This window comes from Rhizobium sp. 16-488-2b, assembly GCF_017741815.1.
In the GTDB taxonomy this organism is placed as follows: Bacteria; Pseudomonadota; Alphaproteobacteria; order Rhizobiales; family Rhizobiaceae; genus Rhizobium.
The window spans coordinates 1-55,118 of sequence record NZ_JAGHMF010000026.1 but is presented as its reverse complement, the minus strand read 5'-3'; the positions used below and the strand labels follow the sequence as shown (position 1 = coordinate 55,118).

The 55,118-nt window shown below is 62.2% G+C and carries 55 protein-coding genes and 2 pseudogenes; 34 read left to right on the top strand and 23 right to left on the bottom strand.

What is annotated here, in order from left to right; translation table 11 throughout:
• Positions 1–6: 6 nt before the first annotated feature.
• Positions 7–1,014, bottom strand: coding sequence for an MBL fold metallo-hydrolase (locus J5286_RS20690; protein WP_209191926.1), 1,008 nt, complete (start codon positions 1,012–1,014; stop codon positions 7–9).
• A gap of 317 nt (positions 1,015–1,331) precedes the next feature.
• Between J5286_RS20690 and ffh the strand changes: the two genes are divergently transcribed.
• The 5 genes from ffh (at position 1,332) to trmD (ending at position 5,059) form a co-directional block, all read left to right on the top strand.
• A complete protein-coding gene (ffh, locus tag J5286_RS20685) occupies positions 1,332–2,909 on the top strand; it encodes a signal recognition particle protein (protein ID WP_209191925.1) in 1,578 nt (525 codons plus the stop codon).
• A gap of 16 nt (positions 2,910–2,925) precedes the next feature.
• Complete coding sequence (locus J5286_RS20680) at positions 2,926–3,246, top strand: chorismate mutase (RefSeq protein ID WP_018901910.1); 321 nt, start codon at positions 2,926–2,928, stop codon at positions 3,244–3,246.
• A gap of 51 nt (positions 3,247–3,297) precedes the next feature.
• On the top strand, positions 3,298–3,666 hold the full coding sequence (gene rpsP / locus J5286_RS20675; RefSeq protein WP_209191924.1) for a 30S ribosomal protein S16: 369 nt from the start codon (positions 3,298–3,300) through the stop codon (positions 3,664–3,666).
• 119 nt (positions 3,667–3,785) lie between these two features.
• Positions 3,786–4,370: a ribosome maturation factor RimM gene (gene rimM, locus J5286_RS20670; protein WP_209191923.1), complete on the top strand. Its 585-nt coding sequence runs from the start codon at positions 3,786–3,788 to the stop codon at positions 4,368–4,370.
• 8 nt (positions 4,371–4,378) lie between these two features.
• Positions 4,379–5,059, top strand: a complete 681-nt coding sequence (trmD, locus tag J5286_RS20665; RefSeq protein ID WP_209192011.1) for a tRNA (guanosine(37)-N1)-methyltransferase TrmD — start codon at positions 4,379–4,381, stop codon at positions 5,057–5,059.
• Positions 5,060–5,439: 380 nt separating this feature from the next.
• Here trmD and J5286_RS20660 read toward each other — a convergent pair whose 3' ends face one another.
• Positions 5,440–6,897 carry an NCS1 family nucleobase:cation symporter-1 gene (locus J5286_RS20660; RefSeq protein ID WP_209191922.1) on the bottom strand — a complete coding sequence of 486 codons (1,458 nt, stop codon included), beginning with the start codon at positions 6,895–6,897 and terminating at the stop codon, positions 5,440–5,442.
• Between the two features lie 524 nt (positions 6,898–7,421).
• Between J5286_RS20660 and rplS the strand changes: the two genes are divergently transcribed.
• Positions 7,422–7,958, top strand: coding sequence for a 50S ribosomal protein L19 (rplS, locus tag J5286_RS20655; RefSeq protein ID WP_047508847.1), 537 nt, complete (start codon positions 7,422–7,424; stop codon positions 7,956–7,958).
• Positions 7,959–8,043: 85 nt separating this feature from the next.
• Here rplS and J5286_RS20650 read toward each other — a convergent pair whose 3' ends face one another.
• Both J5286_RS20650 and J5286_RS20645 read right to left on the bottom strand, forming a co-directional pair.
• Positions 8,044–8,409, bottom strand: a complete 366-nt coding sequence (locus tag J5286_RS20650; protein ID WP_209191921.1) for a hypothetical protein — start codon at positions 8,407–8,409, stop codon at positions 8,044–8,046.
• Between the two features lie 271 nt (positions 8,410–8,680).
• Positions 8,681–9,124 carry an SRPBCC family protein gene (locus tag J5286_RS20645; protein ID WP_209191920.1) on the bottom strand — a complete coding sequence of 148 codons (444 nt, stop codon included), beginning with the start codon at positions 9,122–9,124 and terminating at the stop codon, positions 8,681–8,683.
• Positions 9,125–9,595: 471 nt separating this feature from the next.
• Here J5286_RS20645 and J5286_RS20640 point away from each other — a divergent pair, with 471 nt between their 5' ends.
• From J5286_RS20640 to J5286_RS20625, 4 genes are all read left to right on the top strand, one after another.
• Positions 9,596–10,393 carry a transporter substrate-binding domain-containing protein gene (locus tag J5286_RS20640; RefSeq protein ID WP_209191919.1) on the top strand — a complete coding sequence of 266 codons (798 nt, stop codon included), beginning with the start codon at positions 9,596–9,598 and terminating at the stop codon, positions 10,391–10,393.
• Positions 10,394–10,436: 43 nt separating this feature from the next.
• Positions 10,437–11,261, top strand: a complete 825-nt coding sequence (locus J5286_RS20635) for an amino acid ABC transporter permease (protein WP_209192010.1) — start codon at positions 10,437–10,439, stop codon at positions 11,259–11,261.
• A gap of 269 nt (positions 11,262–11,530) precedes the next feature.
• A complete protein-coding gene (leuC, locus tag J5286_RS20630) occupies positions 11,531–12,940 on the top strand; it encodes a 3-isopropylmalate dehydratase large subunit (protein ID WP_111562604.1) in 1,410 nt (469 codons plus the stop codon).
• A gap of 121 nt (positions 12,941–13,061) precedes the next feature.
• The gene (locus J5286_RS20625) at positions 13,062–13,592 is read left to right on the top strand and encodes a SixA phosphatase family protein (RefSeq protein ID WP_209191918.1); all 531 of its coding nucleotides are present in this window, start codon (positions 13,062–13,064) and stop codon (positions 13,590–13,592) included.
• 119 nt (positions 13,593–13,711) lie between these two features.
• Here J5286_RS20625 and J5286_RS20620 read toward each other — a convergent pair whose 3' ends face one another.
• The 5 genes from J5286_RS20620 to ccmA form a co-directional block, all read right to left on the bottom strand.
• The gene (locus J5286_RS20620; RefSeq protein WP_245206350.1) at positions 13,712–14,356 is read right to left on the bottom strand and encodes a DsbE family thiol:disulfide interchange protein; all 645 of its coding nucleotides are present in this window, start codon (positions 14,354–14,356) and stop codon (positions 13,712–13,714) included.
• Positions 14,353–14,544: a heme exporter protein CcmD gene (ccmD, locus tag J5286_RS20615; RefSeq protein WP_209191917.1), complete on the bottom strand. Its 192-nt coding sequence runs from the start codon at positions 14,542–14,544 to the stop codon at positions 14,353–14,355. The genes J5286_RS20620 and ccmD overlap by 4 nt, the downstream gene beginning before the upstream one ends.
• Before the next feature lie 4 nt (positions 14,545–14,548).
• The gene (locus J5286_RS20610; protein ID WP_209191916.1) at positions 14,549–15,310 is read right to left on the bottom strand and encodes a heme ABC transporter permease; all 762 of its coding nucleotides are present in this window, start codon (positions 15,308–15,310) and stop codon (positions 14,549–14,551) included.
• A 47-nt stretch (positions 15,311–15,357) separates the two neighbouring features.
• Complete coding sequence (gene ccmB, locus J5286_RS20605) at positions 15,358–16,017, bottom strand: heme exporter protein CcmB (protein WP_018902259.1); 660 nt, start codon at positions 16,015–16,017, stop codon at positions 15,358–15,360.
• Between the two features lie 433 nt (positions 16,018–16,450).
• Positions 16,451–17,098 carry a heme ABC exporter ATP-binding protein CcmA gene (gene ccmA / locus J5286_RS20600; RefSeq protein ID WP_209191915.1) on the bottom strand — a complete coding sequence of 216 codons (648 nt, stop codon included), beginning with the start codon at positions 17,096–17,098 and terminating at the stop codon, positions 16,451–16,453.
• A 256-nt stretch (positions 17,099–17,354) separates the two neighbouring features.
• Here ccmA and acnA point away from each other — a divergent pair, with 256 nt between their 5' ends.
• The 3 genes from acnA (at position 17,355) to J5286_RS20585 (ending at position 21,912) form a co-directional block, all read left to right on the top strand.
• Positions 17,355–20,045: an aconitate hydratase AcnA gene (gene acnA / locus J5286_RS20595; protein WP_209191914.1), complete on the top strand. Its 2,691-nt coding sequence runs from the start codon at positions 17,355–17,357 to the stop codon at positions 20,043–20,045.
• A gap of 254 nt (positions 20,046–20,299) precedes the next feature.
• A complete protein-coding gene (locus J5286_RS20590; RefSeq protein ID WP_209191913.1) occupies positions 20,300–21,037 on the top strand; it encodes a DUF1223 domain-containing protein in 738 nt (245 codons plus the stop codon).
• A 473-nt stretch (positions 21,038–21,510) separates the two neighbouring features.
• A complete protein-coding gene (locus J5286_RS20585) occupies positions 21,511–21,912 on the top strand; it encodes a DUF2794 domain-containing protein (protein WP_111562612.1) in 402 nt (133 codons plus the stop codon).
• Between the two features lie 6 nt (positions 21,913–21,918).
• On the opposite strand, the gene J5286_RS20580 is transcribed toward J5286_RS20585, so the two are convergent.
• Entirely contained in the window at positions 21,919–22,476 is a 558-nt protein-coding gene (locus J5286_RS20580) for a GNAT family N-acetyltransferase (protein WP_209191912.1), read from the bottom strand.
• A 458-nt stretch (positions 22,477–22,934) separates the two neighbouring features.
• Here J5286_RS20580 and J5286_RS20575 point away from each other — a divergent pair, with 458 nt between their 5' ends.
• Positions 22,935–23,405: a hypothetical protein gene (locus tag J5286_RS20575; protein WP_209191911.1), complete on the top strand. Its 471-nt coding sequence runs from the start codon at positions 22,935–22,937 to the stop codon at positions 23,403–23,405.
• Between the two features lie 134 nt (positions 23,406–23,539).
• On the opposite strand, the gene J5286_RS20570 is transcribed toward J5286_RS20575, so the two are convergent.
• The 3 genes from J5286_RS20570 to J5286_RS20560 all read right to left on the bottom strand — a co-directional run bounded on the left by J5286_RS20570 (position 23,540) and on the right by J5286_RS20560 (position 27,701).
• Positions 23,540–24,274, bottom strand: a complete 735-nt coding sequence (locus J5286_RS20570) for a Bax inhibitor-1/YccA family protein (RefSeq protein WP_209191910.1) — start codon at positions 24,272–24,274, stop codon at positions 23,540–23,542.
• Positions 24,275–24,453: 179 nt separating this feature from the next.
• Entirely contained in the window at positions 24,454–26,997 is a 2,544-nt protein-coding gene (locus J5286_RS20565) for an ABC transporter permease (RefSeq protein ID WP_209191909.1), read from the bottom strand.
• On the bottom strand, positions 26,994–27,701 hold the full coding sequence (locus J5286_RS20560) for an ABC transporter ATP-binding protein (RefSeq protein WP_209191908.1): 708 nt from the start codon (positions 27,699–27,701) through the stop codon (positions 26,994–26,996). Before J5286_RS20560 ends, J5286_RS20565 begins: the two co-directional genes overlap by 4 nt.
• A 56-nt stretch (positions 27,702–27,757) precedes the next feature.
• Here J5286_RS20560 and J5286_RS20555 point away from each other — a divergent pair, with 56 nt between their 5' ends.
• Positions 27,758–28,402 carry an arylesterase gene (locus tag J5286_RS20555; protein WP_209191907.1) on the top strand — a complete coding sequence of 215 codons (645 nt, stop codon included), beginning with the start codon at positions 27,758–27,760 and terminating at the stop codon, positions 28,400–28,402.
• Positions 28,403–28,470: 68 nt separating this feature from the next.
• Entirely contained in the window at positions 28,471–29,064 is a 594-nt protein-coding gene (gene thpR / locus J5286_RS20550) for an RNA 2',3'-cyclic phosphodiesterase (RefSeq protein ID WP_209191906.1), read from the top strand.
• On the opposite strand, the pseudogene J5286_RS20545 reads toward thpR, so the two are convergent.
• A pseudogene (locus J5286_RS20545) lies at positions 28,971–29,471 on the bottom strand (low molecular weight protein-tyrosine-phosphatase). The gene thpR and the pseudogene J5286_RS20545 overlap by 94 nt on opposite strands.
• A gap of 33 nt (positions 29,472–29,504) precedes the next feature.
• Here J5286_RS20545 and J5286_RS20540 point away from each other — a divergent pair.
• Together J5286_RS20540 and J5286_RS20535 are read left to right on the top strand one after the other, a co-directional pair.
• Positions 29,505–29,810 carry a 4a-hydroxytetrahydrobiopterin dehydratase gene (locus tag J5286_RS20540; protein WP_209191905.1) on the top strand — a complete coding sequence of 102 codons (306 nt, stop codon included), beginning with the start codon at positions 29,505–29,507 and terminating at the stop codon, positions 29,808–29,810.
• An 89-nt stretch (positions 29,811–29,899) separates the two neighbouring features.
• The gene (locus J5286_RS20535) at positions 29,900–30,304 is read left to right on the top strand and encodes a YkvA family protein (protein WP_018902272.1); all 405 of its coding nucleotides are present in this window, start codon (positions 29,900–29,902) and stop codon (positions 30,302–30,304) included.
• A 7-nt stretch (positions 30,305–30,311) separates the two neighbouring features.
• On the opposite strand, the gene J5286_RS20530 is transcribed toward J5286_RS20535, so the two are convergent.
• Positions 30,312–30,872 carry a sigma-70 family RNA polymerase sigma factor gene (locus J5286_RS20530; protein ID WP_209191904.1) on the bottom strand — a complete coding sequence of 187 codons (561 nt, stop codon included), beginning with the start codon at positions 30,870–30,872 and terminating at the stop codon, positions 30,312–30,314.
• 332 nt (positions 30,873–31,204) lie between these two features.
• Here J5286_RS20530 and J5286_RS20525 point away from each other — a divergent pair, with 332 nt between their 5' ends.
• The 5 genes from J5286_RS20525 to J5286_RS20505 all read left to right on the top strand — a co-directional run bounded on the left by J5286_RS20525 (position 31,205) and on the right by J5286_RS20505 (position 36,276).
• Positions 31,205–31,777, top strand: a complete 573-nt coding sequence (locus J5286_RS20525; protein WP_209191903.1) for an invasion associated locus B family protein — start codon at positions 31,205–31,207, stop codon at positions 31,775–31,777.
• Between the two features lie 227 nt (positions 31,778–32,004).
• The gene (gene rlmN / locus J5286_RS20520) at positions 32,005–33,240 is read left to right on the top strand and encodes a dual-specificity RNA methyltransferase RlmN (protein WP_018902275.1); all 1,236 of its coding nucleotides are present in this window, start codon (positions 32,005–32,007) and stop codon (positions 33,238–33,240) included.
• Positions 33,241–33,359: 119 nt separating this feature from the next.
• Positions 33,360–34,316 carry an ABC transporter substrate-binding protein gene (locus J5286_RS20515; RefSeq protein WP_209215378.1) on the top strand — a complete coding sequence of 319 codons (957 nt, stop codon included), beginning with the start codon at positions 33,360–33,362 and terminating at the stop codon, positions 34,314–34,316.
• Between the two features lie 287 nt (positions 34,317–34,603).
• A complete protein-coding gene (locus J5286_RS20510; RefSeq protein ID WP_209191902.1) occupies positions 34,604–35,485 on the top strand; it encodes an ABC transporter permease in 882 nt (293 codons plus the stop codon).
• The gene (locus J5286_RS20505) at positions 35,482–36,276 is read left to right on the top strand and encodes an ABC transporter ATP-binding protein (RefSeq protein WP_018902278.1); all 795 of its coding nucleotides are present in this window, start codon (positions 35,482–35,484) and stop codon (positions 36,274–36,276) included. The genes J5286_RS20510 and J5286_RS20505 overlap by 4 nt, the downstream gene beginning before the upstream one ends.
• A gap of 57 nt (positions 36,277–36,333) precedes the next feature.
• On the opposite strand, the gene J5286_RS20500 is transcribed toward J5286_RS20505, so the two are convergent.
• Together J5286_RS20500 and J5286_RS20495 are read right to left on the bottom strand one after the other, a co-directional pair.
• Positions 36,334–36,975, bottom strand: coding sequence for a LysE family translocator (locus J5286_RS20500; RefSeq protein WP_112536913.1), 642 nt, complete (start codon positions 36,973–36,975; stop codon positions 36,334–36,336).
• Between the two features lie 98 nt (positions 36,976–37,073).
• A complete protein-coding gene (locus J5286_RS20495; RefSeq protein ID WP_209191901.1) occupies positions 37,074–37,925 on the bottom strand; it encodes an SDR family NAD(P)-dependent oxidoreductase in 852 nt (283 codons plus the stop codon).
• 90 nt (positions 37,926–38,015) lie between these two features.
• Between J5286_RS20495 and J5286_RS20490 the strand changes: the two genes are divergently transcribed.
• The 3 genes from J5286_RS20490 (at position 38,016) to J5286_RS20480 (ending at position 39,887) form a co-directional block, all read left to right on the top strand.
• A complete protein-coding gene (locus J5286_RS20490) occupies positions 38,016–38,258 on the top strand; it encodes a type II toxin-antitoxin system ParD family antitoxin (RefSeq protein WP_209191900.1) in 243 nt (80 codons plus the stop codon).
• Positions 38,248–38,550 carry a type II toxin-antitoxin system RelE/ParE family toxin gene (locus J5286_RS20485; protein WP_209191899.1) on the top strand — a complete coding sequence of 101 codons (303 nt, stop codon included), beginning with the start codon at positions 38,248–38,250 and terminating at the stop codon, positions 38,548–38,550. The genes J5286_RS20490 and J5286_RS20485 overlap by 11 nt, the downstream gene beginning before the upstream one ends.
• Positions 38,551–38,663: 113 nt before the next feature.
• A complete protein-coding gene (locus J5286_RS20480; RefSeq protein ID WP_112982804.1) occupies positions 38,664–39,887 on the top strand; it encodes an argininosuccinate synthase in 1,224 nt (407 codons plus the stop codon).
• A 148-nt stretch (positions 39,888–40,035) separates the two neighbouring features.
• On the opposite strand, the pseudogene J5286_RS20475 reads toward J5286_RS20480, so the two are convergent.
• From J5286_RS20475 to J5286_RS20465, 3 genes and pseudogenes are all read right to left on the bottom strand, one after another.
• Positions 40,036–41,205, bottom strand: a pseudogene (locus tag J5286_RS20475) (IS481 family transposase); the annotation flags it as partial.
• A gap of 289 nt (positions 41,206–41,494) precedes the next feature.
• Complete coding sequence (locus J5286_RS20470) at positions 41,495–42,679, bottom strand: multidrug effflux MFS transporter (protein WP_209191897.1); 1,185 nt, start codon at positions 42,677–42,679, stop codon at positions 41,495–41,497.
• Positions 42,680–42,856: 177 nt separating this feature from the next.
• Positions 42,857–43,489, bottom strand: a complete 633-nt coding sequence (locus tag J5286_RS20465; RefSeq protein WP_209191896.1) for a CatB-related O-acetyltransferase — start codon at positions 43,487–43,489, stop codon at positions 42,857–42,859.
• A 211-nt stretch (positions 43,490–43,700) separates the two neighbouring features.
• On the opposite strand from J5286_RS20465, the gene J5286_RS20460 reads away from it, so the two are divergent.
• On the top strand, positions 43,701–44,342 hold the full coding sequence (locus J5286_RS20460; RefSeq protein ID WP_018902284.1) for a LysE family translocator: 642 nt from the start codon (positions 43,701–43,703) through the stop codon (positions 44,340–44,342).
• A 31-nt stretch (positions 44,343–44,373) separates the two neighbouring features.
• Here J5286_RS20460 and J5286_RS20455 read toward each other — a convergent pair whose 3' ends face one another.
• Positions 44,374–44,805 (bottom strand): hypothetical protein, encoded by a 432-nt coding sequence (locus tag J5286_RS20455; protein ID WP_209191895.1) that lies wholly within the window; start codon positions 44,803–44,805, stop codon positions 44,374–44,376.
• A gap of 230 nt (positions 44,806–45,035) precedes the next feature.
• Here J5286_RS20455 and J5286_RS20450 point away from each other — a divergent pair, with 230 nt between their 5' ends.
• From J5286_RS20450 to ppa, 6 genes are all read left to right on the top strand, one after another.
• A complete protein-coding gene (locus J5286_RS20450) occupies positions 45,036–47,114 on the top strand; it encodes a M3 family metallopeptidase (protein ID WP_209191894.1) in 2,079 nt (692 codons plus the stop codon).
• A 414-nt stretch (positions 47,115–47,528) separates the two neighbouring features.
• Positions 47,529–49,106, top strand: a complete 1,578-nt coding sequence (locus tag J5286_RS20445) for an alkaline phosphatase D family protein (RefSeq protein ID WP_209191893.1) — start codon at positions 47,529–47,531, stop codon at positions 49,104–49,106.
• A 135-nt stretch (positions 49,107–49,241) separates the two neighbouring features.
• On the top strand, positions 49,242–51,059 hold the full coding sequence (gene typA, locus J5286_RS20440; protein WP_018902288.1) for a translational GTPase TypA: 1,818 nt from the start codon (positions 49,242–49,244) through the stop codon (positions 51,057–51,059).
• Positions 51,060–51,195: 136 nt separating this feature from the next.
• On the top strand, positions 51,196–51,588 hold the full coding sequence (locus J5286_RS20435; RefSeq protein WP_209191892.1) for a hypothetical protein: 393 nt from the start codon (positions 51,196–51,198) through the stop codon (positions 51,586–51,588).
• Positions 51,589–51,877: 289 nt separating this feature from the next.
• On the top strand, positions 51,878–52,384 hold the full coding sequence (locus tag J5286_RS20430) for a GNAT family N-acetyltransferase (protein ID WP_209191891.1): 507 nt from the start codon (positions 51,878–51,880) through the stop codon (positions 52,382–52,384).
• Between the two features lie 176 nt (positions 52,385–52,560).
• Positions 52,561–53,097 carry an inorganic diphosphatase gene (ppa, locus tag J5286_RS20425; protein ID WP_113238949.1) on the top strand — a complete coding sequence of 179 codons (537 nt, stop codon included), beginning with the start codon at positions 52,561–52,563 and terminating at the stop codon, positions 53,095–53,097.
• Between the two features lie 12 nt (positions 53,098–53,109).
• On the opposite strand, the gene J5286_RS20420 is transcribed toward ppa, so the two are convergent.
• Complete coding sequence (locus tag J5286_RS20420) at positions 53,110–53,421, bottom strand: DUF167 domain-containing protein (protein ID WP_449090050.1); 312 nt, start codon at positions 53,419–53,421, stop codon at positions 53,110–53,112.
• The gene (locus J5286_RS20415; protein ID WP_209191889.1) at positions 53,418–53,741 is read right to left on the bottom strand and encodes a YggT family protein; all 324 of its coding nucleotides are present in this window, start codon (positions 53,739–53,741) and stop codon (positions 53,418–53,420) included. The genes J5286_RS20420 and J5286_RS20415 overlap by 4 nt, the downstream gene beginning before the upstream one ends.
• A 107-nt stretch (positions 53,742–53,848) precedes the next feature.
• Between J5286_RS20415 and J5286_RS20410 the strand changes: the two genes are divergently transcribed.
• Complete coding sequence (locus J5286_RS20410) at positions 53,849–55,096, top strand: MFS transporter (protein ID WP_209191888.1); 1,248 nt, start codon at positions 53,849–53,851, stop codon at positions 55,094–55,096.
• Positions 55,097–55,118 lie beyond the last annotated feature (22 nt).

The window sequence follows — 55,118 nt, the reverse complement described above, 5'->3', positions numbered from 1 at the left end:
CGCCCATCACCCCGCTGGCACATCAAACACCTCGCCGGCCCTCAGCGGCCGGAACCGCTCCCGCGCCACCCCATGCTCCCGCAACGCAGCCTCCAATGCCCGCACCGGCGCGTCCATCGCCTCGTCGGTCAGCTGAAACGTCGCGAAGTGGTGCCCCGCCACATGGGCGGCGTTGGCGAGTTGCATGCCGTGGACGGCTTCGTCGGGGTTCTGGTGCTGGCCCTGCATGAACCAGCGCGGCTCGTAGGCGCCGAAGGGCAGGATAGCGAGGCGGAAGGGTCCGTGTTTCTCTCCGGCCGAGCGATAGTTAATGCCGTCGTGAAAGCCGGTGTCGCCGACGTGGTAAATCTTGCCCGATGGAGTCGAGATGACGAAGGACGCCCAGAGCGCCATGCTGCGGTCACCAGTGCCGCGCGCCGACCAGTGATGCGCCGGCTCGGCGTCGAGGGTGATGGCGTCTGATATCGCGATGCGGTCGCCCCAGTCCACGGTGGAGATCTTGGCGTCAGGCGCGGCGCGGCGGATGATCGTGTCGTTGCCGAGCGGGGTGATGAAGTGGGGCCGGTGGGCCGCCTGCAGCCGCTTCAGGGTTGCGACGTCGAGATGGTCGTAGTGATTGTGCGTGACGAGCACGAGGTCGATCTTCGGCAAGTCCTCGAAACGGATGCCGGGCGCGGTCACCCGCTTCGGGCCGGCGAAAGAGAAGGGGCTGACACGGTCGGACCAGACGGGGTCGGTGAGGATATTGAGGCCCGCCACCTGCACCAGCATCGAGGCGTGGCCGACCATGGTCACCCTCAGGCCGTCGCCTTCGACGCAGGCATCGGGTTTGGCCTGCGGGAAGGGGCTCGGCACCTGCTTTTGCCAGCTCTGCCGCTCGCCGTTGAACTGCCAGCGCAGCATGGCGCGGAAGCTGAGGGGCGCGATGCCGCCGGGGTTGAAGAAGCGGGTGCCGTCGAAATGGTCGGTGACCGGGCCCTGGTAGTAGGGATTTTGGGGTTTGGCGTTTGCCATGCGGTGGGAGCCTTGTCGCCGTGATATGCTGTTCGGGCCTCTGCATTTGGGTTGCCGCGTCGGCTTTTGAAAGGCCGAGAACCGCTTATTTGCCCTGATTGCCTTGACTCTCCGGCCGTTTTCCTGTTTACCGCCGCTCAATCTGCGACGAGCTTCAAGACTCGAGCCACCGACCGGGACCCGCAAAGGTATAAATCGATCCCGGAGGTCCACACCCGACAGCGCGATGCGCCCTCGGGTGCTTTTTGGCTATGCGTCTTGTTTTCGTCAAGGAAAAGCACAAGGTTTCCCTATCCGGAAATCACAAGGAAGAGCCGATGTTTGAGAACCTCCAGGACCGTCTTGGATCCATTCTGAATGGACTGACAGGCCGTGGCGCGCTTTCGGAGGCCGATGTTTCCGCAGCGCTGCGCGAGGTTCGCCGTGCGCTTCTGGAGGCCGACGTCGCGCTCGACGTGGTGCGCGCCTTTACCGATCGCGTTCGTGAAAAGGCCGTCGGCGCCGAGATCCTGAAGTCGATCAAGCCCGGCCAGATGGTCGTCAAGATCGTCCATGACGAGCTGATCGAGATGCTCGGCGGCGAAGGCGTGGGCGTCGACCTGCATGCGGCGGCCCCCGTCGTCATCATGATGGTCGGTCTGCAGGGCTCGGGCAAGACAACGACGTCTGCGAAGATCGCCAAGCGGCTTACCGACCGCGAGAAGAAGAAGGTCCTGATGGCGTCGCTCGATACGCGACGCCCGGCCGCCCAGGAGCAGCTGCGCCAGCTCGGCGTGCAGACCAATGTCGATACGCTGCCGGTCATTGCCGGCCAGTCGCCGACTGATATCGCCGCGCGCGCCGTGCAGGCAGCCAGGCTCGGCGGCCATGACGTCGTCATCCTCGACACCGCCGGCCGCACGCATATCGACGAGCCCTTGATGGTCGAAATGGCCGACATCAAGAAGAAGTCGGACCCGCATGAAATCCTGCTGGTCGCGGATAGCTTGACCGGTCAGGACGCCGTCAACCTGGCGCGCAACTTCGACGAACGCGTCGGCATCACCGGCTTGGTGCTCACCCGCATGGACGGCGACGGCCGTGGCGGTGCGGCGCTTTCGATGCGTGCCGTCACCGGCAAGCCGATCAAGCTCATCGGTGTCGGCGAGCGCATGGGCGAACTCGAGGAGTTCCACCCGCGCCGTATCGCGGACCGCATTCTCGGCATGGGCGACATCGTTTCGCTGGTCGAGCGCGCCGCCGAAAACATCGACGCCGAAAAGGCGGCCGCCATGGCCGCCAAGATGGCCAAGGGCAAGTTCGATTTGAACGACCTCGCCGACCAGCTGCGCCAGATGCAGAAGATGGGCGGCATGGGCGGCATCATGAGCATGATGCCCGGCATGGCGGGGATGAAGGACAAGATGGCTTCGGCCGGCCTCAACGACAGCCTGTTCGGCCGCCAGCTCGCGATCATCGGTTCGATGACCAAGGCCGAGCGTGCCAACCCCGACATGCTCAAGCATTCGCGCAAGAAGCGTATCGCCGCCGGTTCCGGCACCGATGCCTCCGACATCAACAAGCTTCTGAAGATGCACCGCCAGATGGCGGACATGATGAAGATGATGGGCGGCAAGGGCAAAGGCGGCATGATGAAGCAGATGATGGGCGGCCTTGCCGGCAAGATGGGCCTCGGTGGCCTTGGCGGCGGCATGGGCGGCATGCCCGATCTCTCCAACATCGATCCGAAGCAGCTCGAAGCCTTGCAGAAGCAGGCGGAAGCCGCTGGCCTCGGCAAGCCGGGCGGCGGCATGCCGGGCCTCGGCGGCGGTGGTTTGCCAGGTCTCGGCGGCGCCAAGCTGCCCGGCCTCGGCGGTGGTTTTCCGGGCCTTCCCGGCCTGCCAAAGAAGAAGTGAAGGGGTCGCCCAGACTATGATTGATCCTGAAATCAAAGCCCAGCTTTTGAGCTATCGCCAGTCGATCGACAATATCGACGCGGCGCTGGTGCATATCCTGGCCGAACGGTTCCGCTGCACCAAAGAGGTCGGCGTTCTCAAGGCCAAGTACAAGTTGCCGCCGGCAGACCCGGCGCGCGAGGAATACCAGATCGAACGCCTTCGCCACCTGGCCAAGGATGCCAATCTGGATCCGGATTTCGCCGAGAAGTTCCTGAACTTCGTCATCAAGGAAGTCATCCGGCATCATGAGCAGATCGCAGCGGATCACGCCGAAAACGGCGCTGCTGCAAAGTAACAAGGCCGCTTCAACAAAAAGCGGTTCAGACACATCCAAGGAGTAAAGAAAATGGCACTGAAAATTCGTCTCGCACGCGGTGGTTCCAAGAAGCGCCCGTACTACCACATCGTTCTAGCTGACGCCCGTTCGCCGCGCGACGGCCGCTTCCTCGAGAACCTCGGTTCCTGGAACCCGATGCTCGCCAAGGACAACGATGCCCGCGTCAAGCTCGACGCCGACCGCATCGCTCACTGGATGGCACAGGGTGCACAGCCGACCGACCGCGTTCTGCGCTTCCTGAGCGAAGCTGGCCTTGCAAAGCGCGAAGCCAAGAACAACCCGGAAAAGGCAAAGCCCGGCAAGCGCGCTCAGGAGCGTGCAGCTGAAAAGGCTCAGAAGATCGCCGACGCTGCAGAAGCTGCTGCTTCCGCGGAATAATTCCGGGCTTCGGCCTTGATCGAACGGGCGGCATGGCGACATGCCGCCCGTTTTCGTTTCCATTCCCGTTCACTTCGGTTATGACGAACCAAACCTCCGGCTTCGACATTAGGGACGCCATGACAAAGCTAGAAAATCCGGTGCTGATGGCAACGATCGGTGGCGCGCAGGGGCTGCGCGGCGAAGTGCGCGCCAAGTCCTACAGCACAGATCCGACCGCGCTCGGCGATTACGGCCATTTGCACAGCATGGACGGCCGCACCTTCGAGGTGCTTGAGATCCGCGAGATGAAGAATGTCGTCGTCGTGCGCTTCCGGGGGATCAACGACCGCAATGCCGCCGAGGCGCTGAACGGTCTGGAGCTCTATATCGACCGCGACAACCTGCCCGACGACGAGCTCGAGGAAGACGAGTTCTTCTACGCCGATCTTGAGGGCCTTGAGGCCGTCGACGACCAGGGCGTCAGCTACGGCACCGTCACCGGCATCTTCGATTTCGGCGCCGGCGACCTGCTCGAACTGAAGGGTCCCGGCAAGCGCCCGGTGCTGATCCCGTTTTCGGAAGCCTCTGTGCTGGAGATCGACCTCGAAGCCGGCAAGATCACCATCGATCCGCTGGCCTCAGGCCTCGTCGACAGCGACGATGACGGCCCGTCGTTTACGCCTGACAATTCCGGCGGCGAAAAATCAAAGAAAAAGAAGTGAGCGATAAGATGGCCTTCCGGGCGACTGTCCTGACACTCTACCCGGAGATGTTTCCCGGCCATCTCGGCTATTCGCTGGCCGGCAAGGCGATGGAACGCGGCCAGTGGGCGCTGGATGCCGTGCAGATCCGCGACTTCGCCACCGACAAGCACCGCACCGTCGACGACACGCCGGCCGGTGGCGGCGCCGGCATGGTGCTGAAGCCCGACGTGCTCGCCCGCGCCATCGATACGGTCTCCGAAAACGACACCCGCCCGCGCCTGCTGATGAGCCCGCGCGGCAAGCCGCTGACGCAGAAGCGCGTGCGCGAACTGGCAGCCGGCGAAGGCGTCATCATCGTCTGCGGCCGTTTCGAGGGCGTGGACCAGCGGGTGATCGACGCGCGCCAGCTGGAAGAAGTGTCGATCGGCGACTACGTGCTCTCGGGCGGCGAGCCCGCAGCACTCACCGTGCTCGACGCCATCGTCCGCATCCTCCCCGGCGTCATGGGCAACGATCTCTCCGGGCTACACGAGAGCTTCGAGGGCGGAATGCTGGAGCATCCGCACTATACGCGCCCGCAGGAATGGGAAGGCCGCGAGATCCCCGCGGTGCTGACATCAGGCAATCACGGCGCGATCGAGAAATGGCGGCGCGAGCAGGCGGTGACGCTGACGCGTGCGCGGCGGCCGGATTTGCTGGAGGACTAGGGCTTGCGGCGACGGCGGGATAGTTGAGCGTCAGTGGTAACCCATTGAAACGCCGAGTGAAGCACCCTCTCGACGTCATCCTCGGGCTTGTCCCGAGGATCTAAACACGCTGCCCGGAGTCCAACGGTGCTGACATTTTTCGGCGAGGCAACGGCCGTCGTAGCGTCTCACCGACCTTTTGAGAGCAGGCTACCAAGCGTCCATCCGCGTCGAGCATGCGGGGACGTGCTTAGATCCTCGGCACGAGCCCGAGGATGACGGTTGAGTCAGTGGCTTCGCTCCGTAACCTATTGAAACGCCGCTCTAAACATCCCTCTCGAAGACGCGGCCAGCCGCATCCGTTGCAAAGAAATATGCCCGGCCGAAGCCGGGCATTTCGTTTATCGCGAGGCAGCACCGACGGCGGAGCCGCGGGTGGTCATGCGCAGGAGATAATAGACCCCGCCGCCGATGCCGACGCCGAAGAACCAGCCGTAGGTGCCCCACCATTCCGGCAGGACAGACGTGAAAGTCGGCAGGATGGAGGAGAAGAGCGCGCCGATCGCGAATGCGATGAAGGCGTTGACGTGCCAGCCGCTCTGGAAGCGGAACTCGCCGTCTTCGCGATAGAGCGCCGCGACGTCGAGCTCGCCCTTCCTGATCAGGTAGTAGTCCACCATCATCACCCCGAAGATCGGTCCCATGGTCGAGCCGATGAAGTTGACGAAGTGGGCGGCACCCGTCTCCCAAGGGGCGAAGGGATAGAGCACCAGCGCGATCAATGCCGCGATATAGCCGCCGCGCTTGAAGCTGATGTGGCGCGGGAAGACGTTGGAGAAGTCGAAGGCCGGCGAGACGAAGTTGGCGACGACGTTGATGCCGAGCGTCGCCACAGCGAAGGTGAGGGCCGCCAGAAGCGCCAGGAACCAGCTGTCGAACTTGGCCGAGATGGCTTCGGGATGCAGCAGCACCTCGCCATAGACGGTGAAGGCCGCGGTGGTCGTGACACCCGCCACAAGGCAGAAGGCGAGCAGGTTGATCGGCAGGCCCCAGAGATTGCCCTTTCGCAGCGTCTTCACGTCCTTGGCGTAGCGCGAGAAATCGCAGAAGTTCAGGTAGAGGGCTGCGAAATAGGTGATCCAGGTGGCGGCGACGGCGGCGAGTGCAGGCAGGGTGCCCGGCTCATAGGGGACGCCGGCGTCCTTGGTCTTTTCGATCAGCACGTCGCGCGGGATTTCGGCTCCGAAGGAGAAGGTGCCTGCCTTGACGACGAGATAGACGGCCAAGACGAGCATCATGATCCAGACGGCTGGTCCGGCCCAATCCTGGAACTTGCGTACCGTTTCCATGCCGCGCTGGATGATCAGGAGCTGCAGCGCCCAGACGATGACGTAGCAGATCACTTCCAGCGTCGAGTGGCCGAGGAAATGGCTGTTCTGGTGGAAAGCGAGAATGCTCTCGTTGCGGATCAGCAGCGCCACGATGGCGCCCGAGGCGGCGGCAGTCTGCGCGCCATACCAGAAGCAGGCAACGACCGCGCGCACCAGCGCCGGCGCATTGGCGCCGAAGGTGCCGAACGAGGCGCGCGCCAGCACCGGGAACGGCACGCCCGTCTTGACGCCGGCATTGCCGACGAGGCTCATCAGCACGAAGATGACAAGCGAGCCGAGGCCGATTGCGATGACGAAATTGATGAAGCTGCCGCACAGAAGAAAAAGACTGGCGGCGAGATAATAGCCCCACAGGCTGTGAACGTCCGAGGTCCAGACGTTGAAGATGCTGAAGGCGCCCCACTTCCTCTCCCGAGCGGGCGCCAGATCCTCGTTGTACAACGAGGGCGACGGATTGCCAGATGTCATGTAATCCCCTCCTAGGATTCGCGGGCCACAAAATGGCCACAATCGAACTTGCTCCCGATTTGGGCATTTGACAAATATTTAATCAAATAATGCACAGGGCGACACGAAGACCCGTCCGCACGCGGTATGAAGACCCCTCCCCAACCCCTCCCCACAAGGGGGAGGGGTTAACCTGTGGCGACCTCCCTGCCAACTCGTGTTCCTGGTGCTTGTAGAAAGGCTTCAGTTTGGGAGGGAAGGTGCGCCCAGCAAGCCCCTCCCCCTTGTGGGGAGGGGTTGGGGAGGGGGCTAAATGAGGACTTGGGAGCGACCCAATCACCATCCCCAATCACGAATCTCACGCTCAAGGGGTGACAAAGCCCGCGTGATAGAGTATGCGCACCCCCGGAATGGGAATTTCCCATCAACCAAGCAAAGAAAGACAGACGCATTCGCCCCTGCCTCACAGAGGCATAGATCCGAGGCATGACCCAAGGATTGATCGCAGGGCGCTCTGGTTGTCGAACCAACAATGAGGTTGACACATGAACATCATTCAGCAGCTTGAGGCCGAACAGGTCGCCAAGATCGAAGCCAAGCGCACGCTCCCGGAATTTTCTCCTGGTGATACCGTCCGCGTCAACGTGAAGGTCACGGAAGGCACGCGTACCCGCGTACAGGCCTACGAAGGCGTCTGCATCGCCCGCTCCGGCGGCGGTCTGCAGGAAAACTTCACGGTCCGCAAGATCTCCTACGGCGAAGGCGTAGAGCGCGTATTCCCGGTCTACTCGCCTGCCATCGAAAGCGTAGAAGTTGTTCGCCGCGGTAAGGTCCGTCGCGCCAAGCTCTACTACCTGCGCGACCGTCGCGGCAAGTCGGCCCGTATCGTTGAAGACACCGGCGTTCGCGCCCGCAAGCTCAACGACGCCGAGCGCGCCGCTCTCGCTCAGGAAAAGGCACGTCTGGAAGCTGAAAAGGTTGCAGCTGCTCAGGCTCTGGCAGCCGAGAAGGCAGCACAGGAAGCCGCCGAAAAGGCAGCTGCCGCTGAAGCAGCCGCCGCAGCCGAGCCGGCAGCGGAATAAGCTTCATCCGCAAGGATTGACGAAAAAGGCGACCTTCGGGTCGCCTTTTTTGTTTTGGTGATGGGTGTGGGCGAATGCGCTGCGACTAGGGCTCGATCCTTTGAGGCGCGGCGGCGATGGGGCGCACGCCATAGAGGCCGCTTGCCGGCAGCGGCATGCCGATCCACAGCAGAAGCAAAAGCCCACCTACCGCTTTCAGCCAGATGTTGCCGCGTGGGCGTGAAAACGAAATGGACGCCAGGACTTCCCGCGCGCTCTCGGCGTCGGCCGAGGGAACGCGAAGCTCGATACCGCCAAGTGCGGTCATGAAGTGGGGAACCATCGTCGTGTGATGAAGCGTGTGCGCAAGCACCCGGATGCCGGCGGCCTCCAGCGCGCAGATGGCCGACGCCGTTTCCGTCGGACCGTAGGCCCAGCCGGCGGTGGCAAAATCCGAAGGGCGGGGTGTCATGCTGGCTCCGTGACGGTGATTATTTCGACGTCAGGATAGCGGTTCCGCGTTAATGCAATCAAAAGACGCATTTGGTCGTTGGGTGAGGGTGTGGCGAATACCCCTCCCCAACCCCTCCCCACAAGGGGGAGGGGCCAACTTGTGGCACCGTAGTGCCGACAATGGGCGTTTCGATTGTTGGGAGGTTGCGGTTGTCGCTAGCGGTGAGCCTAGCGAGCCCCTCCCCCTTGGGGAGGGGGACTTGCGGAAAGTCGGCGAACGGATCTTCCCCCTACTCCGCAATCTCCGGCTCGATCAGCCGCGCCATATTGCGCAGCGATTCCTGCCAGCCGAGGTAGCAGGCTTCCGGCGGGATGAGGTCGGGGATGCCGGCCTGGGTGATGTTGATCTCGGTGCCGACCGAGACCTTCGTGAGTTCGACCGTCACTTCCATCTCGCCCGGCAGGTTGGGGTCGTCGAAGCGGTCGACATAGCGCACGCGTTCGCCGGGCACGAGTTCGAGGTATTCGCCGCCGAAGGAATGGCTGTTGCCTGATGTGAAGTTGCGGAACGACATCTTGAAGGTGCCGCCGACGGTCGGCTCGAAATGATGGACGCTGCAGGTAAAGCCATTCGGCGGCAGCCACTTGGCCATCGCGTCGGCTTCGATAAAGGCGCGGTAGACCTTCTCGGGCTTGGTGGCGAGAACGCGGTGCAGGCGGATGGTGCTTGGCATGGGGTGTTCCTCCGAAGTTGATGCGATGGGTTGGACCCTAAGGACGGACGAGGGATGGGTGATCCGACATCCGATTGGGATTTTGTTCAAGGGGGGAGATGGCCAGTGTTGTGCCGTGTGGCCCCCTCATCGCCTCGCTGCGCTCCGGCACTTCTCCCCGCTGGGGCGAAGGGGCTGGTGGCTGGCGTTGTGCGCCCCTCACCAAACATGTAGCGTTTTGTTTTGGCCGGGACAGCGCGGCATCTCCCCTTCTCCCCTCGGGGAGAAGGTGCCGGCAGGTCAGGTGCAGCTTGCTGCACCGGGGATGAGGGGGCCACGGGCGCAGACCTTGCCGTTACGCCTACCATTCTCCAAACACCCCCATTTTTAAACCACCATTCCCGATTTCCCTCGTCCTCGCACGCCAATCCCCTTGCCAGCGGCTTTGCAAACATGACAGTTTCCGCGAGCGCTATTTTGGGGAGATATTTCATGTTGTTTCGTCGCACCGTCCTTGCCGGACTGACCGCACTTGCTCTTTCGCCGCTCGCTGCCACCGCCGCCGAGCTTCCCGATCTCAAGGGCAAGACCGTCGTCGTCGTCACCGAGAACGCCTATCCGCCGCTGCAGTTCGTCGATCCGAAGACGGGCAAGCAGATCGGCTGGGAATATGATGCGATGAACGAGATCGCCAAGCGGCTGAACTTCAAGGTCGAGTACCAGAACACCAGCTGGGACGCGATGATCCAGGCGGTGTCCGACAACCAGTACAATATCGGCATGACCGGGATCACCATCAAGGACGACCGCAAGGCCAAGGTCGACTTCTCCGATCCCTACATGCGCTCGCAGCAGTTCATGCTGGTGCGGGGCGACGAGGCGCGCTTTACCGACGCCAAGACCTTCGGCGCCTTCAATGACGGCTTGGTCGGCGCTCAGCCGGGCACCTCGCCCTTCTATGCCGCCGTCTACGAGATCCTCGACGGCAACGAGCAGAACCCGCGCATCAAGCTGTTCGAGACCTTCGGCGCCACGGTGCAAGCGCTCAAGGCCGGCGATGTCGATGTGGTCTTGACCGACAGCGTCGCGGCGCAGGGCTATGTCGATGCGTCGAATGGCGGGCTGAAGGTCATCGGAGGGCCGCTCGGCACCGAGGATTTCGGCTTCATCTTCCCCAAGGGTTCCGATCTGGTCGGCCCGGTCAATGCGGCAATCGCGAGCCTGAAGGCCGACGGCACCTTCGACAAGCTCAACAAGACATGGTTCCTCGACTACAAGATGGGTCAATGATCCCGTCTGTCGTAACCGTATACCGCGCCCGGACTGAAGCATGATGGCTCCGCAGCCAAACCCGCGGGGCCAGGAGAGGGGCGACTATCCCTGGTGGCTGGTCGCTCTTGTCGTGATCGGCCTCGTGCTTGCCGCCGTCATCATCGCCAACGACGTCTATGCGCAGGTGTTCCGCACCGTGTTCAATGGCGTCGGCATCACCATTTTCGTGACGCTCGTCGGCTTTGCGCTGGCGACGCTGCTCGGGCTCGGCATAGCCCTGCTCGGGCTTTCGGACAGCGTAGCGCTGCGCCAGATCGCCCGCTTCTATGTCGAGGTTATCAGAGGCATCCCGATGCTGGTGCTTCTGTTCTATGTCGCCTTCGTCGGCGCGCCGGCCTTCGTCGCCGCCTATAATTTGCTGACCGCGCCGCTGGTGAATGCCGGGCTTACGGAACCGGTGCTGGTGCGCGATTTCTCCTTGATGTGGCGTGCGATCATCGCGCTGATGATCGGCTATTCCTCCTTCATCGCCGAAGTCTTCCGCGCCGGCATCCAGTCGGTTGATCAGGGGCAGATCGAAGCCGCCAAGGCGCTCGGCCTGTCGCGCTACCATCGTTTTCGTCTGGTCGTCTTTCCGCAGGCGATCAAGGTGATCTTTCCGCCGCTGTCGAACGATTTCGTGGCGATGGTGAAGGATAGTTCGCTGGTCTCGGTGCTCGGGGTTTCCGATATCACGCAGATGGGCAAGATCTACGCGTCCGGCTCCTTCCGCTTCTTTGAAACCTATTCGATCGTCACCTATATCTACCTGATCCTGACGATCGGCCTGTCGCTTGGCCTCAGGCAGATCGAGAAACGAATGCGCGGCAGAGACGGACGGCGATAAAGCGCTAATGAATCGAATTGCCGAGCATCGGAAAAATTGGTAAGTGACTGCTCATGGAATCCAAGTTCAGTTGCATTGGGGCGCATATTTTCGTGCTGCAGGATCACTACCGCCTGCCGGCACGCTTCTTTGCGACCGTTTCCGGTGCGCTCAACAGCCGACTTCGTTGATCCCTTTCTGATCGACCGACGGCCGGTGGCCTATGCGCCGCCAAGCTCCATACCCCCACTGCAAGCAAACGCCCTTTGCATAATAACGGATGTATCGCCATGAGCGCACCTCGTACCCTCTACGACAAGATCTGGGACGACCACCTGGTCGATCAACAGGACGACGGCACCTGTCTTCTCTACATCGACCGCCATCTGGTCCACGAAGTCACCTCGCCGCAGGCCTTCGAAGGGCTGCGCATGACGGGCCGCAAGGTTCGCGCGCCTGAAAAGACGCTCGCGGTCGTCGATCACAACGTGCCGACCTCGCCCGATCGCCATCTCGGCATCAAGAACGAGGAAAGCCGCATCCAGGTCGAGCAGCTGGCGATCAACGCGGCCGAGTTCGGCGTCGAATATTATTCGGCGAGCGACAAGCGCCAGGGCATCGTCCACATCATCGGACCGGAACAGGGCTTCACGCTGCCCGGCATGACGATCGTCTGCGGCGACAGCCACACCTCGACGCACGGCGCCTTCGGCTCGCTGGCGCACGGCATCGGCACGTCCGAAGTGGAACACGTTCTGGCCACCCAGACGCTGATCCAGAAGAAGGCGAAGAACATGCTGGTGCAGGTCGACGGCGTGCTGCCCGCTGGCGTCACCGCCAAGGACATCGTGCTCGCCATCATCGGCGAAATCGGCACGGCAGGCGGCACCGGCTACGTCATCGAATATGCCGGCGAAGCCATTCGCGCGCTGTCGATGGAAGGCCGCATGACGATCTGCAACATGTCGATCGAAGGCGGCGCCCGCGCCGGCCTGATCGCCCCTGATGACGTCACCTACGAATACATCAAGGGCAAGCCGCGCGCGCCGAAGGGCGAAACGCTCGACCAGGCGATCAAATACTGGAACACGCTGAAGTCCGACGAAGGCGCGCATTACGACCGCGTCGTCACGCTCAACGCCGCCGAACTGCCGCCGATCGTCTCCTGGGGCTCCTCGCCCGAGGACGTCATCTCAGTGCAGGGCATCGTTCCGAACCCGGATGAAATCGCCGACGAAAACAAGCGCACCTCGAAGTGGCGCGCGCTTGATTACATGGGCCTGAAGCCGGGCACGAAGATCACCGACATCGCCGTCGACCGCGTCTTCATCGGCTCGTGTACCAACGGCCGCATCGAGGACCTGCGCGCCGCCGCCAAGGTCGTCGAAGGCAAGACCGTTGCCGGCACCGTCAGCGCCATGATCGTTCCGGGCTCCGGCCTCGTCAAGGAACAGGCGGAAGCCGAAGGCCTCGACAAGATCTTCAAGGCCGCCGGTTTCGATTGGCGCGAGCCTGGCTGTTCCATGTGTCTGGCCATGAACGACGACCGCCTGAAGCCGGGCGAGCGTTGCGCCTCGACCTCCAACCGCAACTTCGAGGGACGCCAGGGCTTCAAGGGCCGCACCCACCTGGTGTCGCCCGCCATGGCAGCTGCCGCGGCCATCGCCGGCCACTTCGTCGATATCCGCGAGTGGAACTAAGATTTTCCAGCCTCTCCCGGTGACGGAAGAGGCTGGATTGCGCGATTTGGAAAGGACAGGCTCGGCCTGTCCTTTTTCGTTCATGGGGTTACAATTTCCCATCCCTCATCCGGAGAGCATCATGACACCAGCCACCCCGCTCCCGCGATACCGCCTGCTTCTGCTGCGCCACGCCAAATCCGCCTGGCCCGAAGGCGTCGACGACCATGATCGTCCGCTCGGCGGTCGCGGTTTGAAGGCGGCGCCGCTGATGGGGCGATACATGGCCCGCGAGGGGCTGGTTCCCGATCTCGCGCTGGTGTCCACGGCGCGGCGGACGCAGGAGAGTTGGGCGCTTGTCGGCGCGGAACTGCCTGATGATATCGAGCGACGGGATGTGGGGGAGATCTACGAGGCGGTGGCGGAGCGGATCGCGGCGGTTATCCGCGGTGTCGATGCTGCTGTTCGCACGCTGCTGGTCGTTGGGCATAATCCGGGGTTGCAGGAGCTGGCGATCGATCTTGTTTCGGCTGGGGAGAGCGTTGCCGGGCTCAGGGAGAAGTTTCCGACGGGGGCTTTGGCGGTGATTGATTTCGCGGTGGCTTGGGGGGATGTGACTGTTGGGAGCGGGGTGTTGGAGAGGTTTGTGGTGCCGCGATCTTTGGTGGGGTGATTGGAGGTTTGGCTGTGGTTGGCGTGGAGCCCGGAGCCCCCTCATCCCCGGTGCAACGAGTTGCACCGGGGATGAGGGGGCTCCGGGCTCAAGCGCCCGCTCTCATTCGCCGAGCCGCCCTACGACCCCGCCTTCCCCAAAGCCTTCTCCATCGCCGGATAAAGCCCCTCTTTCAAACTGATATCGTCGAACGGTCCAACCCGCTTGTAGAGGATCGTCCCATCCGGGCCGACGAGGTAGCTTTCGGGGATGCCGTAGACGCCCCAGTCGATGGCGGCTTGGCCCTTGGGGTCGATGCCGATCGCCTTGTAGGGGTTGCCGAGTTCGCCGAGGAAGCCCAGCGCGTTGTCGTTCTTGTCCTTGTAGTTGATCGCGACAATATTGAGCCGGCTATCCTTCGCCAGTTCCTTTAATATCGGATGCTCCTCGCGGCAGGGAATGCACCAGGAGGCGAAGACGTTGACCAGGGTCAGCTTGCCCTTGACGGCGGCGTCGGTGAGCGCCGGCAGGTTGGCGCCTTCGAGCGGCGGCAGGTCGAGCGACGGGGCCTTGGTGCCGAGCAGCGCCGAGGGAATCTCGGAGATGTTCTTGCCGTGCACATCCTGGTCGTAGAGCATCTTGCCCGCTGTGCCGGCAATGCCGGCGAAGACGAGAAGCGGGATCAGCGCGAAGGCGTAGCGGCCGAGGCCGCGCTTTTCCTTCGGCGTGCCGGGGGCGGCGGATTGCGTGGACTGCGTCGGCTCGGTGTTCGGCGCGTCGGTCATGGGTTCGCCTGTGCGTTCGGCGCATCCTTGGCGCGGGCGGAGCGGCGGCGGATGCCGGAGGCTTCGAGCGCTTTGAGTTCGCGGCGGCGGGCGCGGCCGTCTTGCCAGGTCCATAGCGTCACGGCGATGGTGATCAGGCCGGCGAAAAGGTAGGAGCCGTAGACGTAGAAGGCGTAGGACTGTGTCATCTCTTTAACCCTCGCGGCTTGCCAGGCGCGCGGCGAGCCGGCGCTGGGCGGCAATCCGGCGGCGCCAGATTTCGTTGCGGATCGCCATCACATGCAGCGTCAGGAAGAGCATGGTGAAGGCGATCGCCATGACCAGCAGCGGGCGAAGGAATTCCGGGTCGATCGCCGGGCCGTCGAGGCGCAGCACGCTTGCCGATTGATGCAGCGTGTTCCACCAGTCGACGGAGAACTTGATGATCGGGATGTTGACGAAGCCGACGAGGATCAGGACGGCCGAGAGGCGCGCGGCCTTGCTCGGGTCTTCCATGGCGCGGTTGAGCGCGATCAGGCCGAGATACATCAGGAACAGGATGAAGACGGAGGTGAGCCGCGCATCCCAGACCCACCACGTCCCCCACATCGGCTTGCCCCAGAGCGAGCCGGTAACGAGCGCGATCAGCGTGAAGGCGGCGCCCAAGGGGGCTGCGGCCTTTGCCGAGACATCGGCCAGCGGGTGGCGCCAGACGAGCGTGCCGATCGCCGACAGGCTCATGATCGTATAGCCCATCATCGACAGCCAGGCCGCCGGCACGTGGATATACATGATGCGGACGGTTTCGCCCTGCTGGTAGTCGCCTTCGGTCGTGAAGCTGAGATACAGCCCCACGATAAAACAGAGGGCGGTGATCCCGGCCATCCAGGGGATGAGGCGGGAAGCGAGCGCCAGGAACCGCGTGGGGTTGGCAAGATCGCTGAATTTGGTGATGGCAAGGCTATTCTCGGTCATGCCGTCTCCTTAGCGCGATCCGCCGCCACGGGCAATCAAGCCGATGATCAATCCGATGTGTTCCTGAGCGCCAATGCCGCCGCCGCCGGGCCGATGACGGCGAAGAACAGTGTCAGCGCGATCAGGATCAGGAAGGGCGGCAGGAAGGGGGCTGGTCCCTCGACGGCCGCATAGGTGGCGCTGACGCCGAAAATCAGCACCGGGATGGTGAGCGGCAGCACCAGGATCGACACCAGCAGGCCGCCGCGCGGCAGCGCCACGGCGACCGCCGCGCCGACCGCGCCGATCAGCGTGATGGCGGGCGTGCCGACCAGGAGCGTCAGCATGGTGGCGCCGATCGCTTTCTCGCTCATGTTCATGAAGAGACCGAGCAGCGGCGAGGCGATCACCAGCGGCAGGCTGGTGGCGAGCCAGTGGGCGAGGCACTTGACGAGAACGGTCAAGACCAGCGGCGTTTCCTGCATCAGCATCAGATCAAGCGCGCCATCGTCACGCTCCGCCTGGAACAGGCGGTCGAGGCCGAGGAGGGCTGCGAGCAACGCGCCGATCCAGACGATGGCCGGGCCGATGCGGGCGAGCAGGGCAAGATCCGGGCCGACGCCGAAGGGGATGACGGCGACGACGGTGAGAAAGAAGAGCACGCCGACGAGAGCGCCGCCGCCGGCGCGGATGGAGAGTTTGAGGTCGCGGAAGAGGAGGGCGGTCATGGGTGGGCCCTCGTTGGGGTGGGAACGATCGATTGGTTGGTGGGTTGGATACCCCCCTCTGCCCTGCCGGGCATCTCCCCCACAAGGGGGGAGATTGGCTGGGCGCAGCCGCTCGCTCCATATTCATTGTTTGGGGATGCCGTCGCAACGAGTCGATCTCCCCCCTTGTGGGGGAGATGCCCGGCAGGGCAGAGGGGGGTAATCCTGGCGCGACGACAACGTGCAGCATTTGCGGCTCGGCTATAGCTGAACTCAGCGCCCGTGGCCCCCTCATCTGCCTGCCGGCATCTTCTCCCCGTGGGGGAGAAGGGACTCGTGGCGGGCCGCTCGCGCCGAGCTCCCCTTCGCCCCAACGGGGAGAAGGTGGCCCGAAGGGTCGGATGAGGGGGCCACACCCGCTGAGCAACAACGGTGTATCTCGCAAACATCGCCATCACCCCCACACCCCAGCACTCACCCCCGAAAACCCCGCCATCCGCAACTCCCGCGCATCGCTCAACCCCAGCGGCTGATGCGTCGCCGCAATCACGATCCCGCCAGCCCCACGGTGCGCCTCGATCAACCCGGCGAAGAGCTGGTCGGCGCTGGCGTCCAGCGCTGCGGTCGGTTCGTCGAGGATCCAGACGGGGCGGTGGGAGACGAGGAGCTTGGCGAAGGCGAAGCGGCGTTGTTGGCCGGCGGAGAGGTAGCCGAAGGGGAGATGGGTGATACCCGACAGCCCCACCGCGTCGGCGGCGTCTTCGATCGACATGCCGGTGCCGCCGTCAGCATTACCGAGGTAGCGGCGCCAGAAAGCGAGGTTCTCGTCCACCGTCAGCTCGCTCTTCATGGCGTTGCGGTGGCCGAGATAGTGGCTGATCTCGGGGAGCCGGATGTCGGTCGCGCCGTTGGCATTGGTGACGGTGATCGTGCCCGTCTCCTGGCGCAGCAGGCCCGCCAGCACGCGCAGCAGGGTCGACTTCCCGGAGCCGTTTTTGCCAGTCAGAACCAGGGCTTCGCCCGATGTCAGGCTAAAGGAGACGCCTTCGAAAATCAGCTCTTCGCCCCTGAAGGCAGCGAGATCGGAGGCTTGGAGATGCATGGGGGTTCCGGGGTTCACGTTTTCAGTCATGCGATGCAAAAAAATCAGAAATGGTTGGTCCCTCTCTGGCAGCTTTTGCCGAAGTTATCTATATGTGGATTACCACGCCAGCGGTCGGCGTGAATTTCATCCTAGCGCCGAACATGAGGTCTGACTTCATGTGCGGACCGCGGAAATGGCCGTACCCGCATCCTGATGTGCCTTTAGTGCATAGGCGTCCGCACAATTGTGTTCGCGATCAGAAACGGGGTCTCTCGTGTCTAAATCACTTGATAGCTTCCACTGTCGTTCCGTCCTTACCGTCGCTGGTAAGGACTATGTCTATTTCAGCCTGCCGAAGGCCGAAGCAAACGGCCTGCCCGGCGTTTCCAAGCTTCCCTATTCGATGAAGGTTCTGCTCGAGAACCTGCTGCGCTTCGAGGACGGCCAGTCCGTGACCAAGGAGCATATCCTTGGCGTCGCCGAATGGCTGAACAACAAGGGCACCGTCGAAAACGAAATCGCCTATCGCCCGGCGCGCGTTCTGATGCAGGACTTCACCGGCGTTCCCGCCGTGGTCGACCTTGCGGCGATGCGCGACGCGATGGTCTCGCTCGGTGGCGATCCTGAGAAGATCAACCCGCTGGTGCCGGTCGATCTCGTCATCGACCACTCGGTCATCGTCGACGAATTCGGCACGCCGCAGGCCTTCTCCAGGAACGTCGAGCTGGAATACCAGCGCAATGGCGAACGCTACCGCTTCCTGAAATGGGGCCAGCAGGCCTTCCAGAATTTCCGCGTCGTGCCTCCAGGCACCGGCATCTGTCACCAGGTCAATCTCGAATATCTCGGCCAGACCGTGTGGACGAAGGAAGAGGACGGCGAGACGATCGCTTATCCTGACACCTGCGTCGGCACGGACAGCCATACGACGATGATCAACGGTCTCGGCGTGCTCGGCTGGGGTGTTGGTGGTATCGAGGCGGAAGCGGCCATGCTTGGCCAGCCGGTGTCGATGCTGCTGCCTGAAGTCATCGGCTTCAAGCTGACGGGCAAGCTCAAGGAAGGCGTGACTGCCACCGACCTCGTGCTGATGGTCGTGCAGATGCTGCGCAAGAAGGGCGTGGTCTCGAAGTTCGTCGAGTTTTTCGGCCCCGGCATGGATAACATGCCGCTCGCGGACCGCGCGACGATCGGCAATATGGGCCCGGAATACGGCGCCACCTGCGGCTTCTTCCCTGTTGATGGCGAAACCATCAACTACCTCACCATGTCCGGCCGCTCGCATGATCGCATCGCGCTGGTCGAAGCCTATTCGAAGGCGCAGGGCATGTGGCGCGAGGGCGATGGCTCCGATCTCGTCTTCACCGACACGCTGGAGCTCGATCTCGGCGACGTCGTGCCCGCCATGGCCGGCCCGAAGCGTCCCGAAGGCCGCATCCCGCTGGAAAACATCGCGTCCGGTTTCGCCGGCTCGATGGATGCCGATTACAAGAAGCCCGGCCAGCTCTCCAACCGCTACGCGGTGGAAGGCACCGATTTCGATCTCGGCCACGGCGACGTGGCGATTGCCGCCATCACGTCGTGCACCAACACGTCCAACCCGTCAGTCCTGATCGCCGCCGGCCTTCTGGCCCGCAATGCCGTCGCCAAGGGGCTGAAGACCAAGCCGTGGGTCAAGACCTCGCTGGCGCCGGGATCTCAGGTGGTCGGCGAGTATCTGGCGAAATCCGGCCTGCAGGCCGATCTCGACAAGCTCGGCTTCAACCTCGTCGGCTTCGGCTGCACGACCTGCATCGGCAACTCGGGGCCCCTTCCGGCGCCGATCTCGAAGACGATCAACGACAAGGGCCTGATCGTTTCGGGCGTTCTCTCCGGCAACCGCAACTTCGAAGGCCGTATCTCGCCCGACGTGCAGGCGAACTATCTGGCCTCGCCGCCGCTCGTGGTCGCCTACGCGCTGGCCGGTACTGTGCAAAAAGACCTCACCAAGGAGCCGATCGGCGAGGACCAGAGCGGCAACCCCGTCTATCTGAAGGATATCTGGCCGACCTCGCACGAAGTGCAGGCCTTCATCCAGAAATACGTCACCCGCGAACTCTACGAGACGAAATATGCCGACGTCTTCAAGGGTGATGCCAATTGGCAGGCCGTGCAGGTTCCTCCGGGCCAGACCTATGCCTGGGACGACAACTCGACCTATGTGCAGAACCCGCCCTACTTTGTCGGCATGGGCAAGACCGGCTCCGGTGTCTCCGACATCAAGGGTGCGCGCGTCCTCGGTCTGTTCGGCGACAAGATCACCACCGACCACATCTCTCCGGCAGGTTCGATCAAGGCTGCCTCGCCGGCCGGCGCCTATCTGCTGGAGCACAATGTCGGCGTGGCCGACTTCAACCAGTACGGCACGCGTCGCGGTAATCACGAGGTGATGATGCGCGGCACCTTCGCCAATATCCGCATCCGCAATCACATGCTCGGCCCGAACGGCAAGGAAGGTGGCTACACCATCCACTACCCGTCGAAGGAAGAGGAATCGATCTACGATGCGGCCATGCAGTACAAGGCCGAGGGCGTTCCGCTCGTCATCTTCGCCGGCGTCGAATACGGCAACGGCTCGTCGCGCGACTGGGCGGCGAAGGGCACCAACCTGCTCGGCGTCAAGGCCGTGATCGCGCAAAGCTTCGAGCGCATCCACCGCTCGAACCTCGTCGGCATGGGCGTCATCCCCTTCGTCTTCGAGGAGGGCACGACCTGGGCGACGCTGGGGCTGAAGGGCGACGAGACCGTCACCATCGAGGGGCTCGAGAACATCAAGCCGCGCGAGAGGAAGATCGCGAAAATCACCTATGGCGACGGCACCGTGAAGGACGTTCCGCTCTTGTCGCGCGTCGATACGCTCGACGAGGTGATCTACCTCAACAATGGCGGCATCCTGCAGACGGTGTTGCGGGATCTCGCAGCCTGATCGGCTCGGATTTTTAACGGATTGCATGATAATGGCCGCCGGAAAGCGATTCTGGCGGCTTTTTCGTGTTCGGGAGGCTGCAAAGGGGCTGCCTCACGGCGAAGTGTTGCGGAGTTGTCCCACGCGGACGCCGTCTCACCCGTTCGTGATTTTTCGTTTGGATCGGGAGAGATTATCTCTAGGTTGAAGAGACGGAGCCCTTGCCAAGCTTTTTGGTCCGGTAAGGGTGGGAGAGGAAAAGAGGTAGAGGTGCAATGTCGCCGCGGTTTTTGATTTCGCTGATTGCAGGTGTCGCTCTGGCGAGCCCTTTGCTCGCCGACGAGGCGCCCAAAGGCGTGGTCGAACTGTTCACCTCCCAGGGTTGCGCCTCATGCCCTCCCGCCGACGCGGCTTTCCGCAAGCTTGTTGAGCGTGGCGATATCATCGCTCTCGCCTATCATGTCGATTACTGGAACTACATGGGCTGGGCCGACACGCTGAGCTCGAAGGAAAACACCGAGCGGCAGTACGGCTATGCGAAGACCATGGGCCGCGCCAATGTCTACACGCCGCAGGTGGTGGTGAACGGCCGCGATCATGTCATGGGCTCGGATATCGGCGGCATCGAGAAGAAGGTCGACGGCTTTCTCACCGGTGGCGAGGGGCTGACCGTTCCCATCAAGGCCGAGGTCAAGGGCGACCAGCTTGAGATCAACGTTGCGCCCGGCCAGGGCAAAGCCAATGTCGTCATGGTCTATTTCGATCGCGAAAAGACGATCGAGGTGCAGAAGGGCGAAAACAGCGGCCAGAAGATCGCCTATACGCACAGCGTCTCGGATGTCGAAACGGTCGGCATGTGGGATGGCAAGCAGACAAAGCTGACGTTGCCGGCCACCGTGCTGCAGAAACCCGATCTCGAGGGATGCGCGGTGCTGCTTCAGTCGTCCACGACCGACGGAACGCCATCGGCGATCCTTGGCGCCACCGTCGTCATGGCCGGCAAGAACATCTGAGCCGCCACAGTACTAAGCATGTCGCGCAAAAGTGTGCAGCGGTTTTGCGGCGACGACATGCGACAAAACAAAGACTTGAAGCGTGACTAGCGAATCCGAAGGATCGCGACACGCTTCAAAGGGTTTCATCTGTCTTTTCAGGTGGAAGCGGGGCGGCCCGACTGATCGTATTCGGGGCTGGGGTTAAGGTCGATACGGTCAGCCGGGCCCTTTGGCGCGCTGGCGCCAAACAGTCACATCTCCTCCAAATTGCCGAAAGACGATGCGCAGAATTCAGTGTCGGCGAACCCGCTGAGGATGCGCCGGTCAAGTGCGAGCGAATTTCACTTTTAATTGAGGCGCTGTTTTGACTGAAATGCGGCACGCGGCAGATTGCACAGACTATGCTTAATGCGCGCGAGGCCGCGCTTGCAATTTGTAAAGGCTAAGGCAAACTGTCACCCGCGTGTCACGAACGGAGGCATTCGAGACTGATGACAGATCAGCCGGATTTGCGGCGTGGGAATAATCGGGCCACCGACAGCGATTCCCCCGTCGTCGTGGATATCAGGGACTTCAAGCAGAGTAAGGACCCGTTGCCGGTGACGTTTCACCGGCGAGAGTTGGATGCGATCCTGTGGATCTACGGGCGCATGGTCGGCGAAGGCGAGTGGCGGGACTACGCGATCGACCACCTGAAGGACCTTGCCGTCTTCTCCGTCTTCAAGCGCTCCGGCGAAATGCCGCTCTTCCGTATCGAAAAGAATCCCAAGCTCGCCGCCAAGCAGGGCGCCTATTCCGTCGTCAACACCCACGGCCAGATTCTGAAGCGCGGCCACGACCTGCAGCAGGTGCTGAAGGTGTTCAACAAGTCGCTGAAGCTTGTCGAGAAATAGGCGCCATCAACCCAGAAACAGCGTGCCCGGATAGGTGTCTGGATCGGGATCGGTCGCAGTGCCGGCGCCGAGCACACGCTGCATCAGCATCGTGTCCAGCCAGCGCCCCTGTTTGAAGCCGGAGCCCTTGATGCGGCCGATCTCCACGAAGCCATGGCTTGCATGCAGCGCGATCGAGGCCGGATGCGCACCGCCGATCACGGCGATCATCTGGCGGAAGCCGAGCGTGGTCGTTCGCGCTATCAACTCCTCCAGCAACCGCTTGCCGATGCCTCTGCCCTGCGCTTCCGGCGCCAGATAGATCGAATCCTCGACCATGAAGCGATAGGCCGGCCGTGTGCGGAAAGCCGATGCATAGGCATAACCGACGAGCGCGCCGGTCTCGCCCACGGCGGCGATATAGGGGTAGCCCTTCGACACGATTGCTTCGAAGCGCGCCGCCATCTCGTCGCGATCCGGCGGGGAGATCTCATAGCTCGCGACGCCGTTCAGCACGGATTCACGGTAGATGGCGGTGATCGCGTCGATGTCGGAAAGGGAAGCGTCGCGGAGGAGAACGGGCATGGGGCGGGCCGATGTCTGGAGAGATGGTGTTCGTTGCTTGAAGAGCATTCGCAGCGGCAGTTGGCAAGGGGGAAGCAGACGGGCTGCGATGGTTGGGAGGGGGCGGGTGGTCCATTAGCGTCGCATCCTTGGAAGCGTGCTTAGATTCTCGGGACGAGCCCGAGAATGACGGCGGAGTGTGTGGTTGCCGCCGGTAACCTATTGAAACAAAGGCACTTACCCCCTTGTCGACGTCATCCTCGGCCTTGTGCCGAGGATCTAAGCACGTCTCCAGGCGCACGACGTCGATGACTGTTCATCGCCTACTTCGCCGAGCAGCGCTACGCTGTCTACTGCTCAGACCTATACCCATCTTGAGAACTTCCCCCCCCTGAAGCAGCATTGCAACTTCGGCGTTCCCAAAGCCTTGCCTCTTGCGGCTGGCTGCTTTAGCTCATGAATGAAATGGAGCAGACCTAATGATTTTCATGGTAATCGCGGTCCCGATCGTCTTGGTCTGCTTTCTGCTGTTTCCCCGCCACACGTTGATCGTCGTTGCCGCCCTTGCCTGCGTCGGCGCTGCAGTCGGTCTCTATCTCTATTTCCAGCAATCCGACCGGCTGAACTCGGCGAGCCTGGTGTCGGGCACGAGCAGCGGAACCAGCGGTTGCCAGGATCCGGACAAGCCGGTTTTCGTCGAGCTGTCGAATGCCTCCGACCGGCAGGTCAATATCGTGCGTTTCCGGCTGATCGCGAAGCGTCCGGGGTTCAGCGGCGAGGTCTATTCGGATTATTTCAGCAGCGACAAGATCATCGCGCCGCATAGTGAGTACGGCAGCTGCTGGGCGTTGAACCGCTACCGTGGTCTGGACACCCTGCCGGGCCGCCCCTCGCCTGCCGATTTCGAATGGTCCGTCGATATCTCGTCGGTCGATTTCGCCGGCAACTAAGCGCACGTCCCAAGGCCCCTCGATCGACCAAAGAAAAACCGCCTGCAACATCCCTGCTGCAAGCGGTTCTGATCGTCTCGAACGTGTCGTCTGTATCAAGGGCGACAGCGTCGCCCTGTCTCTCGCTCTTCGTCTTACTTGCGGTTGCCCATGAACTGCAGCAGGAACATGAAGAGGTTGATGAAGTCGAGGTAGAGCGTCAGCGCGCCCATGATCGCCTTGCGGCCGGCCATGGTGGCGTCGGCGGCGTAGTACATTTCCTTGATGCGCTGCGTATCGTAGGCCGTCAGGCCCGCGAAGATCAGCACGCCGATCACCGAGATCGCGAACTGCATGGCCGAGGAGGCCAGGAAGATGTTGACGATCGAGGCGATGATCAGGCCGAAGAGACCCATCATCAGGAACGAGCCCATGGCCGAAAGGTCACGACGGGTCGTGTAGCCATAGAGCGAGAGCGCGCCGAACGAGGCGGCCGTCACGAAGAAGGTCTGCACGACGCTCTGGCCGGTGTAGATCAGGAAGATCGACGACAGCGACAGGCCGACAAGCGCTGCATAGACCGCGAAGGTCGTCTGCGCGGCCGATACGCTCATCGAATTGATCCTGAAGCTCAGGAAGAAGACCAGCGCCAGCGGAGCGAAGATCACCACCCACTTCAGCGGGCTGGTGTAGATCGCTGCGCCGAATGCGGTCAGCTGGCCGTTGGAGACGGCGAATGTGAATGCGAAATAGGCGGCCAGGCCGGTGATCGCCAGGCCGATAGCCATCAGGTTGTAAACCTTCAGCATATAGCTGCGAAGGCCCTGATCGATCTCGCCGGTCTGGACACCGCTCTGAACGCGGCCCTGGTAATTTCTTAGGTCAGCCATGATTTCCTCTTGTCAGCTCCGAATGAACACGGTGTCGGGTTTTCTTGCCCGGGCGCCGCTGCGGAGCTTCAGCATGCCTGCGGATAATATGAGCCTTTCGCCCTTTGCAAACAAGAGCCTTGCAACCCGCGATCGGGTTAAATCGCCGTAAGGTGCCGGAATTATTTCAACCCGGCCACTCAGAGCTCGCGCAAAACGGGTGCCGCCTTCTGGCCGAGAATGCGCCATGTGCCGATCAGGCCGATGCCGACGGTCAGCACCAAGGCCGTGACGATCGTCATACCGGCGACGTCAGGCAGGAACTGCGAGGGGATCTTCATGATGCGGGCGACGATGAACCAGGCGGCGACGCCGCCCGAGAGCAGCGCGAAGACGGCCGTCGCGAGCCCGAGGATCAGATACTCGTAGCAGAAGGCGCGCATCAGCATGCGCCTTGTGGCGCCGAGCGTCTTCAGCACCACGGCATCATGGGTGCGGGCGCGGTTGCCAGCGGCAAGCGCGCCTGCGAGCACCAGCACCGAGGCGATGAGGGCGACGGAGGCCGCGGCGCGGATCGCGGTTGCCAGCTGCGCCACCAGCGAATTGACGATGTCGATCGCATCCTTGACGCGCACGCTGGTGATCGTCGGATAGGTGTTGGTCACCGATTTCAGGATCGCGGCTTCCTGCGAGGATGTCGCCTTGGGATCGGTAAGCGTCGCCAGCCAGGCATGCGGGGCACCCTTGAAGGTGTTGGGCGAGAAGACCATGACGAAGTTGATCGACAGGCTCTCCCACTGCACCTTGCGTAGATTGGCGATCTTCGCCGTCATGTTGCGGCCGAGAACGTTGACGGTGACGGTATCGCCGACCTTGAGGCCGAGTTCGCCCGCCTCTTCCGCTGAAAACGACACCAGCGGCTCGCCGCTGTAATCCTTGTCCCACCATGTGCCCTCGGTCAGCACGGCGTTTTCGGGAAGTGTATCGGAGTAGGTGATGCCACGGTCGCCGCGCAGCACCCACTGGCCCGATGGCGGCACCTTGCGCTTGGTCACGTCCTCGCCGTTGAAGGCAAGGATACGGCCGCGCAGCATCGGCACCTCGACCAGCTTGCCATCGGGCGCATCGGTCTTCACCAGATTGCGGAAGCCGTCGAGTTCGGCGCCCTGGATGTCGACGAAGAAGAAGTTCGGTGCGCCATCAGCCATGCGGCCGGTGAGCTGCTGTCTCAGATTGCCGTCGATCAGCGTCAGGGTGACGAGCAGCGCCAGGCCGAGGCCAAGCGAGAGCACGACGGAAGGTGTAAGCGCGCCGGGGCGGTGGATATTGCCGATCGCAAGCCTCAGCGCCGGCGAGTTGACACGCGGGCTGCGGCGGGCAAGCCAAGCAATGCCGGCAGCCACCAGCCGCAGGACGACGAAGGCAAAGGCGATGGCGCCGATGAAGACGATCGCGATGAAGCGATCATGGGCGGTCGCCACCGCAAGGGCTGCAAGGGCTGCCAGGAAGACGGCGGCCATCAGAATGTAGGGCCAGGAAGGCAGGCGACGGGCCTCGAAGCCCTGCTCGCGAAACAGCGCCGTCGGCGGCACTTCGCGGGCATGGCCGAGCGGCATGATGGCGAAGGCGAGCGTCGTCAGCACACCGAAGAGCACGGCCAGCGACAGAGCCACCGGATAGAGCGTCGGCGCGGTCGAGACCGGCAGGAACTGCGCCAGGAACTGGGCCGCCAGAATGGGGGCCAACGCGCCGATGACGAGGCCGATTGCGATGCCGCCCAGCGCGATGAGGCCGATCTGGAAGAGGTAGATGAGGACAACGGTCGAGGCCGGGGCGCCCAGGCACTTGAAGGTGGCGATCGTCGTGCGCTTGGCGTCGAGGAAGGCGCGCACCGCATTCGCCACGCCGACGCCGCCGACGATCAGCGCGGTCAGGCCAACCAGTGTCAGGAACTGCGAGAATCGCTCGATGTTTTCGGTAAGCGAAGGGGCGGCGCGGTCGCTCGTGCGGATCGACCAGCCGGCCGAGGGGAAATCCTTGGTGGCGCGGTCGCGGATGCCTGCCATGTCCGATCGGTCGTTCAGCTTGATCTTGTAGCTGTGCTCCACGAGGCTGCCGGTCTGGATCAGGCCCGAGGCCTGCAGAGCCTGGCGGCTCACCATCAGGCGCGGCGCGAAGCCGAAGCCTTCGGAGACCGCGTCCGGTTCGGTCTTCACCGTGCCGGTGATGTTGACGATGACGTTGCCGAGCAGCAGCTCGTCGCCGATCTTGAGGCCGAGACGCTCCAGAAGCAGTGGCGCGGCCAACGCGCCATAGGTGCCGTCCTGATCGGCAAGAAGCGTATGCAGCGGGTAGTTGGGCTCGGCCTCGAAGCTGCCATAGAGCGGATAGGCGTCGTCGACGGCCTTGACCTCGACCAGCGCCTGATCCGATCCATCAGGCTTGCGGGCCATGGAGCGCAGTCCCGTCGATACCGAGACCTTGCCGAGCGAGCGCAGGAAATCCAGCTCGTTGGCGGCCGCCTCGCGGTTGTTGAGCTCGAAGCGCACGTCGCCGGCCAGAATCTCCTGGCCGCGCGTGGCAATCGTGTCGGTGATCGACTGCGAGACCGAGTTGACCGCGGCAATCGCGCCGGTGCCGAGCGCGATGCAGGCGAGGAAGATGTAAAAGCCTCTCAGGCCGCCGCGCAGCTCACGAAGGGCAAGACGGAAGGCGAGCGCGATACGCGGGGTGATCAGCGTCATGCAATGGCCACTTCGGCTTCAATCGCGGCGCTGTCGCCCTCTATCTTGCCGGAGCGGACGCGGATCTGGCGCGAGCAGCGCTTGGCGAGCGCGTTATCGTGGGTGACGAGGACAAGCGTCATGCCGCGCTCGGCCTGCTTGGAAAACAGGAGATCTGCGATCTGGCGGCCGGTGTCGGTGTCGAGATTGCCTGTTGGTTCATCCGCGATCAGGAGCGCCGGCGATGGCGCAAGCGCGCGAGCGATCGCCACGCGCTGCTGCTCGCCACCGGAAAGCTGGCCGGGATAGTGGTTCAACCGGTCGCCGAGGCCGACGGATTTCAGCTCGCGGCGAGCGATCTCGAAGGGATTGGCGACGTTGGCGAGCTCGAGCGGCACGGCGACGTTTTCAAGCGCCGTCATGTTGGCGATCAGGTGGAAGGACTGGAAGACGATGCCGATGTTGCGGCCACGGAAATCGGCGACCTGATCCTCGCTCATCGTATGCAGGGGGGCTTCGTTGATTGATATCTCGCCGCTATCCAGCCGCTCGAGACCAGCAAGCACCATCAGCAGCGTCGACTTGCCGGAGCCGGAAGGGCCGACGATACCGACCGATTCACCGGCGGCGATCTCGAGATCGATGCCCTTCAGGACATGCACGGAGGCCGCGGCACTGCCGAGCGTCAGATCGGCCCGTTTCAGATCGATGATGGTTTTTGCCAACGGTAAATGCCCTACCTATATGAAAGCCCAGCTGCCGCCAATTTAGGGACAATGGGATGAGATTTAAAGTTGCGGGTCTTCACATCGCTGTCATCGTCTTTTCGATGATGCTTTCGGTTTCAGCGCAGGCGCGCACGATCAATCTCGTCGGCTTCGGCGACAGCCTGATGGCGGGATATCAATTGCCGCCCGGCGACGGCTTTCCGGAGAAACTGCAGGCGGCGCTGAAGGCCAAGGGACTCGATGTTACGGTGGCGAACGCAGGCGTGTCCGGCGACACCACGACGGGCGGGCTTTCGCGCATTGACTGGTCGGTGCCTGATGGCACCGATGCGGTCATTCTGGAGCTCGGCGCCAACGACGCGCTGCGCGGTATCGCGCCCGAACAAAGTGAGAAGAATCTCGACCAAATGATTACCCGGCTCAAGGAGCGCGGGATCGCGGTCTTCCTCGCCGGCATGATGGCGCCGCCGAACATGGGTGGCGACTACGCCGCGCGGTTCAACCCGATCTACGAGAAACTCGCCAAAAAACATGGCCTTACGCTCTATCCGTTCTTCCTAGACGGCGTCGTTCTCGATGCGTCGCTGAAGCTGGAAGACGGCATGCACCCCAATTCCAAAGGCGTGGATACCATGGTTCAAAAGATGGAACCGGCAATCACACAATTCATTGGAACGTTGCCGACTGTGAAGAATTAGGGACTTGCGCACGTGATCAATGCGTGATTCCGTGTGAGCACCTGCAAAAGATTCGGGGAGTGCTCGTTATGCCGAGACTGTTTACCGCCCTCGAAATTCCGCGCAATGCGGCGATGAGCCTGTCATTGTTGCGCGGTGGTCTCCCTGGCGCCCGATGGATCGATGTGGAAAACTACCACATCACCCTGCGCTTCATCGGTGATGTCGATAATCGCACGGCCGACGAGATCGTCGACCGGCTCGACCGCATCGACAGGCCGGAATTCCAGATCAAGCTCGACGGTATCGGCGCTTTCGGCTCGAAGAAACCGCATTCGGTCTGGGCCGGTGTCACGCAAAATCCCGAAATGTATGCCCTGCAGGCCGAAATCGAGCGGATCTGCCAGCGGATCGGCCTTCCGCCGGATCCGCGCAAGTTCACTCCGCATGTGACGCTGGCGCGGCTGAAATCCTCGCGCGTCGACGATGTGGTGCATTATCTTGCCGGACGCGGCAATTTCCAGACCGCATCCTTCACCGTGCCGCGCTTCGTGCTTCTCTCGTCGCGCGATTCGGTCGGCGGCGGGCCTTATCTGACGGAAGAGGTGTTCCCGCTGCGCGAGGCGCTGTCTGCGCCGAGCGTCGACAACAGCTTCCTGCAGCCGGCCAAGAGCCTGGCATAAACCGCCTCGAAGCCATCGGCGCCGCCATATTAGGGATCGGGGATATCCTCTCCGCTCCCGAGCGCCAGATCACCGAACAGATGGATGTTCCCTGCATCGCGATCGAGCGCCTTCAAGGCGGCGACGTTGTTTCGGTCCATGGCAATGATCAGATCGAAATCGGCAAAATCATGCTTGCGGATGCGCCGCGCGCGCTGAGCTGATATGTCTATGCCGTGGTGGCGGGCAGTCGCGATCGACCGTCTGTCGGGCTCATCGCCCTCATGCCAGCTGCCGGTGCCGGCGGAATCGACAAGAAAGCGGTCGGAGAGGCCGGCTTGCGAGGCGAGGTGGCTGAAGACGCCTTCGGCCAGCGGCGAGCGGCAGATATTGCCCATGCAAACAAACAGGATACTGGTGCGTTTCATAAGAGACCCATGGTGAACGCAAAGGACAATCGCATGAAACGGGACAAACTGGAACGCCAGGCGATCAGCGACGAACTGGCGAAACTCGACGGCTGGTCGCTTGGCGACGGCGGCAAGTCGATCACCAGGAGCTACAAGTTCAAAAACTTCGTCGAGGCCTTCGGCTTCATGACGGAGGTAGCCCTTGCCGCCGAAAAGCTCGACCACCATCCGGAATGGTTCAACGTCTATTCCAAGGTGGATGTGACGCTCAGCACCCATTCGGCCGACGGGCTGACGGAGCTCGATTTCAAGCTGGCGGGCCTGATGGAGAAGGCCGCGGCGCGGCGGATCGATTGAATCGCAGCCGAAGACCCCCCATATTCTGGCCTGACCTCAAAAGGGCCAACTGGAACACAAAGGGCCAAGTGGACAGGGACCAAGTGGACATGGACGACGTCAAATACGGTGAAATCCTGCTGCCGGGCGATGAAGAAACGCAGGAGCGGCGGGAAAAGAGCGTTCGGCAGAAATTCTGGCCGACCTTCCGCAAGGCGGCGCGCAAGATCCCGTTCTCACGCGATGTCGTTGCCGCCTATTACTGCGCGCTCGACCGGGAGACACCGCTCAAGGTGCGCGGCACCCTGCTCGCCGCCCTTGCTTATTTCGTGCTGCCCGTCGACATGATCCCCGACGTGCTTGTCGGCATCGGCTTCACCGACGACATCGCCGTCCTCTCGGCCGCCTTCGCCATGGTCAACCGCCACATCCGCCCCAACCACTACGAAGCCGCCGACAAGGCGCTGCAAGACGCGCCCGATCGCGTGCGGCCCGAGGATATGAAGACGGTGTAGCGCACGCTCACGCGTTTTCCGCTTCCAGCACCTTCTTAAGCTTGCCGAAGGCGAGCCGGATGCGGGATTTGACGGTGCCGAGCGGCAAGCCGGTCGATTCGGCGATTTCGGAGTGGGATTGGCCGAGGAAGAAGGCGGCGCGGAGCATTTCGCGCTGTTCTTCGGGCAATTGGCTCACCGCTTCACGAACTTGTGCATCGCGATCGCCATTGGCGACCAGCTCGTCGGCGCCGATCTCGGCGGTCGGCTGCAGCGCCGGATCGTCCTCGTCGAGGATGCGGGCGCGGGCGCGGCGCTGCAGGTCGATGCGGCGGTTGCGGGCGATGCGGAAGAGCCAGGTGGAGAGCGACGAGCGGCTCGAATCGTAGAGATCGGCCTTGTGCCAGAGCACGATCATGACCTCCTGGACGAGCTCTTCGGCCTCGCTTGCGGTCATTTTCTGCCTGAGAAGCCAGGATTTCAGGCGCGGAGCGAAATAGTCGAACAGGATGGCGAACGCCTGCTGGTCGCGGCGTTCCGCCACAGCCCCAGCTAGGGCAGCGAAGCGCTGTTTGTCCTCGGCGTCCATTCCGTTCGAAAGCCCCCTGGCTCGATGAAATCCTTGACGGATTTCCAGTCCTTATTCACGTACATCGGTTTTTCGAAACGTCAAACTCTTGCCGTTATCTTTATGTCTTAAATTCCTTAAGAGCGATGGTTTCAGATCATTTCCGGACTACATCATCCCGAGCGTTAATCCGGCGCTCAACATTGACACCCGGGTGGAAATGGCACAGGCACGGACTTCTCGCGGCCTGCGTTGACGCTTTGGTAACCTGAATTAAGTCAAAATAAAGCAGATCGTGATTATGCGCCGCCCGCTCGCTCGGGCTCGAATCGCAAGAACCGGCAGGAATATCCATGTTTGTAAAAAGTACCGTACTCGCCCTTTCCCTCGTTCTCGCCGGCGCCGGCATCGCATCCGCACAGTCCAAGAAGCCCGCAGCCGCCGCGCAGCAGCCAGCCGCCGCGCAGCAGCCAGCCGCCGCCGCTTCCACCGCGCCGACCCGCATCCAGCAGTTCCAGGCCTGGGGCGCCTATTCCTACAAGCAGGGCAACAGCACCGTCTGCTACGTCCTCTCGGTGCCGACCGAAAAGAAGCCCGCCGGCATCGACCACGGCGAGAACTTCTTCATCGTCTCGCAGCGCCCGGGCCAGAACATCTCCTACGAGCCGCAGGCGATGATGGGCTACACCGTCAAGGACGCCTCGAAGATCAACGTTGTCATCGACAACAAGACCTTCGTGATGTTCACCAAGGACAAGGCCGGCTGGGTCGAGAATGCAGCGCAGGAACCGGCGCTGGTCGCCGCCATGAAGGGCGGCCACTCGATGACCGTCAACGCCACCTCGCGCAAGGGCACGGCGACGTCCTACAGCTATTCGCTGGCCGGCATTTCGGCTTCGCTGAAGCAGATTGAAAGCTGCAAGTAAGCGCTGGCGACACACGCCTCATTTTCGAAGGCCGGCCTTGCGCCGGCCTTCGTCGTTTCCATCTATAGTGACGGATGGCAAAAATGATGCTAAAGGCGCGCACAACAGCGGATGGATCGCGGCTCGGCCGCCAAGTTCCGCATTCACTTTCTGCCTTCATGCCCGCTCCGCCCGCCAGTCATTCGGACTATCGGGAGGATCGCATGTTGAATTCGGGATTAGATTAAATGTCCGTCATGGATGCGATGACCGTTCTCAAGCCCGCAGGCAACCAGCCGGCGCGCGGCGAAGCATTGCCGAAGCCGTCGCTGATCGGCCTCACCCGCGAGGAGATGGGCGCCGCGCTGCGCGAAAAGGGCGTGCCGGAAAAGCAGATCAAGATGCGCGTGGCGCAGCTCTGGAACTGGATCTATGTGCGCGGGGTCTCCGACTTCGACCACATGGCCAATATCTCCAAGGACATGCGCGAGACGCTGAAGACGCACTTCACCATCGCAAGACCCGAGATCGTCGAGGAGCAGGTCTCCAACGACGGCACCCGCAAGTGGCTGCTGCGCTTTCCGGCGCGCGGTGCTGGTCGTCCCGTCGAGATCGAGGCCGTCTATATCCCTGAAGAAGGTCGCGGCACGCTCTGCATTTCCAGCCAGGTCGGCTGCACGCTCACCTGTTCCTTCTGTCACACCGGCACGCAGCGCCTGGTGCGCAACCTGACGGCGGAAGAAATCCTGTCGCAGCTGCTCCTCGCCCGCGACCGGCTGGGTGATTTCCCGGATCGCGAAGCGCCGCAGGGCACGATCATGCCGGCCGAGGGCCGCAAGGTCAGTAACATCGTGATGATGGGCATGGGCGAGCCGCTCTACAATTTCGACAGCGTCAAGCAGGCGCTCCTGATCGCCACCGACGGCGACGGATTGTCGCTCTCCAAGCGTCGCGTCACGCTCTCGACCTCTGGCGTCGTGCCGGAGATCTTCCGCACCGGCGACGAGATCGGCGTCATGCTGGCGATCTCGCTGCATGCGGTGCGCGACGACCTGCGCGACATCCTGGTGCCGATCAACAAGAAGTATCCGCTGAAGGAACTGATCGACGCCTGCCGCAAGTATCCGGGTCTCTCCAACGCCCGCCGCATCACCTTCGAATATGTGATGCTGAAGGACGTCAACGACAGCCTGGAAGATGCCAAGGGTCTCATCCAGTTGCTCAAGGGCGTGCCGGCGAAGATCAACCTCATCCCGTTCAACCCCTGGCCGGGCACCAACTACCAGTGCTCCGACTGGGCGCAGATCGAGAAGTTCGCCGATTTCATCAATTCGGCCGGCTATGCCTCGCCGATCCGCACGCCGCGCGGCCGCGACATCCTCGCCGCCTGCGGCCAGCTGAAGTCGGAATCGGAACGCATGCGCAAGACCGAGCGCCTGGCCTTCGAAGCGATGATGATCGCCAACCACGGCTCGGATGACTGACGCTTGCGTGATGGGTGAGTGAGTGATCAGCAAGTTTGATCCTCTCAGCATCTTCTAATGATTGATTTCATGGGCCGCTTTTTCTAAAAGCGGCCCAAAAGCATTATTGGAGGATACCCATGCGTTCTGTACTGCTCGCTGCCGTGGCCGCGACCCTTGCCCTTTCCCTGCCTGCAAAAGCCGAAGACGTGACCGTTGCGGTCACCGCGATCGTCGAACATCCGGCGCTTGACGCCGCCCGCAAGGGCGTTCTCGACGTGCTGACGGCTGCCGGCTACAAGGAAGGCGAGAACCTGAAGTTCGTGTTCCAGTCGGCACAGGGCAATCCCGCGACCGCAGCCCAGATCGCCCGCCAGTTCGCCGGTGACGGCCCGAACGTGATCGTTCCGATCTCCACCCCTTCCGCGCAGGCTGTCGTCTCCTCCACCCGCGACATCCCCGTCGTCTTCACCGCCGTGTCTGATCCGCTCGGTGCGCAGCTGGTCAAGAACATGGACAAGCCCGGCGGCAACGTCACCGGCCTTTCCGACATGTCGCCGGTTGCCGAGCATGTGGCGCTGATCAAGGAAATCCTGCCGAACGCCAAGACCATCGGCTATCTCTACAATTCCGGTGAAGCGAACTCGGTATCGCTGCTCGCGGTTCTCAAGGTCGAGGCTGAAAAGGCCGGTCTCAAGGTCGTCGAATCCGCCGCCACCAAGTCCGCCGAAGTGCAGGGTGCCGCCCGCGCGCTCGTCGGCCGTGCCGATGCGATCTATATCCCGACCGACAACACGATCATCTCGGCGCTAGAGGGTGCCGTGGCCGTTGCCGACGAGGCCAAGCTTCCGCTCTTCACCGCCGACACGGATTCCGTCTCGCGCGGCTCGGTCGCCGCTCTCGGCTTCAACTATTACGACGTCGGCAAGCAGACCGGTGAAATCGTCGTTCGCATCCTGAAGGGTGAGAACCCCGGCGATATCCCGGGCAAGGTCGCCGCCGGCAGCGATCTCGTCATCAACAAGGGCGCCGCCGCCAAGATGGGCGTGACGTTCCCTGAAAGCGTGCTGAAGCGCGCGACGAAGACGATCGACTGATCGCCAATCAATTATAGAGACCTGAATGATCAGCCGCTCCCGTTTGCACGGGGGCGGCTGATCGCATAGAGATGAAGACCATCGAGTAAGATAGCGGACCTTACCGCCTTGGAATAAAGACCCCTCCCCAACCCTCCCCACAAGGGGGAGGGCTTAACCCGGCCGAGCCCTCGACGCCCAATTGAGGCAATCGAGTGCCACGGGTCCTCTCCCCCCTTGTGGGGGAGATGGCCGGCAGGCCAGAGAGGGTCTTGTCCACGGAAACAGCACAAGAAAGGGCAAAAGCCTTGAGTCAGATCGCATTCTGGGGAGCCGTGGAGCTGGGGTTGGTCTATGCCTTCGTCGCGCTCGGCGTTTACCTCGCATTCCGTGTGCTCGATTTTCCGGATCTGACCGTCGACGGCTCGTTTCCGCTCGGCGCCGCCGTGACCGCGGTGCTGATAATCGCGGGCGTCAATGCCTGGCTCGCGGCGCTGATCGCCATGGCGGCGGGGGCTGCGGCCGGCATGGTCACCGCCATGCTCAACGTGCGCTTCAAGATTCTCAATCTCCTGGCATCGATCCTGACGATGATCGCGCTGTTTTCCGTGAACCTGCGCGTCATGGGCAAACCGAACGTGGCGCTGATCAATGCCGATACGATGATCAGCCCGTTCTTCGGCCACGGCCTGCGTGATTTCTACGTGCGGCCGCTCTTCGTCGGCGTGCTCGTCGTCATCGCCATCATCGTCGTCTGGCGCTATCTCGAAAGCGATTCCGGTCTGGCGATGCGCGCGACCGGCGCCAACGCCCGCATGGCCCGCGCCCAAGGTGTGGAGACCAACCGCCAGATCTATCTCGGTATGGCGATCTCCAACGCGCTGGTGGCGCTCGGCGGCGCGCTGTTTGCGCAGACCAACGGTTTTGCTGATGTGACTTCCGGTGTCGGCACCATCGTCGTCGGTCTTGCCGCCGTCATCATCGGCGAGACGCTGCTCGGGAAGCGCGGACTGTTGATCGCGCTGATCGGCTGCGTCATCGGCTCGATCCTCTACCGCATCGCCATCCAGCTGGCGCTTTCCAGCGACGTGATCGGCCTGCAGGCCTCCGACCTCAATTTCGTCACCGCAGTCCTCGTCACGGTGGCGCTCGTTCTTCCCCGCCTGCGTCGCGGAGGTGCCTCGTCATGATTTCGCTCAAGGATATCAAGGTCGTCTTCGGCAAGGGAACGCCGCTGCAGAAGCAGGCGCTGAATGGCGTCAACCTGACGATCGAGGAAGGCTCGTTCGTGACCGTCATCGGCTCCAACGGCGCCGGCAAGTCGACGCTGCTTGGTGTACTCGCCGGCGATGTGCTGGCGAGCGAAGGCCAGGTGATGATCGGCCACACCGACGTGACCCGCAAGCCGACCGCCGCGCGCGCCGGCCTCGTCGCCCGCGTGTTCCAGGATCCGTTGACGGGGAGCTGCGGCGCGCTGTCGATCGAGGAGAACCTGGCGCTGGCCGCACGTCGCGGCGAGCGGCGGGGGCTCACCTCAGCGCTCGGCCCACGCCGGCGCGAGCATTTTCGCGAACGCATCGCCGAGCTCAATCTCGGGCTCGAAACCCGTATGAAGGATCGCATGGATCTTCTCTCCGGCGGTCAGCGGCAGGCGATCTCGCTTGTCATGGCGACGCTTGCCGGCTCCGAGGTGCTGCTGCTCGACGAGCATACGGCGGCGCTCGACCCCGGGATGGCCGAGTTCGTGATGGGGCTGACGGACCGCGTGGTTTCGGAGCGCAAGCTGACGACGCTGATGGTCACCCACTCCATGCGCCAGGCGCTGGATTACGGCCACCGCACCATCATGCTGCACGGCGGCGAGATCATGCTCGACGTCTCCGGCGACAACCGCAAGGACCTGCAGGTCGAGGACCTGATCGACATGTTCCGCAAGATGCGCGGCCAGACGCTCGACGACGACGCGCTGCTGATCGGCTGATATCAGGCATTTCTTCAACCCCGGGACCGCCAAGCGCTCCCGGGGTTTTTATTGATGTCAGCGTGCCTGGGTGAGCAGGATCTTCGCCGCGAAGACGGAGAAGACGCCGGCGAATGTATAGTCCATCCCGCGCAGAACCTTCCTGTTGTTCTGCAGCCAGCCGGCCAGCCAATCAGCGGCGAAGACGACGGCGGCGTTGACGGGCATGCCGATCAGGATGAAGCAGAATCCGAAGAAGATCAGCTTTTGCGTCACCGTGGGATCACCGGCGCTGACGAACTGCGGCAGGAAGGTCATGAAGAAGATGATGACCTTGGGGTTCAGAAGGTTGACCCAGAAGCCCGAGGAGATGTTGGCCAGCGGCGTCGCCTTGGCCTCGTCGACCTTCTTGATCGACAGCTTCGAGCCGTAGCGCACCGCCTGGATGGCAAGCCAGAGGAGATAACCGGCACCGCCCGTCTTCAGGATCAGGAAGGCAGTGGGCGAAGCGGTGATCAGCGCCGAGATGCCGAAGGCGACCAGCATGGTGTGGACGACGATGCCGAGGCTGGTGCCGAGCACCACGAAGAGCGCAGCCTTGGTTCCCTGTGCCAGCGATCGGCTGATCGACAGCGTCATGTCGGGACCAGGCGTGGCGGCCAGCAGAAGCGTGGCGGCGGCGAAGGCGAGAAGCGTCGGCAAGGTCGGCAGAAAATCCATGGCACACTCGTAAAGCCGATTATGAAAGCAATGTCTCATATCCGGCTTTCAAGGAATGCACCAATCAAACCTTCTAATAGGCCCGATCGGCTCAGTTGCTATTTTCCTTCGAGAAACGCCTTGAAACGCTCGGCGTAATCGGGATGCCAGCGCGACAGCGGCGGGCGGTTCTCAATGATGTCGCCGACGGCCCAGGCCATGCGCCGCTCGTCGACCGGGCGGGCGACGTCGTTGTCGGGGCAGAGGATGTAGAAATCACCCTTCTCGATGCTTTCGATCATGAAGTCGACCGTCTGCTCCGCCGTCCAGGCCGCGGCCGGCTTTTCACCGCCAAAGCCCTTGGAAAGGCCGGTGAAGACGAAGCCGGGGATCAGCAGGTGGGCGGAAAGCTTGCCGCCCTCGGTGTTGCGCAGCTCATGCTCCAGCGCCTCGGTGAAGACCTTCACGCCCGCTTTCGAGACATTGTAGGCCGGGTTGCCCGGAGGCGTGGTGATGCCCTGCTTGGAACCGGTGTTGATGATCAGGCCGGGTTCGCCATGGGCGAGCATGCCGGGGCCGAAGGCGCGGGTGCCGTTGACCACGCCCATCAGGTTGACGCCAAGGATCGCGTCCCAGCCGCTGTCGTCGCTGAAGATCGATGTCTCCGGGCCGATGCCGGCATTGTTCATCAGCACATGCACCTTTCCGAAACGCTCGACGACCTGCCGCTCGAGAGCCTGCAGCGCTGCCTTGTCGGAGACGTCGGTCTCGACGGCGAAGACATGGTCGTCGCCGGAAATGGCGGCAATCGCCTTTGCCGCTGTCGCCAGACGCTCTGCGCCGAGATCGGCTATGACGACGTTCATGCCCTTGCTTGCGAAGTGCTTGGCGGCCGCCAGGCCAATGCCCGAGGCGCCACCGGTGATGACGGCGACGTTGGAGGGCTTGATGATATCGGTGAGATCGGTCACGGCTTGGGCCTTTCGCCTGGGATTGTTCGCTCGCAGCCAGATATGGTAATCTCGAACGGCAAGTCAAACCGCAGAAGCAGGAGCTCCCGCATGGGCAGGTTGGAGACCATCCGCCTCGACGCGCAGATGGAAGAGTTCATCGATACACAGCTGCGAGACGGCAATTACGGGTCCGTCGACGAGGTCGTCGATGCAGCATTGCGTGTGCTGCAGCACAAGGCCGAGCGTGATGCGATCGAGGCGGCGATCATCGAGGGCGAGCAGTCGGGGGAACCGGTCGAGTTCGACGGCGAGGAATTCCTGAGCGAACTGCATCGCAAACATGTCCGCTAGGCACCGCTCCTACCGCATTTCGCCAAGAGCGCGCCAGGATCTCGACGATATCTGGCTATATACGTTTCAGACGTGGTCGAAAGAACAGGCCGACAGCTACTATCGCGGATTGGTTGGCTGTTTTCCGGAGTTGGCGAGCGGAGCCAAGCGAGGCCGCTTCTCGGATAGTGTCCGTCCCGGCTACAGGGCTTTCGCCTACCAATCCCACTTCATCGTCTACAAGGAGACCGACCGGCTGGTCACCATCATACGCGTGCTGCATCGACGCATGAACATCGAGGCGCATCTTTAGGCGCCGTTCGGGGCCGTGTCCCTTGCGTCCGGCGTCAATCTCGCTAAAAGTGCCCGGCGATACCGGGTCTTGCGGCTGGCCGCGACCCTCTTGGCACAACGGATCTCATCATCATGGCATCGCACAAAGACGTAAAGAAAGTCGTCCTCGCCTATTCCGGCGGTCTCGACACCTCGATCATCCTGAAGTGGCTGCAGACCGAGCTTAACGCCGAAGTCGTCACCTTCACGGCCGACCTCGGACAGGGCGAAGAGCTCGAGCCGGCGCGCAAGAAGGCCGAGATGCTCGGCATCAAGGAGATCTACATTGAGGACGTGCGCGAAGAGTTCGTGCGCGATTTCGTCTTCCCGATGTTCCGCGCCAATGCCGTCTATGAAGGCGTCTACCTGCTCGGCACCTCGATCGCCCGCCCGCTGATCTCCAAGCACCTGATCGATATCGCCAAGAAGACCGGCGCCGACGCCATTGCCCACGGTGCGACCGGCAAGGGCAACGACCAGGTTCGTTTCGAGCTTTCGGCCTATGCGCTGAACCCCGACATCAAGATCATCGCTCCCTGGCGCGACTGGTCGTTCAAGTCGCGTACCGACCTGCTCGCGTTTGCCGAAGCACACCAGATCCCGGTTGCCAAGGACAAGAAGGGCGAAGCGCCGTTCTCCGTCGACGCCAACCTGCTGCACTCCTCTTCCGAGGGCAAGGTTCTGGAAGATCCGGCTGTCGAGGCTCCCGAATACGTGCACATGCGCACGATCTCGCCGGAAGCGGCACCCGACAAGGCCACGATCATCAAGGTTGGCTTCGAGAAGGGCGATGCCGTCTCGATCAACGGCGTGCGCATGAGCCCGGCAACGCTGCTCGCAGCGCTCAACACCTACGGCCGCGACAATGGCATCGGCCGTCTCGACCTCGTCGAGAACCGCTATGTCGGCATGAAGTCGCGCGGCGTCTACGAGACCCCCGGCGGCACGATCCTGCTGTCGGCCCACCGTGCGATCGAGAGCATCACGCTCGACCGTGGTGCGGCGCACCTGAAGGATGAGATCATGCCTCGCTACGCCGAGCTGATCTATTACGGCTTCTGGTTCTCGCCGGAGCGCGAAATGCTGCAGGCGCTGATCGACAAGAGCCAGGAGCATGTCGAGGGCGAAGTGACGCTGAAGCTCTATAAGGGCAACGTCATGGTCATCGGCCGCGAGAGCGACAAGTCGCTCTACTCCGACACGCTCGTCACCTTCGAAGACGACCAGGGCGCCTACGACCAGAAGGACGCCGCCGGCTTCATCAAGCTCAACGCGCTGCGCCTGCGCACGCTCGGCAAGCGTAATCTGAGCAAGTAAGCGGCATCTGCCGGTTTGGTTTCGAAAGGCCCGCCTCGTGCGGGCCTTTTTGTATTTGCGTGGACGGAGCGGCTATATTTTATCGCTTATTCAATAGGTTGCCGGCGATCGCCCCACGCTCCGCCGTCATCCTCGGGCTCGGTGTAAAGCCCGGAGACATCCCTGACAGTCGTTCGGAGACATGCCTGACACTCACGGCGGGTTCGCGAGGTCGATTTTGGCAACCTTGGTTGCGCCGAAGAAGACGCCGTATAGGCCGTCGCGGTCGAGGGGACGAAGGGCCAGGCACTCGCCCTTGAAGGCGCCGGGCACGCGCCATGCCTGCCCCTTGAAGACGATGTAGCCCTTGGTCGTGCTGATGCGCCGGACGATCTCGCCGCTGTCGTAGACGGGCTCCGGCAGGCGCTTGGGAAAAGGTCTCGGCGAAGGGCTGTAGCGACTGGCCGGAACCGCCATGCCGATCGCCTCGTGCGGGCGGTGGTGATTGTAGATCTCGCGCCAGCGGTCGAAAGCCTTTTGCGCCTGAGGCTGGCCGGAGAGCGCCGCGAAGTTCAGCACCTCGGCCTTGAGGCTGCGGTGGAAGCGCTCGTTCTTGCCGCGTCCCTGCGGGTGATAGGGCCTTGCATGAATGAGATCAATGCCGAGCTTCAGCAGCCAGACGCGCAGCCGCGTCCACTGATTGGGGACGCCGGTGCCCCAAGGATTGCCGTTATCGGTATAGATGGCCATGGGCAGGCCGTAGCGGCGCAGGATGGGCTCCATGCGGCTGCGAACGGTCGGCATCTGCTGGTCGAGGCAGGCCTCGATGGCAATGGCGAAGCGGGAATGGTCGTCGATGATGGTGAGCGGATGGCACCAACCGCCCGAGGTCAGCCTAATCTGCCCCTTGAAATCCATCTGCCAAAGCAGGTTGGGCGCCTCGCGCTCGAAGCGGCCTGGCGCCATGTGGTCCTTCGTGTGCGGGCCGATCCTGTCATGGCGAGCAAGGATCGCATGCACGGTCGAGGCGCAGGGTGGTTCGATACCGAGATCGAGCAGCCGCCTTGCGATCTTGCGCGCGCCCCAGGCCGGGTGTTCGTCGCGGACCGAAAGCACCGAGCGCTTGAGATCGACAGTGGTGCGCCGCGGGCTTGCATGCGGCCGGCGCGATCGGTCATCGACCGTCTCGCCGGCGGCAAACCGCTTCAGCCAGACATAGCCCGTCTGCCGGCTGATGCCGAAGCGCTCGCAAAGGGTCGACACATTCGCCCCCCTCAAGCCCCGCCAACCGGCAGAATTCCAAACGCTCGTCCACAACCGACCTCGCCCGCCAAGCCATCGAAACCTCCCGGATTGCAATCCGAAAAGTGTCAGGCATGTCTCCGAACATCTGTCAGGTATGTATCAAGGCTGTACACTCGGCCCGAGGATCTAAGCACGCTGCCCGGAATGTGAGTCAATGGATGCTTGGCGACGAGAAGCGGCATTGTGGAAGGGGAGTGCCAAGTGTCCACTCACCTTGAACTTGTGGAGGTGTGGTTAGATCCTCGGCACAAGGCCGAGGATGACGCCAGTGGAGGTGTTTGCGCTTTTATTTCAATGGTTTATCGGTGGCTGGCTCCAAGCCCTCACTCCCCCAGACTGGAATGCGACACCGTCGTCGCACGGCGGGTCGCCTTCAAAAAACAGAGGTAGCTGATGATCGCGATCAGGGTCATGGCGGGGATGATGGTGCCGAAGGCCATGAGGGGGGCGCCGATCCGGGAGGCTATGAGGCCGCCGGTGAAGCCGCAGCCCATCTGGATGAAGCCCATCATCGCCGAGGCGGAGCCGGCGATGTGTGGGAAGGGGTAGAGGCCTGAGGTGGTCATGTGCGGGGTCAGGAAGGCGAGGCCGAATGCCAGGAAGGCGACCGGGCCCATGATCGAGATATAGCTCGGTGTCACGAAGGCGACCGAGAGCGCGATCATGATGCCGGAAAGGCCGAACAGGCAAAGGCCGGCGCGAACCGAGCCATCGCCGCCGAGCCGTGCCGAGGTCATCCTGAGAGCGACGGAGCCTGCGAAATAGGAGCCGGATTGCATCAGCATGCCGAGGCCGAAGGCCGTCGGCGAGAGGCCGACCACCTTGATCAGGATGAAGGGCAGCATCGTCGCCTGGGCGTAGAGCGCGCCGATCGAGCCGCCCAGCACCAGCGAGGCGGAGATGAAGCGCGGCTCGCGGGCAAGCTCGGCATAGGCCTGTAGCAGCGGGCCGGGCAAAGCGCGGCGGCGGTCTGGCGTGCTGGTCTCGCGCATGAAGACGAGGACGGAGAGGCAGATCAAAAGGCCGAAGCCGATCAACAGGAAGAACACGGACTGCCAGCCGAAGGCGGCGAGCGCAAGGCCGCCGACGGTCGGCGCGATGGCGGGGCCGATCGCGATCATGATGCCAATCAGGTTCATGATCCTGGAGGCGTCGACGCCGGTGAACTGATCGCGGACGATGGCGCGCGCAACGGTAATCCCGACCGAGGCGCCGATGCCCTGGATCAGGCGGCCGGCGAGCAGCCATTCGATGCCGGGCGCAAACGCCGACAGCAGGCTTCCCACCATGTAGATGCCGACGAAGAGGAGCGTCGCGGCGCGGCGGCCAAAGGCATCCGAGAGCGGGCCGGCGAGCAGCTGGGCAATCGAGAAGCCGGCGAAATAGAGCGACAGCGTCAGCTTGATCGCTGAATCCGTCGTGTGAAAGGCGCCCACCAGCTCCGGCATGGTGGGTGTGTAGATCGACATGGAGATCGGGCCGAGGGTGGCAAGCAGCGCGCCGAGCATGCTCGTTCGCCTTGCGCTCATCCGGAATGGGGGCATGCGGGTACTCGATTGGCTGGTGGCGGTCGCAACGCCTGGAAAGCAGGACTTCGTCTTTTCTGACGCAAGGCTTGTGATACGGCAATGCAAAAATGCCGAGGCGCGCAAAGGCTCGCGGGAGCGCCTATTGCGATATTTGCGTTATGCCATTTTCAGTGCCGCGAGATCACCGTTCTCAAGAGCCGCCAAGTTCGCCTCGATCTTGTCCAGAGGCCAGTCCCACCATGCGATCTGAAGCAGTTCATCGATGACGGCCGCTGGATATCGCATGCGGATGATCGTTGCCGGGTTGCCGCCGACGACGGCATAGGGCGGAACGTCACGGGCAACCACCGATCCGGCGGCGACAATGGCGCCAGACCCGATCTTGACACCCGGCATGATCGCCGCGTCATGGCCTATCCAGACGTCATGCCCGACGATCGTATCCTTCACCGGCAAGTCCTTGTAGCCGAAGGTTTCCGGTTTGAAGATCCGGAACGGATAGGTCGTGAAGCCATTCATCGGATGGTTGGCCGAGCTGGTGATGAAATAGCTGCCACGGGCAATCTGCACGAATTTTCCGATGATAAGGCGCTCGCGGACGGCATGCCCGAGATAGGGTGCGAGGACGCCGGCGGTGTCTTCCGGTTTGCCCGAGTGGGTGTAATAGCTGTAGTCGCCGATCTCCATGCGCGGATGGGCAATGACGTTCTTCAGATAGACGGTATCGCTGTAGATGGTGCCATCCGGCAGCGTGATCGGGTGGACGGCGGTCGCGTCGAGAATGGGCATTGGGAAACGGCTTTCCTCATGAAACCAGGGCAAGCAATGGCCAAGGCTAATCCGCGCGATCCGCGAAATCCATTGCGGCGGCGGAACGCGTTCATCAATAGTTTGAATGAGGTTGGGCGGCTTGCTTCGGTGATCCCGGCGGGGCTTTCTTGCTTCCGCTTGACGTCCCCGCCACACCGCATAATCTCGGTCTTTTCACGGGGGATTCTTCATGACGCAATCGCTGCTCGCGGGCGCTTTTCTGGCGGCGCTTCTCTATGTGCTCATTCCCGGACCGGCGTTTCTGGCGCTGCTGGGTATCGGAGCCGGGCAGGGGCGGAAGGCGGGGGCGCAGTTTGTCTGTGGGCATCTGGTCGGCGATACGCTGTGGGCGTCGCTGGCGCTGGTGGCGATCATCGGCGCCAAGACGATCGGGACCTTCGTGTTCGATGCACTGGGGCTCGCCTGCGGCTTCTATCTCGCCTGGATCGGCTGGAACGCGTTTCGCGCCAAGCCGAAGGGCGAGGGGCAGGCGCTGATGGTTGTCGAGCGGCCGTTTCGGCGCGGGCTGATCTTCGGTGTTACCAATCCAAAGGGCTATCCGGTGGCGCTCGCGACATTCACGGCGCTGGTGGCGGGGTCGGCCAGCGCCCTGCAGTTTCAGACGCTGCCGGTGCTGCTTGCCGTGTCGTTCCTCGGCTTCATCGTCGCCGACATGATCCTGATCGCGATCGTCGGTACCGGCGCGGTGCGGCGCTTCTATCGCGCGCATGAGCGGCTGATCGTGCGCTGCTCGGGCGTGCTGTTCATGGGCTTTGCCGTGCAGGCTCTGCTGCATGCGACGCCGGGGCTGATGGGGTGGCGCAAGGCCTGATCGGCCTGCGCCGGGCGCAAGCGGTAGCGCGTCAGACGTCGAGGAAGCTGACGACCGATTTCAGGGTCTTCACCGTCTCGGGATCGCCGATCGACATGGCGATCTGCAGCTGGTCCTTGTAATAGTCCCTGAAGTTGAAGCTGGTGCCGTCGGTGACGTCGGAGAGATCGAGAACGTTGCCTGACGGGTCGATGGTGCGCATCGGCAGCGGTTCGGAGATCGCCGCATAGGTGTCCTGGTCGAGCGTGCCGTTGTCGAAATTCTGGCGCGCATGGTTGCGCAGGTCGGCGGCTGTTATGGCCGAAAAATCCGGTTGCGCCGATGTCGCCTCGTCGATCCTGAAGGTCGATGAAGCGCTCGAAACCGAGCTGAAGGTTTCGGTCAAGCTGTTGTTAAATTGCGAATTATCGGAATATTTCCGGAACGATAAATTCGGCGAAAACCGCAGTGATGTGATTTCCATTGCCCGCATCCATGATTAAAAAAGATTGAGCAAAAATACCGTGTGCGCCGCACCATGGTCAATCGTTAACAAATAGTTAATTCTTATATAGCATTTTTAGGGATCAACTTCTCGTATAGGTGGCGCGGTCGCTCGCTCAAGGTGGCGATACCAATCGCCGTGCTGCCTTCCTATATTGGTTTCCGAGACAACACGCCCGCCGAACAAGCCCGCCAAACAAGGATGTCCGTATGCCCGCCAACAACCCCGCTCTCACCGACTGGAACGGCCTCAATGGTCTGCCGCGCTTCGAGGCGCTGAATGACGGCGATTTCGCGCCGGCTTTCGATGCGGCCCTTGCCCGGCACGAAGAGGAGATCGATGCGATCGCCGACAATCCCGAAGCGCCGACCTTCGACAATACGATCGTGGCGCTTGAGCTTGCGGGCGACGATCTCTCGCGGGTATCGGCCCTGTTCTGGAACCGCGCCGGCGCGCATACCAACGACACCATCCAGGCGCTGGAGCGGGATATCTCGCCCAAGATGTCGCGGCATTATTCGAAGATCGGCATGAATGCGGCGCTCTTTGCGCGCATCGACACGCTTTGGGAAGCGCGTGAAAAGCTCGGGCTGACGCTGGAGCAGACGCGGGTGCTGGAGCGCCACTGGAAGGGCTTCGTCAAGTCGGGCGCCAAGCTTGAGAAGGCGGAGCAGGAAAAGCTCGCCGGCATCAACGAGAAGCTGGCGGGGCTCGGCACGCAGTTCGGCCAGAACGTGCTCGCCGACGAGAAGGGCTGGGCGTTGATCCTTTCAGACGGCGACGATCTCGCAGGCGTTCCCGATTTCCTCAAGGATGCGATGGCGGCGGCGGCGCGCGAGCGCGGTGAAGAGGGCAAGTTCGCGGTGACGCTGTCGCGCTCGATCATCGAGCCGTTCCTGACCTTCTCCGAGCGCCGCGAGCTGCGCGAACAGGCGTTCAAGGCCTGGGTGGCGCGCGGCGAAAATGACGGCCCTTCGGACAATCGCGGCATCATCCGCGACACGCTTCAGCTCCGCGGCGAGGTGGCCAAGCTGCTCGGCTACGGCAATTTCGCCGAGCTGAAGCTCGACAACACCATGGCGAAGACGCCTGATGCGGTGAATGATCTTCTGAAGAAGGTCTGGGTGAAGGCGGTGAAGCGCGCCGGTGAGGAAGAGGCGGATATCGCCAGGCTGATCGCCGACGAAGGCAAGAACCACGAGGTCATGCCCTGGGACTGGCGGTTCTACGCCGAAAAGATCCGGGCGCAGAAATTCAATTTCTCCGAGGCCGAGCTGAAGCCCTATCTGCAGCTGGAAAAGATCATCGACGCCTGCTTCGACGTGGCGGGGCGGCTGTTTGGCATTCATGCGGTGGAGAAGAAGGGCGTTGCCGCCTATCACCCCGATGTCCGCGTCTTCGAGATCCGCGACCGCGACGAGAAGCTGGTGGCGATGTTCCTCGGCGATTATTTCGCCCGTTCGTCGAAGCGTTCGGGCGCCTGGATGAGCGCGTTCCAGTCGCAGCACAAGCTGCCGCTGAAGAATGGCGCCGAGGGCGAGCTGCCGATCATCTATAATGTCTGCAACTTCGCCAAGCCCGCCGAGGGCAAGCCGGCGCTGCTGTCGCTCGATGACGCACGCACGCTGTTCCACGAGTTCGGCCACGCGCTGCACGGCATGCTCTCCAACGTCACCTACCCTTCGGTGTCGGGCACCGGCGTGTCGCGCGATTTCGTCGAACTGCCGTCGCAGCTTTACGAGCACTGGCTGACGGTGCCTGAGATCCTCAAGCAGTACGCCGTGCATTTCGAGACCGGCAAGCCGATGCCGCAGGAGCTGCTCGACAAGGTGCTGGCGGCGCGCAGCTTCAATGCCGGGTTCAACACGGTGGAGTTCACTTCGTCTGCGCTGGTCGACATGGCGTTCCATACGCGGGACGAAGTCGCCGATCCGATGGCGGTGCAGGGTGCGGTGCTGAAGGAGCTCGGCATGCCGAAGTCGATGGTGATGCGCCATGCCTCACCGCACTTCCAGCATATCTTCGCGGGCGGTTATTCGGCGGGATACTATTCCTACATGTGGTCGGAAGTGCTCGACGCCGATGCGTTTTCGGCCTTCGAGGAGACGGGCGATGCGTTCAATGGCGAGATAGCCAGGAAATTGCGCGATCACGTCTATTCGGTGGGTGGGTCGGTCGATCCCGAGGATACCTACCGGGCATTCCGCGGCAAGCTGCCGAGCCCGGATGCGATGCTGGTGAAGCGTGGGCTGGCGACGTTCGAGGAGTTGGCGGGGAGTGATGCCTGAGGGGTTAGTTTGATGTTGGGTCTCGGCTGTTGCGATTGAGCTGATACGCCTTCGACGTTTTTGGGTGGGATACCCCCCTCTGCCCTGCCGGGCATCTCCCCCACAGGTGGAGAGATTGGGTGGGCTTGGCCGCTCGCTCCACTCTCATAGTTTGGGGATGCCGCCGCAACGAGTCGATCTCCCCCCTTGTGGGGGAGATGTCCGCAGGACAGAGGGGGGTGATGCTGGCCGCGGCGCTGGCGAGTGTCTAATCCTCGGATAGCCAAGCGAGACGCAAACCCCACCGACCCCAACACAAAACTGTCGCCAAACCTTCGGAAAACCGTCATGGCGGCGTCAAGTGGGTGACATCTGGGGTGGGCATAGGCGAGGTGCGGGAGATCGTCCCGATTGCCAAGCCGGATGCGCCACCCGATGACATTGACGGAACCGACCCGCCGCCGTTTTTTATCCTCGATGGGAGCGGTTGGCGGATTTGCCGTGGCGGGGCTGGCGATGCCCTATTATGCGCGCGGATCGTCCAGCCGGCCGGTGTTTACCTCGGGCGTGCAATCCGGTGATGTCGATCAGACCTCTGGGGTGATCTGGACGCGGGTGGATCGGCCGTCGCGGCTCTTCGTGGAATATTCGACATCAGACAAGTTCTCCAATGCCGTCAGGCTGCCGCCCATCGACGTCACGCCCGATAGCGATCTGACCGCCAAGCTCTTGCTTACCGATCTTCCCGCCGATCAGGAGGTGTTCTATCGCTTCCGCGCGGCCGATCTCCAGGACATCAACAGCCGGTCGGAGCCGATCCTCGGGCAGTTTCGCACGGCACCCGTCGCCCGTCGCGATATCCGCTTCGTCTGGTCGGGCGATACGGTGGGGCAGGGATGGGGGATCGATGATGAGGGGATGCGGACCTATTCGACGATCGCCTATCACCGGCCGGATTTCATGATCCATTCCGGCGACACGATCTATGCCGACAATCCGGTTCCAGACGAGATCTCGCTGCGTGGCGGCGGGGTCTGGAAGAACCGCATCGTCACGGAAGCCAAGCGCGAGATCGCCCAGACGCTCGAGCAGTTTCGCGGGCAATGGACCTATAATCTGCTCGACGAGCACGTAAAGTCGCTCAACGCCGTCTGCCCGATCTTCTACCAGTGGGACGATCACGAGGTGCTGAACAACTGGTCGCCGTCGACCGATCTCAGCCATGACGATCGCTACAAGGAGAAGTCGGTCGCGGTGCTTTCGGCGCGGGCGGCACGAGCCTTTCACGAGATGACGCCGACGCGCCATGTGGCGGCCGAGCCGGGGCGAATCTATCGCAAGGTTTCCTATGGGCCGCTGCTCGACGTGTTCTTCGTCGACCTGCGTTCCTATCGCGGGCCGAACAGCCATGGGCTGGACGAAAAGCTTTCGCCGCAGTCGCGGATTTTCGGCGAGCGGCAGGTCGCGTGGCTGAAGCGCGAACTGGTGCGCTCGACGGCGACGTGGAAGGTGATCGCTTGCGATCTGCCGATCGGGCTCGTGATCTGGGACGATTACGGCAACCGGCGCGGATCGGAATCGATCTCCAATGGCGACAATGGCGCACCGCTTGGTCGCGAGCTCGAATTCGCCGATCTCCTGCGCTTCATCCGCGATGCCGGGATATCGAACATGATCTGGCTGACGGCCGACGTGCATTACGCGGCGGCGCATCACTATCGTCCCGAGCGGGCGAAATTCCGCGAGTTCCTGCCGTTCTGGGAGTTCGTGGCCGGGCCGCTGCATTCGGGCACCTACGGGCCGCAGGAGCTCGACATGACCTTCGGGCCCGAAGTGAAGTTCATGAAGGCGGCGCCCGGCGGCGCCGAGCAGAACCTGCCGCCGTCAGCAGGCATGCAATTCTTCGGTCTCGTCGATATCGATGGCGCCAGCGAGCAGCTGACGGTGCGGCTGATGGATCGCAACGACCAGGAGCTCTGGCGCGTGGTGCTCGACCCCGAGAGGACGAGCTGATGCCATCCATGTCCTGCACGCATTCCTTTCATTCCAGGCTCCCCCCTTTCGCATTCGCGAAAAACACTGTAAGAGCCGCCCCAATGCAATTGGCGCCCTCCCAGCGTGGCGCCCCAGCCTCAGAGATATAGACATATGGCACTTCGCAACATCGCGATTATCGCGCACGTTGACCATGGCAAGACGACACTGGTCGACGAGCTCCTGAAACAGTCCGGTTCGTTCCGCGAAAACCAGCGCGTTGCGGAACGCGTGATGGACTCGAACGACCTGGAAAAGGAACGCGGTATCACGATCCTTGCCAAGGCGACCTCGGTCGAGTGGAAGGGTGTTCGCATCAACATCGTCGACACCCCCGGCCACGCCGACTTCGGCGGTGAAGTCGAGCGTATCCTGTCGATGGTGGATGGCGCGATCGTTCTCGTTGACTCCTCTGAAGGCCCGATGCCGCAGACGAAGTTCGTCGTCTCCAAGGCGCTGAAGGTCGGCCTCCGTCCGATCGTCGCGATCAACAAGATCGACCGTCCCGATGGCCGCCACGAGGAAGTCATCAACGAAGTGTTCGACCTCTTCGCCAGCCTCGACGCCACCGACGAACAGCTCGACTTCCCGATCCTCTACGGTTCCGGTCGCGATGGCTGGATGAACTTCAATCCTGAAGGTCCGAAGGATGAAGGCCTGGCGCCGCTGCTCGACCTCGTGCTCAAGCACGTTCCGGAGCCGAAGGTTGCCGAAGGCCCGTTCACGATGATCGGCACCATCCTGGAAGCCAACAACTTCCTCGGCCGCATCATCACCGGCCGTATCAATTCCGGCTCGATCAAGCCGAACCAGGCCGTCAAGGTTCTCAGCCAGGATGGCAAGACGATCGAAACCGGTCGTATTTCCAAGATCCTCGCATTCCGCGGCATCGAGCGCACCTCGATCGAAGAAGCACACGCAGGCGACATCGTCGCCATCGCCGGCCTCTCCAAGGGCACGGTTGCCGATACCTTCTGCGATCCGGCCGTCAACGAAGCGCTGACCGCGCAGCCGATCGACCCGCCGACCGTTACCATGTCCTTCATCGTCAACGACAGCCCGCTCGCCGGCACCGAAGGCGACAAGGTTACCTCGCGCGTCATCCGTGACCGCCTGTTCAAGGAAGCCGAAGGCAACGTCGCGCTGAAGATCGAAGAAGCCGAAGGCAAGGATTCGTTCTACGTTTCCGGCCGCGGCGAACTGCAGCTCGCCGTTCTGATCGAAACCATGCGTCGCGAAGGCTTCGAGCTTGCCGTGTCGCGTCCGCGCGTCGTCATGCACAAGGACGAGAGCGGCCAGACCATGGAGCCGATCGAAGAAGTCGTCATCGACGTCGATGAAGAGCATTCCGGCGTCGTCGTTCAGAAGATGTCCGAGCGCAAGGCTGAAATGACCGAGCTGCGTCCTTCGGGCGGCAACCGCGTTCGCCTGGTGTTCCACGCTCCGACCCGCGGTCTCATCGGCTACCAGTCGGAACTGCTGACCGACACGCGCGGCACCGCCGTGATGAACCGCCTGTTCAAGGACTACCAGCCCTACAAGGGTGAAATCGGTGGCCGCACGAACGGCGTTCTCCTCGCGAACGCTGCCGGCGAAGCCGTGGCCTACGCCATGTTCAACCTGGAAGATCGCGGCCCGATGATGATCGAGCCCGGCGAAAAGGTCTACATGGGCATGATCATCGGCATTCACAGCCGCGACAACGACCTCGAGGTCAACGTCCTCAAGGGCAAGCAGCTGACCAACATCCGCGCCGCCGGCAAGGACGAAGCCGTCAAGCTGACGCCTCCGATCCGCATGACGCTCGACCGCGCTCTCTCCTGGATCCAGGACGACGAGCTGATGGAAGTGACGCCGAAGTCGATCCGTCTGCGCAAGATGTATCTCGACGCCAACGACCGCAAGCGCTTCGCCAAGGCGAAGACCGCCTAAGTCGAACAGGCTCGTAAGGACCGCAAGGTCCTGTTCCGACCCATCGGCTCGCAGCTTTGATGCTGCGGGCCGTTTTTGTTTAGGCTATCTCATGGAGCGCTAAGCCGTGATTGGTAACGGTACGACGTCGGACGCAATGTCCGCCTTTCTGCAGTTCGCCTTGGAAAAGTACACCAAGGAAGGCGCTGTCTCGTATTACGCCGATATTGCACATTATGAGGACGCGTTTCGCCGCGCAGGCGTTTCTAACAAGTGGGCGTTTTTTAACGCCACCGCTGTGGAGATCGCCTGGAGGTACCACCATCGACAGCTAACTTACGATTTCTGCGACGACGTTATGAACGATCTATGGCGAGTAGTGATCGAACGATATCATGAGCGCGATAATTACTTGCCTGAGCCATTGGTCGAGATTTACGATGCCTTCGGTGCCGGGGAATACCATCGAAAGCACGATCGAAGTGACGACCCCATTGCGGAGTTCACCGACCCATGGATCGCTGATCTGGTCACCCGCCTCAATCCATAGATGGCAAGAAGAAACATCAAAATGCAGACGCGAAGGATGATGAAATCGCCCGATAGCGTTTGGGATTTTGAATTCGCTCCGTGGCAAAGCGGGCAACCTTAACGCCGCTCCATTCTTAGGCCATCGCGCCGGGTTTTTTATTTTGTGCGGTTCGCCGAATCCTTCTTGTCGCAATAGTTAAAAAAGCGTTAAATTTCAGCCGTCGTCCACATGTTAACCCTGTGGGCAATCCGGCTGAATGCGTTAGCGCATATGGTTAATTGTCCGCGACCGGGCCAGAGTAAGCGTTATGAAGACGTTGTCGATCGATGTTCGGCGGGCCGAGCCGCATGATTCCCGAGCTATCTCGGAGGTGCACCGGCTTGCGTGGAAACATACCTATGCCGGCATCATTCCGCACAAGGCGCTGACTCAGATGGTGGAACGCCGCGGCGAAAGCTGGTGGCGCAAGGCGACACGCGGACCGGCGACGCTTCTGGTGCTCGATGTCGCCGGAACGGTTGCGGGCTATGCAACGCTCGGTCTCAACCGCGCCCGCGCGCTGCCGCAGGAAGGCGAGATCTACGAGCTTTATCTGCGCCCCGAATATCAGGGTATCGGCCTCGGCCACATGCTGTTTTCCGAAGCGCAGCGGCTTTTGAAGTCGCTCGGCTGCAAGGGCATGGTGGTCTGGTGCCTGGAAGAGAATGAAGGCGGCGCCGAGTTCTATCGCGGCCATGGTGGCATCGATTATTGCGAGGGCACCGAAACCTTCGACGAGAAGCCTCTGAAGAAGATCGGCTTCATCTGGAACTGAGCGATCCGCTCAGCGACAAGGTGCGGGGGAGCAAAGTGCTGGCCTCTGCCCAGTTTTCCGGCATTTTGAAGGCCAGATCATAAAACAATCATGTGCCTGCGCGGTCTTGCTATGTTGCTTCGCGGCATGAATCCGATTATCTGGCTGCGAAGATTTCACGTTGCGGGAGTAATCGCATGCGCATCGACGCCATTTCCATTGGCAAGAACCCACCTGAGGACGTCAACGTCATCGTTGAAGTTCCTGTTGGTGGCCACCCGATCAAGTACGAGATGGACAAGGACGCCGGCACGCTGGTTGTCGACCGTTTCCTCTACACGCCGATGACCTACCCGGGTAACTACGGCTTCGTACCGCACACGCTGTCCGAGGACGGCGACCCGATCGACGTGCTCATCGCCAGCACCCGTCCGCTGGTTCCGGGCTGCGTCATCAATGTGCGCCCGATCGGCGTTCTGAAGATGGAAGACAATTCCGGCAAGGACGAGAAGATCATCGCCGTTCCGTCGCCGAAGCTGACCATGCGTTACGACAAGGTCAAGGACTACACGGACATGCCCGAGATCACGCTCAAGCAGATCGAGCATTTCTTCGAGCACTACAAGGATCTGGAGCCCGGCAAGTGGGTGAAGATCTACGGTTGGGGCGACGCCAAGGAAGCCGGCCAGCTGATCCTCGAGGCGATCGAGCGCGCCAAGAAGGAAAAGGCCTGATCGTTCTTCGGCTCATGGGCCAAACAAAGCTTCCAGTTTTTTGATGATATCCTCCGGCTCGGCATCGATCCGGAGGATTTTTTTACGCGACGTGTCGCCGGAGATGAGATCGATCGCCGACTTGGGGACGCCAAGCGACTTGGCGGCAAGCGCGATCAACGCCTTGTTGGCCTTGCCCTTCTCGGGGACGACCGAGACACGGGCTTTCAGATAGGCCTTGCCGTCGGCATCCAGCTCAATACCCGATATCTCGTCCCGCCCGCCGTTCGGCGTCAGCCTCACGGCAAGGACCACATGACCGTCAAAGGCCTGCCAGGGCCTTATCGCAACACCATCGGGACGATGGTGTTCCACATGAACGAGCGGATGAAGAAGATGATCAGGAGCAGAATGATCGGCGAGATGTCGATGCCGCCGAGGTTCGGCAGCACGCGCCGGATCGGGCGCAGGACCGGTTCGGTGACATTGTAAAGGAACATGCCGACCGAATTGACGAACTGATTGCTGGAATTGATCACGTTGAACGCGTAAAGCCACGAGAAAATGGCGCTGGCGATCAAGATCCAGGTGTAAAGATTCAAAGCCAAATCAATGGTTTGAAAAAGCGCAAGCATCGCGGTCTCCAGTTCGTTGTTGACAGACATGTAGACATTGGCGACTAAACCGGCAAGAGCCGTGTGCAATCTGCGGCAAATCATGTTCAACGGGCGCGTCGGGGACCGATGTTTCGCCCGTTTCTTGGAAAGACAACATGTCCATCTCGGCTCACGGCGACCGCTTCGCGGCCTTCCGGCACTCCTCCTACACCCGTTTCTTTTTCGCGCGTTTCCTCCTTTCGTTTTCGCAGCAGATCGTCAGCGTCGCGGTCGGGTGGCAGATGTACGACCAGACGGGCAGCGCCATCTATCTCGGCCTGATCGGGCTGGTGCAGTTTCTCCCTTCGCTGTTGCTCATCCTCGTCACCGGCTCGGTCGCCGACCGCTATAACCGCCGCGCCATTGCGTCGCTGTGCTCGCTGGTGGCCGCCCTTTGCACGCTGACGCTGCTAGCTATGACCATGACCGGTACGTTCTCGCCCATCCCTGTTTTCGCGGTGCTTCTGGTCTTCGGCATCGAGCGCGCGTTCATGTCGCCGGCGGTGCAGTCGCTGGCGCCCAATCTGGTGCCGGCCGAGGACCTCTCGAACGCGATCGCATGGAACTCGTCGTCCTGGCAGCTTGCCTCGATCACGGGTCCGGTCATCGGCGGCCTGCTCTACGGCATCAATGCGCATACGGCCTACACGGTGGCCGTAGTGTTCGCGGGACTCGGGGCTGCCCTTCTCTTCATGATCCCGAAACCGGCCCAGAAGACCACGGGCGAGGCGAAAAACTGGGACATGATCCTCGGCGGCTTCAAGTTCATTCGCACCGAAAAGGTGGTGCTGGGCGCGATCTCGCTCGATCTCTTCGCGGTGCTCCTGGGTGGCGCCACGGCGCTGATGCCGATCTTTGCGCGCGACATCCTGACGCTGGGTCCCTGGGGGCTCGGGCTGCTGCGCTCGGCGCCGGGTGTCGGTGCCATCGTCATGGCCGTGCTGCTCGCGACTTATCCGCTGAAGCATCGCGCCGGGGTCTACATGTTCGTCGGCGTGGCGCTGTTCGGGCTGGGCACGATCGTCTTCGGCCTATCTGACAATGTCGAGCTGTCGATCGCGGCGCTGGCGCTGATGGGGGCGGCCGACATGGTCTCGGTCTATGTGCGCGAGAGCCTGATCGCGCTCTGGACGCCCGACCAACTGCGCGGCCGCGTCAACGCCGTCAACATGGTGTTTGTCGGGGCTTCGAACGAGCTTGGCGAGTTTCGCGCCGGAACGATGGCCTCGATGTTCGGCGCGGTGCCGGCGGTTGTCATCGGCGGGATCGGGACGCTTGTCGTTGCGGCGTTGTGGGCGAGCGGGTTTCCGCAGTTGCGGAAGATCGATACGCTGGATGCGCCGGAGCATGTGACGCGGGGGTAGTTTTGGGGGTGTTGTGTGGGGG

What these genes read in the sequence shown, in the direction of transcription:
- J5286_RS20610 (WP_209191916.1), bottom strand. Translation starts at nt 15,310, where the DNA reads ATGACCGAGAATAGCCTTGCCATCACCAAATTCAGCGATCTTGCCAAC.
- leuC (WP_111562604.1), top strand. Translation starts at nt 11,531, where the DNA reads ATGAGCGCACCTCGTACCCTCTACGACAAGATCTGGGACGACCACCTG.
- J5286_RS20530 (WP_209191904.1), bottom strand. Translation starts at nt 30,872, where the DNA reads ATGGACGCCGAGGACAAACAGCGCTTCGCTGCCCTAGCTGGGGCTGTG.
- ccmB (WP_018902259.1), bottom strand. Translation starts at nt 16,017, where the DNA reads ATGACCGCCCTCCTCTTCCGCGACCTCAAACTCTCCATCCGCGCCGGC.
- J5286_RS20620 (WP_245206350.1), bottom strand. Translation starts at nt 14,356, where the DNA reads ATGACCGACGCGCCGAACACCGAGCCGACGCAGTCCACGCAATCCGCC.
- J5286_RS20590 (WP_209191913.1), top strand. Translation starts at nt 20,300, where the DNA reads ATGTCGCCGCGGTTTTTGATTTCGCTGATTGCAGGTGTCGCTCTGGCG.
- J5286_RS20625 (WP_209191918.1), top strand. Translation starts at nt 13,062, where the DNA reads ATGACACCAGCCACCCCGCTCCCGCGATACCGCCTGCTTCTGCTGCGC.
- thpR (WP_209191906.1), top strand. Translation starts at nt 28,471, where the DNA reads ATGCCGAGACTGTTTACCGCCCTCGAAATTCCGCGCAATGCGGCGATG.
- J5286_RS20415 (WP_209191889.1), bottom strand. Translation starts at nt 53,741, where the DNA reads ATGTCTGTCAACAACGAACTGGAGACCGCGATGCTTGCGCTTTTTCAA.
- J5286_RS20505 (WP_018902278.1), top strand. Translation starts at nt 35,482, where the DNA reads ATGATTTCGCTCAAGGATATCAAGGTCGTCTTCGGCAAGGGAACGCCG.
- J5286_RS20660 (WP_209191922.1), bottom strand. Translation starts at nt 6,897, where the DNA reads ATGACATCTGGCAATCCGTCGCCCTCGTTGTACAACGAGGATCTGGCG.
- rplS (WP_047508847.1), top strand. Translation starts at nt 7,422, where the DNA reads ATGAACATCATTCAGCAGCTTGAGGCCGAACAGGTCGCCAAGATCGAA.
- J5286_RS20555 (WP_209191907.1), top strand. Translation starts at nt 27,758, where the DNA reads ATGAGATTTAAAGTTGCGGGTCTTCACATCGCTGTCATCGTCTTTTCG.
- J5286_RS20575 (WP_209191911.1), top strand. Translation starts at nt 22,935, where the DNA reads ATGATTTTCATGGTAATCGCGGTCCCGATCGTCTTGGTCTGCTTTCTG.
- J5286_RS20580 (WP_209191912.1), bottom strand. Translation starts at nt 22,476, where the DNA reads ATGCCCGTTCTCCTCCGCGACGCTTCCCTTTCCGACATCGACGCGATC.
- J5286_RS20430 (WP_209191891.1), top strand. Translation starts at nt 51,878, where the DNA reads ATGAAGACGTTGTCGATCGATGTTCGGCGGGCCGAGCCGCATGATTCC.
- J5286_RS20540 (WP_209191905.1), top strand. Translation starts at nt 29,505, where the DNA reads ATGAAACGGGACAAACTGGAACGCCAGGCGATCAGCGACGAACTGGCG.
- J5286_RS20515 (WP_209215378.1), top strand. Translation starts at nt 33,360, where the DNA reads ATGCGTTCTGTACTGCTCGCTGCCGTGGCCGCGACCCTTGCCCTTTCC.
- J5286_RS20570 (WP_209191910.1), bottom strand. Translation starts at nt 24,274, where the DNA reads ATGGCTGACCTAAGAAATTACCAGGGCCGCGTTCAGAGCGGTGTCCAG.
- J5286_RS20525 (WP_209191903.1), top strand. Translation starts at nt 31,205, where the DNA reads ATGTTTGTAAAAAGTACCGTACTCGCCCTTTCCCTCGTTCTCGCCGGC.
- J5286_RS20640 (WP_209191919.1), top strand. Translation starts at nt 9,596, where the DNA reads ATGTTGTTTCGTCGCACCGTCCTTGCCGGACTGACCGCACTTGCTCTT.
- J5286_RS20410 (WP_209191888.1), top strand. Translation starts at nt 53,849, where the DNA reads ATGTCCATCTCGGCTCACGGCGACCGCTTCGCGGCCTTCCGGCACTCC.
- J5286_RS20455 (WP_209191895.1), bottom strand. Translation starts at nt 44,805, where the DNA reads ATGGAAATCACATCACTGCGGTTTTCGCCGAATTTATCGTTCCGGAAA.
- rpsP (WP_209191924.1), top strand. Translation starts at nt 3,298, where the DNA reads ATGGCACTGAAAATTCGTCTCGCACGCGGTGGTTCCAAGAAGCGCCCG.
- J5286_RS20470 (WP_209191897.1), bottom strand. Translation starts at nt 42,679, where the DNA reads ATGCTCGGCGCGCTGCTTGCCACCCTCGGCCCGATCTCCATGTCGATC.
- J5286_RS20500 (WP_112536913.1), bottom strand. Translation starts at nt 36,975, where the DNA reads ATGGATTTTCTGCCGACCTTGCCGACGCTTCTCGCCTTCGCCGCCGCC.
- J5286_RS20680 (WP_018901910.1), top strand. Translation starts at nt 2,926, where the DNA reads ATGATTGATCCTGAAATCAAAGCCCAGCTTTTGAGCTATCGCCAGTCG.
- J5286_RS20565 (WP_209191909.1), bottom strand. Translation starts at nt 26,997, where the DNA reads ATGACGCTGATCACCCCGCGTATCGCGCTCGCCTTCCGTCTTGCCCTT.
- J5286_RS20585 (WP_111562612.1), top strand. Translation starts at nt 21,511, where the DNA reads ATGACAGATCAGCCGGATTTGCGGCGTGGGAATAATCGGGCCACCGAC.
- J5286_RS20435 (WP_209191892.1), top strand. Translation starts at nt 51,196, where the DNA reads ATGTCCGCCTTTCTGCAGTTCGCCTTGGAAAAGTACACCAAGGAAGGC.
- ccmA (WP_209191915.1), bottom strand. Translation starts at nt 17,098, where the DNA reads ATGCATCTCCAAGCCTCCGATCTCGCTGCCTTCAGGGGCGAAGAGCTG.
- J5286_RS20460 (WP_018902284.1), top strand. Translation starts at nt 43,701, where the DNA reads ATGACGCAATCGCTGCTCGCGGGCGCTTTTCTGGCGGCGCTTCTCTAT.
- J5286_RS20650 (WP_209191921.1), bottom strand. Translation starts at nt 8,409, where the DNA reads ATGACACCCCGCCCTTCGGATTTTGCCACCGCCGGCTGGGCCTACGGT.
- J5286_RS20465 (WP_209191896.1), bottom strand. Translation starts at nt 43,489, where the DNA reads ATGCCCATTCTCGACGCGACCGCCGTCCACCCGATCACGCTGCCGGAT.
- ccmD (WP_209191917.1), bottom strand. Translation starts at nt 14,544, where the DNA reads ATGACACAGTCCTACGCCTTCTACGTCTACGGCTCCTACCTTTTCGCC.
- ppa (WP_113238949.1), top strand. Translation starts at nt 52,561, where the DNA reads ATGCGCATCGACGCCATTTCCATTGGCAAGAACCCACCTGAGGACGTC.
- J5286_RS20445 (WP_209191893.1), top strand. Translation starts at nt 47,529, where the DNA reads ATGACATTGACGGAACCGACCCGCCGCCGTTTTTTATCCTCGATGGGA.
- J5286_RS20645 (WP_209191920.1), bottom strand. Translation starts at nt 9,124, where the DNA reads ATGCCAAGCACCATCCGCCTGCACCGCGTTCTCGCCACCAAGCCCGAG.
- J5286_RS20690 (WP_209191926.1), bottom strand. Translation starts at nt 1,014, where the DNA reads ATGGCAAACGCCAAACCCCAAAATCCCTACTACCAGGGCCCGGTCACC.
- J5286_RS20635 (WP_209192010.1), top strand. Translation starts at nt 10,437, where the DNA reads ATGGCTCCGCAGCCAAACCCGCGGGGCCAGGAGAGGGGCGACTATCCC.
- ffh (WP_209191925.1), top strand. Translation starts at nt 1,332, where the DNA reads ATGTTTGAGAACCTCCAGGACCGTCTTGGATCCATTCTGAATGGACTG.
- typA (WP_018902288.1), top strand. Translation starts at nt 49,242, where the DNA reads ATGGCACTTCGCAACATCGCGATTATCGCGCACGTTGACCATGGCAAG.
- J5286_RS20480 (WP_112982804.1), top strand. Translation starts at nt 38,664, where the DNA reads ATGGCATCGCACAAAGACGTAAAGAAAGTCGTCCTCGCCTATTCCGGC.
- rimM (WP_209191923.1), top strand. Translation starts at nt 3,786, where the DNA reads ATGACAAAGCTAGAAAATCCGGTGCTGATGGCAACGATCGGTGGCGCG.
- trmD (WP_209192011.1), top strand. Translation starts at nt 4,379, where the DNA reads ATGGCCTTCCGGGCGACTGTCCTGACACTCTACCCGGAGATGTTTCCC.
- J5286_RS20450 (WP_209191894.1), top strand. Translation starts at nt 45,036, where the DNA reads ATGCCCGCCAACAACCCCGCTCTCACCGACTGGAACGGCCTCAATGGT.
- J5286_RS20490 (WP_209191900.1), top strand. Translation starts at nt 38,016, where the DNA reads ATGGGCAGGTTGGAGACCATCCGCCTCGACGCGCAGATGGAAGAGTTC.
- rlmN (WP_018902275.1), top strand. Translation starts at nt 32,005, where the DNA reads ATGTCCGTCATGGATGCGATGACCGTTCTCAAGCCCGCAGGCAACCAG.
- J5286_RS20535 (WP_018902272.1), top strand. Translation starts at nt 29,900, where the DNA reads ATGGACGACGTCAAATACGGTGAAATCCTGCTGCCGGGCGATGAAGAA.
- J5286_RS20485 (WP_209191899.1), top strand. Translation starts at nt 38,248, where the DNA reads ATGTCCGCTAGGCACCGCTCCTACCGCATTTCGCCAAGAGCGCGCCAG.